At 42.9% G+C, this 57,671-nt stretch carries 54 protein-coding genes and 4 pseudogenes (1 of these 58 cut by a window edge); 37 read left to right on the top strand and 21 right to left on the bottom strand.

Annotated features, from left to right (window positions below; all coding sequences use genetic code 11):
• Positions 1-816: pseudogene (locus QE417_RS23255) on the bottom strand (NADH:flavin oxidoreductase); it reaches 292 nt to the left of the window's first position.
• A gap of 26 nt (positions 817-842) precedes the next feature.
• Entirely contained in the window at positions 843-1,142 is a 300-nt protein-coding gene (locus QE417_RS23260) for an ArsR/SmtB family transcription factor (protein ID WP_311954394.1), read from the bottom strand.
• A gap of 179 nt (positions 1,143-1,321) precedes the next feature.
• Here QE417_RS23260 and QE417_RS23265 point away from each other — a divergent pair, with 179 nt between their 5' ends.
• The 6 genes from QE417_RS23265 to QE417_RS23290 all read left to right on the top strand — a co-directional run bounded on the left by QE417_RS23265 (position 1,322) and on the right by QE417_RS23290 (position 8,640).
• A complete protein-coding gene (locus QE417_RS23265) occupies positions 1,322-2,395 on the top strand; it encodes an AI-2E family transporter (RefSeq protein ID WP_311954397.1) in 1,074 nt (357 codons plus the stop codon).
• Positions 2,396-2,491: 96 nt separating this feature from the next.
• Complete coding sequence (locus QE417_RS23270) at positions 2,492-3,373, top strand: SDR family oxidoreductase (RefSeq protein ID WP_311954400.1); 882 nt, start codon at positions 2,492-2,494, stop codon at positions 3,371-3,373.
• Positions 3,374-3,529: 156 nt separating this feature from the next.
• Positions 3,530-4,339, top strand: coding sequence for an AraC family transcriptional regulator (locus QE417_RS23275; RefSeq protein ID WP_311954403.1), 810 nt, complete (start codon positions 3,530-3,532; stop codon positions 4,337-4,339).
• 65 nt (positions 4,340-4,404) lie between these two features.
• Complete coding sequence (locus tag QE417_RS23280; RefSeq protein ID WP_311954406.1) at positions 4,405-6,546, top strand: tetratricopeptide repeat-containing sensor histidine kinase; 2,142 nt, start codon at positions 4,405-4,407, stop codon at positions 6,544-6,546.
• 238 nt (positions 6,547-6,784) lie between these two features.
• The gene (locus tag QE417_RS23285; RefSeq protein WP_311954410.1) at positions 6,785-8,092 is read left to right on the top strand and encodes a DEAD/DEAH box helicase; all 1,308 of its coding nucleotides are present in this window, start codon (positions 6,785-6,787) and stop codon (positions 8,090-8,092) included.
• Between the two features lie 86 nt (positions 8,093-8,178).
• Positions 8,179-8,640, top strand: a complete 462-nt coding sequence (locus QE417_RS23290; protein WP_311954412.1) for a hypothetical protein — start codon at positions 8,179-8,181, stop codon at positions 8,638-8,640.
• Positions 8,641-8,693: 53 nt separating this feature from the next.
• On the opposite strand, the gene QE417_RS23295 is transcribed toward QE417_RS23290, so the two are convergent.
• The 4 genes from QE417_RS23295 to QE417_RS23310 form a co-directional block, all read right to left on the bottom strand.
• Positions 8,694-9,170, bottom strand: a complete 477-nt coding sequence (locus QE417_RS23295) for a VOC family protein (protein ID WP_311954415.1) — start codon at positions 9,168-9,170, stop codon at positions 8,694-8,696.
• Positions 9,171-9,351: 181 nt separating this feature from the next.
• Positions 9,352-10,452, bottom strand: a complete 1,101-nt coding sequence (gene lepB, locus QE417_RS23300) for a signal peptidase I (protein WP_311954418.1) — start codon at positions 10,450-10,452, stop codon at positions 9,352-9,354.
• Between the two features lie 98 nt (positions 10,453-10,550).
• Positions 10,551-11,147, bottom strand: a complete 597-nt coding sequence (locus QE417_RS23305) for an alpha-ketoglutarate-dependent dioxygenase AlkB family protein (RefSeq protein ID WP_311954421.1) — start codon at positions 11,145-11,147, stop codon at positions 10,551-10,553.
• Between the two features lie 23 nt (positions 11,148-11,170).
• On the bottom strand, positions 11,171-12,025 hold the full coding sequence (locus QE417_RS23310; RefSeq protein ID WP_311954425.1) for a bifunctional helix-turn-helix domain-containing protein/methylated-DNA--[protein]-cysteine S-methyltransferase: 855 nt from the start codon (positions 12,023-12,025) through the stop codon (positions 11,171-11,173).
• 283 nt (positions 12,026-12,308) lie between these two features.
• Between QE417_RS23310 and QE417_RS23315 the strand changes: the two genes are divergently transcribed.
• Complete coding sequence (locus tag QE417_RS23315; RefSeq protein ID WP_311954431.1) at positions 12,309-12,893, top strand: riboflavin synthase; 585 nt, start codon at positions 12,309-12,311, stop codon at positions 12,891-12,893.
• Here QE417_RS23315 and QE417_RS23320 read toward each other — a convergent pair.
• Entirely contained in the window at positions 12,890-14,044 is a 1,155-nt protein-coding gene (locus tag QE417_RS23320; protein ID WP_311954434.1) for a tetratricopeptide repeat protein, read from the bottom strand. The genes QE417_RS23315 and QE417_RS23320 overlap by 4 nt on opposite strands.
• Before the next feature lie 100 nt (positions 14,045-14,144).
• On the opposite strand from QE417_RS23320, the gene QE417_RS23325 reads away from it, so the two are divergent.
• The 4 genes from QE417_RS23325 (at position 14,145) to QE417_RS23340 (ending at position 16,531) form a co-directional block, all read left to right on the top strand.
• The gene (locus QE417_RS23325) at positions 14,145-14,435 is read left to right on the top strand and encodes a hypothetical protein (RefSeq protein WP_311954696.1); all 291 of its coding nucleotides are present in this window, start codon (positions 14,145-14,147) and stop codon (positions 14,433-14,435) included.
• A gap of 103 nt (positions 14,436-14,538) precedes the next feature.
• Positions 14,539-15,315, top strand: a complete 777-nt coding sequence (gene xth, locus QE417_RS23330; RefSeq protein ID WP_311954437.1) for an exodeoxyribonuclease III — start codon at positions 14,539-14,541, stop codon at positions 15,313-15,315.
• A gap of 49 nt (positions 15,316-15,364) precedes the next feature.
• Complete coding sequence (locus tag QE417_RS23335; RefSeq protein WP_311954440.1) at positions 15,365-15,988, top strand: hypothetical protein; 624 nt, start codon at positions 15,365-15,367, stop codon at positions 15,986-15,988.
• Positions 15,989-16,027: 39 nt separating this feature from the next.
• Positions 16,028-16,531, top strand: coding sequence for a DMP19 family protein (locus QE417_RS23340; protein WP_311954443.1), 504 nt, complete (start codon positions 16,028-16,030; stop codon positions 16,529-16,531).
• A 55-nt stretch (positions 16,532-16,586) separates the two neighbouring features.
• On the opposite strand, the gene hscA is transcribed toward QE417_RS23340, so the two are convergent.
• Complete coding sequence (hscA, locus tag QE417_RS23345) at positions 16,587-18,446, bottom strand: Fe-S protein assembly chaperone HscA (protein WP_311954446.1); 1,860 nt, start codon at positions 18,444-18,446, stop codon at positions 16,587-16,589.
• A gap of 388 nt (positions 18,447-18,834) precedes the next feature.
• Between hscA and QE417_RS23350 the strand changes: the two genes are divergently transcribed.
• Positions 18,835-21,669 carry a hypothetical protein gene (locus QE417_RS23350; protein WP_311954448.1) on the top strand — a complete coding sequence of 945 codons (2,835 nt, stop codon included), beginning with the start codon at positions 18,835-18,837 and terminating at the stop codon, positions 21,667-21,669.
• On the opposite strand, the gene QE417_RS23355 is transcribed toward QE417_RS23350, so the two are convergent.
• The 3 genes from QE417_RS23355 to QE417_RS23365 form a co-directional block, all read right to left on the bottom strand.
• On the bottom strand, positions 21,637-22,425 hold the full coding sequence (locus tag QE417_RS23355; protein ID WP_311954452.1) for a copper homeostasis protein CutC: 789 nt from the start codon (positions 22,423-22,425) through the stop codon (positions 21,637-21,639). The two genes, QE417_RS23350 and QE417_RS23355, sit on opposite strands and share 33 nt — an antisense overlap.
• An 89-nt stretch (positions 22,426-22,514) precedes the next feature.
• Positions 22,515-23,522 (bottom strand): N(4)-(beta-N-acetylglucosaminyl)-L-asparaginase, encoded by a 1,008-nt coding sequence (locus QE417_RS23360; RefSeq protein WP_311954455.1) that lies wholly within the window; start codon positions 23,520-23,522, stop codon positions 22,515-22,517.
• A 252-nt stretch (positions 23,523-23,774) separates the two neighbouring features.
• The gene (locus QE417_RS23365) at positions 23,775-25,109 is read right to left on the bottom strand and encodes a dihydroorotase (RefSeq protein WP_311954457.1); all 1,335 of its coding nucleotides are present in this window, start codon (positions 25,107-25,109) and stop codon (positions 23,775-23,777) included.
• 434 nt (positions 25,110-25,543) lie between these two features.
• On the opposite strand from QE417_RS23365, the gene QE417_RS23370 reads away from it, so the two are divergent.
• From QE417_RS23370 to QE417_RS23460, 19 genes and pseudogenes are all read left to right on the top strand, one after another.
• On the top strand, positions 25,544-26,890 hold the full coding sequence (locus tag QE417_RS23370) for a DEAD/DEAH box helicase (protein WP_311954459.1): 1,347 nt from the start codon (positions 25,544-25,546) through the stop codon (positions 26,888-26,890).
• Positions 26,890-27,159: a hypothetical protein gene (locus tag QE417_RS23375; RefSeq protein WP_311954460.1), complete on the top strand. Its 270-nt coding sequence runs from the start codon at positions 26,890-26,892 to the stop codon at positions 27,157-27,159. The genes QE417_RS23370 and QE417_RS23375 overlap by 1 nt, the downstream gene beginning before the upstream one ends.
• 21 nt (positions 27,160-27,180) lie before the next feature.
• Complete coding sequence (gene gldC, locus QE417_RS23380) at positions 27,181-27,510, top strand: gliding motility protein GldC (RefSeq protein WP_311954462.1); 330 nt, start codon at positions 27,181-27,183, stop codon at positions 27,508-27,510.
• Between the two features lie 123 nt (positions 27,511-27,633).
• Positions 27,634-28,074: a hypothetical protein gene (locus tag QE417_RS23385; RefSeq protein ID WP_311954464.1), complete on the top strand. Its 441-nt coding sequence runs from the start codon at positions 27,634-27,636 to the stop codon at positions 28,072-28,074.
• Positions 28,075-28,080: 6 nt separating this feature from the next.
• Positions 28,081-28,458 (top strand): DMT family protein, encoded by a 378-nt coding sequence (locus QE417_RS23390; protein ID WP_311954465.1) that lies wholly within the window; start codon positions 28,081-28,083, stop codon positions 28,456-28,458.
• A gap of 104 nt (positions 28,459-28,562) precedes the next feature.
• A complete protein-coding gene (locus QE417_RS23395) occupies positions 28,563-31,664 on the top strand; it encodes a response regulator (protein WP_311954467.1) in 3,102 nt (1,033 codons plus the stop codon).
• The gene (locus tag QE417_RS23400; protein ID WP_311954471.1) at positions 31,651-32,010 is read left to right on the top strand and encodes a response regulator; all 360 of its coding nucleotides are present in this window, start codon (positions 31,651-31,653) and stop codon (positions 32,008-32,010) included. Before QE417_RS23395 ends, QE417_RS23400 begins: the two co-directional genes overlap by 14 nt.
• 3 nt (positions 32,011-32,013) lie before the next feature.
• Positions 32,014-32,853: a CheR family methyltransferase gene (locus QE417_RS23405; RefSeq protein ID WP_311954473.1), complete on the top strand. Its 840-nt coding sequence runs from the start codon at positions 32,014-32,016 to the stop codon at positions 32,851-32,853.
• The gene (locus QE417_RS23410) at positions 32,843-33,430 is read left to right on the top strand and encodes a chemotaxis protein CheB (protein ID WP_311954476.1); all 588 of its coding nucleotides are present in this window, start codon (positions 32,843-32,845) and stop codon (positions 33,428-33,430) included. The genes QE417_RS23405 and QE417_RS23410 overlap by 11 nt, the downstream gene beginning before the upstream one ends.
• 30 nt (positions 33,431-33,460) lie before the next feature.
• Positions 33,461-35,404 carry a hybrid sensor histidine kinase/response regulator gene (locus QE417_RS23415; protein WP_311954479.1) on the top strand — a complete coding sequence of 648 codons (1,944 nt, stop codon included), beginning with the start codon at positions 33,461-33,463 and terminating at the stop codon, positions 35,402-35,404.
• A gap of 109 nt (positions 35,405-35,513) precedes the next feature.
• On the top strand, positions 35,514-36,197 hold the full coding sequence (locus QE417_RS23420; protein ID WP_311954482.1) for a heme exporter protein CcmB: 684 nt from the start codon (positions 35,514-35,516) through the stop codon (positions 36,195-36,197).
• 27 nt (positions 36,198-36,224) lie between these two features.
• Positions 36,225-37,490, top strand: a complete 1,266-nt coding sequence (locus tag QE417_RS23425; protein WP_311954483.1) for a carboxypeptidase-like regulatory domain-containing protein — start codon at positions 36,225-36,227, stop codon at positions 37,488-37,490.
• A gap of 82 nt (positions 37,491-37,572) precedes the next feature.
• Positions 37,573-38,236, top strand: a pseudogene (ccsA, locus tag QE417_RS23430) (cytochrome c biogenesis protein CcsA).
• Positions 38,237-38,242: 6 nt separating this feature from the next.
• The gene (locus tag QE417_RS23435) at positions 38,243-38,446 is read left to right on the top strand and encodes a CcmD family protein (protein ID WP_311954485.1); all 204 of its coding nucleotides are present in this window, start codon (positions 38,243-38,245) and stop codon (positions 38,444-38,446) included.
• Positions 38,447-38,533: 87 nt separating this feature from the next.
• Positions 38,534-39,968 (top strand): annotated as a pseudogene (locus tag QE417_RS23440) (Glu/Leu/Phe/Val family dehydrogenase).
• 135 nt (positions 39,969-40,103) lie between these two features.
• Entirely contained in the window at positions 40,104-40,724 is a 621-nt protein-coding gene (locus QE417_RS23445; protein ID WP_311954487.1) for a hypothetical protein, read from the top strand.
• Between the two features lie 101 nt (positions 40,725-40,825).
• Positions 40,826-41,236 (top strand): cytochrome c maturation protein CcmE domain-containing protein, encoded by a 411-nt coding sequence (locus QE417_RS23450; RefSeq protein WP_311954490.1) that lies wholly within the window; start codon positions 40,826-40,828, stop codon positions 41,234-41,236.
• A gap of 9 nt (positions 41,237-41,245) precedes the next feature.
• On the top strand, positions 41,246-43,711 hold the full coding sequence (ccsA, locus tag QE417_RS23455; RefSeq protein WP_311954493.1) for a cytochrome c biogenesis protein CcsA: 2,466 nt from the start codon (positions 41,246-41,248) through the stop codon (positions 43,709-43,711).
• Positions 43,711-44,421 carry a phytanoyl-CoA dioxygenase family protein gene (locus QE417_RS23460; RefSeq protein WP_311954495.1) on the top strand — a complete coding sequence of 237 codons (711 nt, stop codon included), beginning with the start codon at positions 43,711-43,713 and terminating at the stop codon, positions 44,419-44,421. Before ccsA (QE417_RS23455) ends, QE417_RS23460 begins: the two co-directional genes overlap by 1 nt.
• Here QE417_RS23460 and QE417_RS23465 read toward each other — a convergent pair whose 3' ends face one another.
• Both QE417_RS23465 and QE417_RS23470 read right to left on the bottom strand, forming a co-directional pair.
• Positions 44,422-45,060, bottom strand: coding sequence for a hypothetical protein (locus QE417_RS23465; RefSeq protein ID WP_311954498.1), 639 nt, complete (start codon positions 45,058-45,060; stop codon positions 44,422-44,424). It abuts the gene before it with no gap.
• A 121-nt stretch (positions 45,061-45,181) separates the two neighbouring features.
• On the bottom strand, positions 45,182-45,637 hold the full coding sequence (locus QE417_RS23470; RefSeq protein WP_311954500.1) for a hypothetical protein: 456 nt from the start codon (positions 45,635-45,637) through the stop codon (positions 45,182-45,184).
• Between the two features lie 298 nt (positions 45,638-45,935).
• Here QE417_RS23470 and QE417_RS23475 point away from each other — a divergent pair, with 298 nt between their 5' ends.
• The 5 genes from QE417_RS23475 to QE417_RS23495 all read left to right on the top strand — a co-directional run bounded on the left by QE417_RS23475 (position 45,936) and on the right by QE417_RS23495 (position 48,679).
• Positions 45,936-46,718 carry a Rossmann-like and DUF2520 domain-containing protein gene (locus QE417_RS23475; RefSeq protein WP_311954502.1) on the top strand — a complete coding sequence of 261 codons (783 nt, stop codon included), beginning with the start codon at positions 45,936-45,938 and terminating at the stop codon, positions 46,716-46,718.
• 19 nt (positions 46,719-46,737) lie between these two features.
• Complete coding sequence (locus QE417_RS23480; protein ID WP_311954505.1) at positions 46,738-47,070, top strand: 2Fe-2S iron-sulfur cluster-binding protein; 333 nt, start codon at positions 46,738-46,740, stop codon at positions 47,068-47,070.
• 127 nt (positions 47,071-47,197) lie between these two features.
• The gene (gene iscX / locus QE417_RS23485) at positions 47,198-47,440 is read left to right on the top strand and encodes a Fe-S cluster assembly protein IscX (RefSeq protein WP_311954507.1); all 243 of its coding nucleotides are present in this window, start codon (positions 47,198-47,200) and stop codon (positions 47,438-47,440) included.
• Positions 47,441-47,506: 66 nt separating this feature from the next.
• On the top strand, positions 47,507-48,019 hold the full coding sequence (locus QE417_RS23490) for a KdsC family phosphatase (RefSeq protein WP_311954510.1): 513 nt from the start codon (positions 47,507-47,509) through the stop codon (positions 48,017-48,019).
• 69 nt (positions 48,020-48,088) lie between these two features.
• Positions 48,089-48,679, top strand: coding sequence for a Maf family nucleotide pyrophosphatase (locus QE417_RS23495; RefSeq protein ID WP_311954514.1), 591 nt, complete (start codon positions 48,089-48,091; stop codon positions 48,677-48,679).
• Positions 48,680-48,795: 116 nt separating this feature from the next.
• Here QE417_RS23495 and QE417_RS23500 read toward each other — a convergent pair whose 3' ends face one another.
• The 3 genes from QE417_RS23500 to QE417_RS23510 all read right to left on the bottom strand — a co-directional run bounded on the left by QE417_RS23500 (position 48,796) and on the right by QE417_RS23510 (position 51,955).
• Positions 48,796-49,731, bottom strand: coding sequence for a Ppx/GppA phosphatase family protein (locus QE417_RS23500; RefSeq protein ID WP_311954517.1), 936 nt, complete (start codon positions 49,729-49,731; stop codon positions 48,796-48,798).
• 68 nt (positions 49,732-49,799) lie between these two features.
• Positions 49,800-51,050 carry an ABC transporter permease gene (locus tag QE417_RS23505; RefSeq protein WP_311954520.1) on the bottom strand — a complete coding sequence of 417 codons (1,251 nt, stop codon included), beginning with the start codon at positions 51,048-51,050 and terminating at the stop codon, positions 49,800-49,802.
• 8 nt (positions 51,051-51,058) lie between these two features.
• Positions 51,059-51,955, bottom strand: coding sequence for an ABC transporter ATP-binding protein (locus QE417_RS23510; protein ID WP_311954522.1), 897 nt, complete (start codon positions 51,953-51,955; stop codon positions 51,059-51,061).
• A 225-nt stretch (positions 51,956-52,180) separates the two neighbouring features.
• Here QE417_RS23510 and QE417_RS23515 point away from each other — a divergent pair, with 225 nt between their 5' ends.
• Positions 52,181-53,554, top strand: a complete 1,374-nt coding sequence (locus QE417_RS23515) for a Fic family protein (RefSeq protein ID WP_311954525.1) — start codon at positions 52,181-52,183, stop codon at positions 53,552-53,554.
• Positions 53,555-53,601: 47 nt separating this feature from the next.
• Here the strand turns inward: QE417_RS23515 and dnaJ are convergent.
• From dnaJ to QE417_RS23540, 5 genes and pseudogenes are all read right to left on the bottom strand, one after another.
• Positions 53,602-54,772 (bottom strand): annotated as a pseudogene (gene dnaJ, locus QE417_RS23520) (molecular chaperone DnaJ).
• A 123-nt stretch (positions 54,773-54,895) separates the two neighbouring features.
• Positions 54,896-55,507 (bottom strand): nucleotide exchange factor GrpE, encoded by a 612-nt coding sequence (locus QE417_RS23525; protein ID WP_311954526.1) that lies wholly within the window; start codon positions 55,505-55,507, stop codon positions 54,896-54,898.
• A 161-nt stretch (positions 55,508-55,668) separates the two neighbouring features.
• Entirely contained in the window at positions 55,669-56,349 is a 681-nt protein-coding gene (locus tag QE417_RS23530; RefSeq protein WP_311954528.1) for a cell division ATP-binding protein FtsE, read from the bottom strand.
• Positions 56,350-56,355: 6 nt separating this feature from the next.
• Positions 56,356-56,559, bottom strand: a complete 204-nt coding sequence (locus tag QE417_RS23535; RefSeq protein WP_311954529.1) for a fructose-6-phosphate aldolase — start codon at positions 56,557-56,559, stop codon at positions 56,356-56,358.
• 21 nt (positions 56,560-56,580) lie between these two features.
• The gene (locus tag QE417_RS23540; protein ID WP_311954530.1) at positions 56,581-57,603 is read right to left on the bottom strand and encodes an acyl-CoA reductase; all 1,023 of its coding nucleotides are present in this window, start codon (positions 57,601-57,603) and stop codon (positions 56,581-56,583) included.
• Positions 57,604-57,671 lie beyond the last annotated feature (68 nt).

Genomic DNA, 57,671 nt, shown 5'->3' on the forward strand with positions numbered 1-57,671 from the left:
CCTTCAAACTCAGGTTCCCAAAAACGGCGTTGCGAGCAATGGAAAATGTCAACCCCGGCATCAGCCAGCGGGTTCAACCAGGCTTCCATTTCTTGTGGTGTACCGGCCAGTTTAAAATCATAAGCCGATGGTTTCCATTGCGACAGGGCGCAGTATCACTGCAAAATCTTCGCCCACTTGCTTACGCACTTCTTTAACCACCTCAATGGCAAAGCGGCTACGCTCGGGCAGTGTTTTTCCACCCCAGGCATCATTACGATTGTTGGTGCCTTCCCAAAAAAACTGGTCAATCAGGTATCCGTGTGCACCATGCAGCTCAACGGTGTCAAAACCTAAACGTTTAGCATCGGCAGCGGCACGGCCAAAGGCGGCAATGGTATCTGCAATATCACTCTCGGTCATGGCGCGGCCGTTTTCGAGATTAGGGTTGTTTAAGCTTGATGGGCCTTCGAAAGGTACTGGCGGCACCCAGCCCGATGCATGGTTATACATTACACCCATGTGCCAAATTTGTGGGCCCATAGCGCCGCCCGCAGCATGCACGCCGTTAACCACATTTTGCCAACCGGCCAAAGCCTCGTTACCATAAAAGTGAGGAACGTTGGCATCGTTTGATGATGAAGGACGGTCGATTACAGTACCCTCTGAAAGGATAAGGCCAACCTCACCCTCGGCGCGTTTGCTGTAATAAGCAGCCACATTATCGGTTGGCACGCCATCGGGCGAAAATGAACGCGTCATGGGAGCCATTACAATGCGGTTTCGTATGTTCAATGATTTCAGGTTGAACGGCCTGAATAAGCTATCGGTATTCATAATATATTAAATGGGGTATATAGATGTTAAATTTCGTTATCAAAAAACTGGCTCAAGGCAGCAAAAGCTTCCTCATTGCGGCGGTAATAGGTCCATTGCCCGGCACGGGTGGCGGTAATAAGTCCCGCACGTTGCAGGGTAGACAGGTATTCAGATACTGTTGATTGCGTAACACCCGCCTTAGCCTGTATTTGCCCCACACAAACCCCATGCTCATAGCCATTGTGTGCCTGGTCCGGAAAGCTCATTTCAGGGGTTTTGAGCCATTGTAAAATTTGTAACCGGGTTTTGTTTGAAAGCGCTTTAAAAATTTCTACCTGATTCATAGTGCAAATATATATCGGAAATTCCCGATATGTCAATATGGAATTTGAGAGATGACATTATCATGAAGAGAGGAGTTAGGTTGGCGGTTGGAGATATAACAGATAACTTGCTTAGTTCAATCGGTAAAACATTTAAGTTGTAAAACTGTAATTACGGTATCTTTTCTGCATAGCTACCCATGATCAACAAAAGCAAAACTGAGCAAACTACTCAAAAGGAGTTAACCTATATTCAAAAAGTATGGCAAACCGTTGCCATAATAGCCCTGCTGGTTATCATTATACTTATTGCCCGTGTAGCATTTAACCTGCTGCTCATGATACTTTGCGGCGCGCTCATATCTGTGTACTTTCATGGCCTGGGCGATTTGGTAGAGCGTAACACGAGGTTAACGCGCAAGTGGGCTATGTTAATTTCGGTAGGGGGTACGTTTGCCTTGCTGGGTTTATCATTGTGGTTTATGGGCACCAAAATTGCCACACAGGTATCTGAGTTGAGTGATACGCTGCCACACACCATCAGCAACTTTCAAACTAAACTGGGCGAAAACCCGTTAGGACGCAAAGTGCTTGAGTATTTTAATGGCCGCAACAGCAACCAAAAAATGATGGATACGGCACAAACGTTCTTCAGCACCAGTTTTGGTGTGTTGGGCAACATGTATATCATTATGTTTTTAGGCATATTTTTCAGCATTAACCCATCAATATATAAAGACGGTATTTTACTGCTGCTGCCCGAAAATAAGAAGTTTATGGGCTTATATGTAATTAACCGCATCAGCCTGTCGCTTAAAGGGTGGTTAAAAGGCACTTTGCTGGCCACAGTATTGGTAACCGTAATACTCACGATCGGGTTAAGCTACATGAATATACCTGTGGCGTTAGTACTGGCGCTCATAGCCGGAACACTTCGTATTATACCCAATTTTGGTACCGCTGCCGCCATGATACCGGGCGTGTTGCTGGCACTAACCATAAGCACCAATACGGCTATTATTGTAACGCTTATGTACATTGTAACACAAACCATTGTGGGTAATGTAATAACACCCATCATTCAAAATAAGCTCATTAACATGCCACCGGCGTTAACCATCATCAGCCAGATATTGATGGGGACGCTCTCGGGGGCTTTAGGTATTATACTGGCCGTTCCACTGCTGGCTATAGTGATGATATTGGTTGATGAATTGTACGTAAAGCCTATGCGTGCCAAAGCTAACCAGGTTGCGGTAGATAAAATGTTATAGTTTTTTGAGCTTTTGAACAAAGCAGGTTGAGCCTTACAACAAAACGTTAGTGCGTTGATGAGGCTACCTTTGTATCATAACAAAAGCAAGAAAACAATGACAAAAGTATGGTTTATAACAGGCAGTTCCCGCGGATTGGGACGCAGCCTTACCGAAGCTGTTTTGGCATCGGGCGATAAAGTAGCTGCCACAGCACGCAACATAAATACACTCGACGATTTAGCGGCGCAATACCCGAATCAGCTTAAAGTAATAGCTTTAGATGTTACCGATTATGATGCCGTGCATAAGGCAGTAACCGATACCGTGGCGTATTTTGGCCAGATAGACGTGCTGGTGAATAATGCCGGTTTTGGTATAACCGGCGCAGCAGAAGCTTTTACCAACGAGCAGGTGCGCAGCCAGATAGAAACCAATTTGTATGCCCCAATTGAAATTACCCGTGCAGTATTGCCTTACATGCGCAAACAACGCTCGGGCCGTATACTGCAAATAAGCTCGATAGGTGGCCGGGTGGGTAACCCGGGCGTTTCTGTATACCAGGCTGCCAAGTTTGGTTTAGCCGGTTTTAGCGAGGCGCTGGCCAAAGAGGTTGCGCCCTTAGGTATATTAGTTACCTGCGTTGAACCGGGCGGTTTTCGTACCGATTGGGCGGGCGACTCGATGAGCTACGCCCCCGATGTAGAGGGTTACGAAGAAACAGTAGCCGTACGCGCTAATTACTTCAAGAGCGGCAGCTTTAAGCCCGTAGGCGACCCCGATAAAGCCGCAAAAGTAATGGTTGAACTTGCCGCTAACCCCGAGCCACCCATACACCTTGTATTAGGCAGCGAAGCCATAGGCATGCTCAAAATGGCTAATGAAACCCGCCATGCAGAGACGGAAAAATGGCTTAACGTAAGCGTATCAACCGATCATGATGATGCCGAAAACTTCTTTGAATCGGAAATGGGTAAAAAGTTTTTTGCGAAGAAGTAAAAGCGTAAAGTTGGATATTCCCTCTTGAGAGGCGCAGGGGTGTGTGATTCGAGTATGCAAAGTTGGCGAATGATACACCCCTGTCATTTTTTCCAACTAACCGCCCCCTCAAATGGGGGAGTTAAAAAGCCGCGTTATAATTAATACATTTGAATTATGCCAGTTCATTTACTTGGTCAAAAGCCTCATATACTGTACTCCTGTTATACCTACCGCAGCGGTGAGGGTGAGCAGTTTATACCAGAGCATATATTCAGTTATATATTATCGGGTACACAGCAAATGCATGTGGGCGGCAAGAATTATGATTTTAAAGAGGGCGATTTTCGCTTCTTTCGTAAAAATCAATTGTGCCGGTTTGTAAAGCAGCCACCACCGGGTGGCGAGTTTAAATCGTTAAGCGTATACATGGATAAGCATATTTTGCAGGAAATAAGCGCCGAACTTGATATTCATCCTGATAAAACCTACACCGGTGATGCGGCCGTATTACTCAAACCCAACCCATTGCTGCAGGGGTACGCCAACTCATTAAGCCCGTACATGGATGCCGAACAAAACATAAGCCCGGCCTTGAGCAGGCATAAGGTTAAAGAGTGTGTGATGCTATTGCTGCAAACCAATGCCGCATTAAAGGATGCACTTTTTGACTTTAGCGAACCTGGCAAGATTGATTTGGAAGCTTATATGAATGCCAACTACCGCTATAACGTTGATATAAGCAGGTTTGCTTACCTTACCGGCCGCAGCCTGGCCACTTTTAAGCGCGATTTTACCCGTGTCTTTAATTCCACACCCAACAAATGGCTCCAGCAAAAGCGTTTAACTGATGCCTATTATTTAATTAAAGAGAAGGGGCACCGTGTATCAGATGTGTACATGGAGGTGGGGTTTAAAGACTTCTCGCACTTTTCTTTTGCGTTTAAAAAAGCCTTTGGTATGGCACCTTCGGCTATTATTAATTAGTATAATAACTATTTTCATAATATTTTCGTAAAAGGCGGCAATACCTTTATATTTGGTAACCCCCTATGTTCAATTTAAACGCTGTTAAATCCTTTACCGGGAGCGTAGTGTATGCCTGTACGCTATGTTTGGTGGTGTTTGCTGCTCCAGTGTTTGCCCAAAAACAAAAGGTCGATTCGCTGGAGAATCTGCTTAAAAAATCCATGCCCGATAGCGCGCGCCTGCGTTTGCTGCAACAAGTAACTGAAGCATATTCATCGGTCGATCCAAAAAAGAAATTTTACTACGCTAACATTTACAAACAGTTGGCCAATAAGCTTGGCAACCATGAAGCCGTGGCCGATTCATATGTAAACATGGGCATTTCATACGGTATTCAAAGCCGTTTGGATAGTGCTTTGTATTATTTTGATGTTGCTTATACCGAATCGGCTAAAATTAAATACCAGCTGGGCATGGGCCGTAGCCTGGCCTGTTTGGCATATGCTTATGACAGGCTGGATGATGAGCAGGAGTCTATTAAGTATAATATCAAGGCTTTAAACGTTTATAAAAAAATAAAATACACCCGTGGTATTAACCAATGCCTGGTCAATATCGGCTCTATATATTACGAGATGAAGCAGTATGGCCTTGCCGAAAGCTATTTTCAGCAGGCACTTAAAAGTTATACTGCCGCTAATGATAACGCCGGAGTTGGCAGTGCCTTGTATGAATTAGGCAATTGTTACCAGGTTACCGGGCAGTTTACCAAAGCCCTTTCGCACCTCAACAAAAGCTTAGAAATACGCGAGGGGGTAGGTGATATTAATGGCGGCTCGTTATCGCGTAAGGGGTTAGGTAGGTTATATTATCGTAAAAAGGAATATAACGAGGCTATAAAGCACTTTAATATTGCCGTAAACGGCTTCCGCACCCTGCATGATAAGTTTGAAGAAGCTACCACACACACCATGCTGGCCGATGTTTACCTGGCCACTCAAGACGATGCACATGCCGAAGAACATGCTCTGGTAGCCTTAAACCTGGCTCAGGCTGCGCAATCAAAAATAGCACTGTCGGATGCGTTGCAAAAGCTGGTAATGGTTTACAAAATGCGTAAACAGGTGGATATAGCTTTTGATTATCAATCGCGCTATGTGGCCAACCTGGATAGCATTAGGGCCGATAATGCGCTCAAAAATGTAACCTTGGGTGAGTTTAACCGCATCCGTTTAGAGAATGCCGAACTAACCAAAGATAATCACATCATTGCCCGTCAAAATACCGATTATGTTGCCCGTATTAATAATTATGGCAGCGTGCTGATTATTGTAGTAGTTATACTGGCGCTGGTGGTTTTGCTATTATTTATTCAGTACAAGCGTAATCTCGAAAAGCAGGCCGCCAACAAACTGCTCACTCAACAAAAATACGAAATCGCCTTGATCAATAGCGAACTTGAAGCAGTGAACCATGAGCTTAGTGCACAAATGGATCTCAGTCACCGCCAAAATGTGGAGTTGGGGCGCCTTAACGATGTGAAAAATAAGTTTTTCTCCATCGTATCGCATGATTTACGTAGCCCTTTGAGCACTTTACAATCGCTGTTCAGCATTTATCATGATGGCGATATTGGCGAGAAAGAACTGGGCGAAATGTTGGTTAAACTCGAAGACACGATATTAACTACCGGTAATTTTCTGGACAATTTGCTTGAATGGTCGAAAAGTCAGTTTGATGGTATTAAAATTACCCCGGTTAATTTTAACGTTGCCGATTGTATTAACGAGAACATCTGTTTATACGATACTAAGATCGCTTTAAAAAATCTTCAAGTTGTTAATGAAGTAGTTCAACCGGTATGCATTTATGCCGACAGGAACATGATAAGCCTGGTTATACGCAACCTGCTTTCTAACAGTATCAAATTTTGTAATCCTACTAACAGTATTACCTTTAGTGCCGAAGTTCACGACGAAAGGGTACTCATAAGCATAACCGATACCGGGCGCGGCATGAGCGAAGCAGAACAGGATAAGGTATTTAATCTTGATCATACCCTAACCACCGGCACCCAGGGCGAAAAAGGAAACCACCTTGGCCTCATCTTATGCCGTGATATGGTCATGCAAAACAAAGGCATCATTTGGTTTGAAAGTAAGGAAGGTGTGGGTACTACGTTTTGGATAGATTTGCCTGCGGCAGCGCTCGAGCAACAAGCATGATAGATTTCCCCTCTTGAGAGGGGGCGCGTTAGGCGAGAGCGGTAGCAGGGGTGTGTCCTCCGCTTGCATGGTCTACTTCTGAATTTAAATGATACACACCTGCACCCCCTCTCTAAAGGAGAATCGCACATTCCATTGCTCTTAAAAGCTAAAAAACACCCCCTCCAAAACTTTCTCCTCACCATCCCAACTAAAAACGGTAATTTTGCTTTCTTTTTTTATAAGCAAGAGATAACGAATGGCCTGGGCAGAAAAACTCAAACTCAAAAAAGGATTGGTGCGTGCTTTAACCGAAGCAGGTTTTAACGGACCAACCGAGATACAGCAAAAAACTTTGTCGCGCATAGCAGGCGGACAAGACATAATTGCCATAGGCCCTAACGGTTGCGGTAAAACCACTACATATATAATGGGTGCTTTAAGCCGGTTTACCTATGCAGCCGATGGGGTTACCCGCGTGCTGATATTAGTGCCCGACCGCGAAGCAGTAGAAGCAGTTATCGAACGTTTTAATCAACTCAATACCAACAAATCCATCCGTTTAGTTGGCTTGTACCCTGCACCCGGTACCGAAGCCCAGATGGATGATATGGCCGAAGGTGCCGACATTGTGGTGGCCACGCCCGACCGTGCCCGTGCCATATACCTTAAATTGGGGCTTAACCTCAACACGGTTGAACTGCTGGTGATTGATGATGCCGACCTGATCGTAAAACAGGGCCTTCAACTGCCCGTAAACGAACTGGCGGCCAGCATTCAAAAAGGACAGCACCTGGTGTTTACCGAGGTTATGCACGATAAGCTCGACCGGATGATAAGCACCTTTATGCGCCAGCCGGCAACCATTGAGGTTGAAGAGATAGGGGAGCCTGCTTTTGATACCATTGACCAGCTGCTGTACCACGTACCCAACTTTGGCACCAAACTTAATTTGTTGCGCCTGTTTATGCAGGATGAAGAGTTGTTTACCAAAACCATAGTGTTTGTAAATACCCGCCCAACTGCCGAAAAATTGTATAAAACCTTACAAAACCGCAATAATAACATTGTGGCTATATTTAGCCCCTGGTTTTTTGAGTGGACGGGCTTTTCATCTGTTGAAGATTTTATGGCCGATGAAACCGTTCGTACCTTAATAGTGGTGAATGAGGATGTAGGCGAGCTGCCTTTGCAGGACGTACCGTTTTTGTTGCATTTTGAGTTGCCGGCAGATGTAGAAACCTATGTAACCCGCGTTAAAAGCGATGCCCACAAGCCTGATGCCGAAACCATGGCACTAACCTTTGTTACTGACTTGGAGTTGAACGGCGTGCGCAAAATAGAGCAAGCTACCGGTCACAAAATTCAGGTTGGCGATTTGCCCGAAGATCTGGTTATAGAAAAGGAACGCAAAAAACTATCGGAAGAAGAGAAAGAAGCCAAAACCCAGACCGAAGAACCCGAGCGCGGAGCTGCTTTCCACGAAAAGAAAGCCAAGAACTCGAAGAATTATAACTACAGTTCGGGTGAAAAGGCTAAAATGACGAAGAAAAAAAAATATGGGTGATAGCTGTTTTAAATTATCTAAAATTTAATATTATACAACTGTAGCAGTATTTGTTTTTATTACGTACAGTAATATAAATATATATAATGATGAAAATAACGCCTAACCTACGCAAGCATGCATTACAATTTTTGGTATGCACTGCATTGTCTCTCACCCTGTTCTCTTGCAAAAAAGACAAAAACCCATCAAGCACAATTTTGGGAGAGTGGTATGAAAAATTGCCAGCAAGTACCGAAAGACATATTCATTTTTATGGCGACAGCGTAAAATTTTTGATAATTGATTATTCAAAGCCTGCAGTTACACCTACAACTGAACTAAAAGGTACTTTTATTGTAAAGGGTGATCATTTAAATATTAATATTACAGAAACGGTTAGCAGGGAAAATAATAAAGTTATTTCGAGAGCACCGTTTACAGGTAAAATATATGAAAATGCTACTTTTACGGTAAATGATGATAAGCTTACTTTAAACTACACAAGTTATCCTGCTGATGCACCAGTTGCAAGCACCACAATATTCAAAAGGATATTGCCTGATTAAATTCATAAAATAACAAGCCCGGTAACACACCGGGCTTGTTATTTTATGAATACCTATGCTTCGTCATAAGCTTTTTGCAGCGATGGTATGTCCAGCTTTATCATTTTCATCATGGCCTGCATGGCAGCATTTGCTTTCTTTTGATTAGGATCGCTGATGAGTTTAGGCAAGATGGTGGGCGTAATTTGCCAGCTGATGCTGTATTTATCGGTAAGCCAGCCGCAAGCCATTGATTGGCCGCCTTCGAGCAAATTGTCCCAATAATGGTCAACTTCTTCCTGGGTATCGCAGTTTACTACAAATGATACTGATGGGGTTGATTTGTATTGCGTGTTGCCGTTAAGCGTAACAAAGTGCGTTCCGTTCAACGTAAATTCAACGGTAAGCACGGCACCACCTTCCAAACCCGGAATACCCTCGGGCGTACGTGTTACTTTTTTAATTTCGGCATCTTTAAATATCGATACATAAAAATTGGCAGCTTCTTCGGCCTCGGTATTAAACCATAAAAATGTGGTGAGCGGATGCATAGTGTTTTTTCCTTTCGTTTTTAATTGATATAAAACAAAGGTATAGCATGCCGCGAATGTTTGTATGGTGCAATACCGACATTGTAAGGGGGCTAAAGCGGCAACGCAAATGCTGGCTGTGAGGACACAGCCAATGGCGGGGGAGTGTCCTATATTAACGGCCTTACCCTAAACAAGCATGTTACTTAATCAATTTCAATATCCTATTCCACCTGATGTGGTTTAAACCAGTTTGCGTGCTGTCCACACTTAGCCAGGTTATGGCGGCTTTACCTACAATATGATCTTCGGGCACAAAGCCCCACGAGCGCGAGTCGGCGGAGTTGTGGCGATTGTCGCCCATCATCCAGTAGTAGTTTAGTTTGAATGTATAGTTGTTTGATTTAGTTCCGTTTATAAAATATTGATTGTTTGCTTGTGTCAGTTTGGCATGTTCATAATTAGTTATAGCTGATCCGTAAAGTGCCACTGTAGAATCGTTTAATGCAATGGTATAACCCTGTTTAGGCAAGGTGAGTGGGCCATAATTATCGTTGTTCCATTTAAATATAGGGCTGTGCGGATATATGCCTGCATCATACTTACCCTTAGGTTCAATGATGGGCTCGGCCGAAATAATGTTCGAATAGCCCTTGATGTTTTTATAACTATTGGCATTCATCATCATCACATACGCGTTAGCCGAGTACTGGCCCGCTACCTCAATTTGCAAATCATGCAGGGTTTGAGGGCTCAAATAGCTGCCGTCGGTTTTGACAAGGTATGAGGTTTGCTGCCTAAACTCGTTACGGGCGGCTTTGCCATTTACGTAAACTTGTCCGTTTACAATGCTTAACACATCGCCGGGTAAGCCCTGGCAGCGTTTAATGTAGTGTGTGCGCATGTCAATGGGGTGGGTGCCGGCTTCGGGCGGGTAATTGAATACTACTACATCGCCACGCTTAACTTCCGTAAACCCGGGCAACCTGAAATATGGTAGCTGTATACCATCCCAATAGGTTTTGATATGCCCGCCTCCAACAGTCGATTCCAGGAAGGGGATAGATACCGGTGTGATGGGCATACGCGGACCATAATTCAATTTACTTACAAACAAATAATCACCGGTTAGCAGGCTGCCTTCCATTGACCCTGATGGGATGGCAAAGGCCGTAAACACCAATCCGCGTATAATGGTTGACACCACAAGGGCAAATAAAAATGCATCTGCCCATTCGCGAAGCTTACTTTTTTTAGTTTCAGCTTTACTTTGCTTATTTGTGTTTAATAAATTGAATTTCATGCTGGTAAGGTTTTTAATGATAATATGTGCAAAAGAAAAATTCAGGTTGATATTACTATTTAGAGTGTATCAAATCATTAAATGTTACAAGTTAATAGTTAAACCAGCATGTTGCGAAATGTAAGGTTAACCCGCGGCCGGGTAACTTGCGTGGTTTTAGGAAGGCTGTGCAACCAATGCGTTTGCGTAGTACCCTGCATCACCAATAAACTTCCGTTTTGTAGAAAGACCGATGTGTTGTATTTAGTTTGCCGGTGTTTAAAGGCAAACTTACGTTCGGTACCTAATGTTAAAGAGGCAATGGTGCTATCGCGCCCCAACGCTTTTTCATCGTCGCTATGCCAGCCCATACCTTCGTTACCATCGTGGTATAAGTTTAACAAACAGGAATTAAATGAAGTATGAGTGTGTTGTTCTACCAATACTTTAAGTTGAAGTAACTCTGTAGTCCATGGCAAAGCATGCTTGGTGGTGTTGGAGTAAGTGTACGAATAGTCGTTGTTACCATACCAGGCCACCATACGTTTGGTAATAATATGCCTGCCAAAAATTACAGCCTCATCATTTTTCCATTCAATGGTTTGCAATAAGGTATTGAGATAATCATCGGCCTCGGTGGGGTTGAGTATGGGACCATGGTAAATGGCTTCGCCATCGTAAGGCAATAGATTGGCAGATGTATTGAATAGATTCATGGAATTTACTGAATGGGTATAAATTAGATTGCCGCAGCCAATGCTTTAGATGCTTCCCAACCTATCATGGCATTTTTGCGGGTACTGCCCCAGTGGTACTGCCCAATTTCGCCGGTTGAGCGTATTACCCGGTGACAAGGGATAAGGAAAGCTACCGGGTTATCGCCCACGGCCGTACCTACAGCCCTGCTGGCATTGGGGCTGTTTAAACCGGCTGCTAACCGGCCATAGGTGGTTAAGCCGCCAACAGGTATCTTCAACAAAGTTTCCCAAACTTTGAGCTGAAATGGCGTGCCTTTGAGGTGTAGTTTTATTTCGTTTAGGCGGCTCCAGTCTTGCGTAAATATAAACAGGGCATTTTGTTGTGCCTGGTCGGTAAGTTGCTGGTAGGTGGCGTTAGGAAGGCGGTGTTGAAGTTTCATAAACGCCTCTTGCTCCGGTTCATCGGCAAAGGCCATGTAGCAAATACCTTTTGGGGTTGATGCCACCAGCAAGTTGCCAAAAGGCGTTTGTACAAAGCTGTAATTAATGTGCAGTTGCTCGCCGCCGTTCTTGTATTCGCCGGGTGTCATACCTTCAATTTTAACAAACAGGTCGTGCAGGCGGCCGGTGCCCGATAGGCCGGTTTCATAAGCTGCGTCGAATAATGAGGCTTGCTTATCGGTCAGTATGCTTTTGGCGTGTTCAATGCTCAGGTATTTTAAAAACTGCTTGGGCGATACCCCTGCCCAATCCGTAAACATGCGCTGAAAATGAAACGGACTCAGGTTTACATGTGCCGCAACATCATCCAGCGTAGGTTGGGTTTTGTAATTAAGCTTTAAAAACTCAATAGCACTGGCAATCCTTTTATAATCTAACTCGTTCTGCGTTTCCATTATCAATCATCATTTAAACAAAGGTACCTTGCCGTTGTGCGTGTACAAACCCGTTTCTTGCTAAGTTAAAACTACCGATAATGATTTACAACTGATAAATGGAGGGAAGATTATACTTAGTTTTGACGAGAATTAATAACCCACCTGTCATTTCGAGGTACGAGAAATCTTTTCGACCGGATACGCTTGTCGCTCTGAGAAGATTTCTCTCTATCGTTCGAAATGACAGCCGTGAATAACTATTTAACACAAAATACTCCCCCTTTAGGGGGTTGGGGGGCATATGTTTACCGGAATTATAGAAACTTTAGGCCGCGTTGCCGATTTACAGCACGAAGGCAGCAACGTGCATATTACTGTGGAAAGCAATATTGCGCACGAATTGAAGATAGATCAATCGGTAGCGCATAATGGCGTTTGCCTTACTGTGGTTGCCGTGGCCGATGGTCGCCATACGGTCACCGCTATTGAAGAAACGCTCAACAAATCGAACATAGGCCATTTGCAGGTAGGCGATTTGGTAAACCTCGAACGCTGCATGCAAATGAATGCCCGCCTTGACGGTCATATTGTGCAAGGCCACGTTGACCAAACCGCCGTATGTACCGGCTATAAAGAGCTTGACGGCAGTTGGGAATATACATTTACCTACGATACCTCAAACGGCAATGTAACGGTTGAAAAAGGCTCGATATGCGTTAATGGTATCAGCTTAACGGTTGTAAACTCGCAAGCCAATAGCTTTTCGGTGGCCATTATACCTTACACGCACGAGCACACCAATTTGCAAAATGTTAAACAAGGCTCAGTGGTAAACCTCGAATTTGATATTATTGGCAAGTACGTGGCGCGATTGATGCAGCGTTAATTTTTAGCGGTTGTTAGCGCGCCTATGCGGGTTTTGGTATAATCAACATATACCTGTTGCAGTGCCGGCGGGTTGGTAGCCAGGTATTTTTTATAATACTTTACGGCTTTGGCTTTATCTTTCAGGTCGCTGTCGTATAGCGTAGCCAATGAGTAGAGCAGGAGCGGACGTTCGGCAAATTGCAAGCCCTTTTGATAGTTAATCTCGGCCTTTTTAAAGCGCTGGGTTTCCTGGTAGGTACCCGCTATTTCGCCATAATAAGTTGCCACGCCCGATGATATGCCATCGTTAACAGCTTTATCCAAACAATCGAGGGCTTTGCTGTACTTTTTAAGTGCCTTATAGCTCAGTCCCATGTAATAAAATGAGGTTTCATTTTGCTGGATGCCGGGCATTGCCGCCAGTACTTCGAGGCAGCAGGTATAGTTTTTTACTTTGTAATAAGCCTGTCCTAACTTCATCGAGGTAGGAAAACTGCCATCGCCCAGTTGCAATAACTGCATGCCGGTTTTAATTGCTTCGGGCCATTTTGATTGGGCATGGGTGAGTCTTAACAAGCTTTGCAGCAGCACCACATTTTGCGAGTCGGCGGCTATGGCTTTGTTTAAAACGTTTTCGGCTTCATTGAATTTTTTGTGGCTAACGTAATCGTTACTCAGGTCTGATGCCACGTCGGCATCTTCGGGGTTGAGCTGGTTGGCCTTTACCAGCGCTTTTACATAGCCTATGCTGTCGCCCGTAAAAGTGCAAATACGTGCCAGTTGTGAGTAAACATAAAAGTTAGTGCTGTCAACCTTTATAATGCGTTGGTAATAATCGTTAGCTTTTTTGTAGTTGCTTCGACGCAAATTTATTCCCGCCAAGCTGTTGATTACGGATAGTTTGGTACTGTCGATATTAAACAGGCGCTGATAGTAGTTTTCGGCATCACTTAGCTTGCCCGCCATTTGCGAAGCATAGGCCAGGCGCGATAGGGCGGTAATATCGGTAACAGGTTCAATATAAGCTCCTCTGAGGTAGTTGGCCGCCTCCAAAAATTTTTGATTTTGATAGTATTCGAGTAACTGTGTTTCGTTGATGGTTTGGCTGTAAGCACGGCCAATCAGCAGCGATAGCAAGGTTAGCAGAAAGGTGGTTAAGGTAGTCCTCATAGGTCAGATTTGTAACAACTAAATTATTAGTTATTAATTATAAATCAAACTTTTTTTGAAAATGATTGCTATTAGTATCGAAACCAATCTTGAAAACAACATGGATAAGATAAAAAAATCAGAATTGATGGAGAAAATTGTTCACGAGTTGGAAGACTTAAGGAACAGTTTTCAGGCTGTAATACAAAAGTTAGGTAAAATTGAGGTTGATAACATTGACCTGGGTAACAAAAGACTGGAGAAAGACCTGCCCGACATGCACCAGCGTGTAGCCGATAACCTCGACAACATTGCCTCAATTCTGGACGACTTTGCCAGCGAAACGGATGAGTTCAACAACAAGAACAACATTCAGGCACTCAAAGAGCAGGAAGCTATTAATAATCTGTAATAAGATAATTTTTAAATGGGAAGCCCTCAGTAATGAGGGCTTTTTTTGTGCTTAGCGAAGGGCATTCGTTTAAAATGATATTGCATTTTAGTAACATTGAATAATGAAAATTGCTACCTATAATGTTAACGGTGTAAACGGCCGCTTACCCGTACTGCTCCGCTGGCTGGCCGAAGAACAGCCAGATGTAGTTTGCTTGCAGGAACTCAAAGCCCCGCAAGAGAAATTCCCCCAACAGGCTATTATTGATGCCGGTTACAATGCCATATGGCACGGCCAAAAAAGCTGGAACGGGGTAGCCATTCTGGCCCGGGGTATGGAAATACAGGAAGTAAGCAGAGGCCTGCCCGGTGATGATGAAGATACCCAAAGCCGGTACATTGAAGCCGTGGTTAACGGTATTTTAATAGGAGGGCTATACTTGCCCAACGGCAACCCCGCACCCGGACCGAAGTTTGATTACAAGCTGAGTTGGTTTGAACGCCTACACAAACATGCTGCCCGACTGGTTGAACTTGATATACCCGTAATACTCACCGGCGACTTTAACGTAATGCCAACCGAGCAAGACGTGTACAAGCCCGAACGCTGGGTTGACGATGCCCTGTTCCGCCCCGAAACACGAGACGCTTTTCATAAACTGATTGCCCAAGGCTGGACGGATGCTATACGCAAGCTGTATCCCACTGAAACTATTTATACCTTTTGGGACTACTTCCGCAATGCTTATGGCCGTGATGCCGGGCTACGCATCGACCATTTCCTGCTCAATCCTAAAATAGCCGACCGCCTTAAAAGCGCCGGTGTGGACCGTCACGTACGCGGCTGGGAAAAAACGAGCGATCATGCGCCGGTGTGGATAGAATTAGCTGAAAAGTAATTTTAGCTAACATCAGTGCGTTTGTATTGTTATATTTTCATCAATACTTATGAGATACTTGCTCACCGTTTTTTTTATCCTGTTGTGCGTAAGTGCATTTGCGCAATCTGACTGGCTTACGTTGCGCGAAGACACCACGCTTAAAAATAAATACAGCTATGCCTTCGTGAACCACAAGGGCGATACTGTGCTACGGCTCGATACCGCTAAATATACTGTTTGCTTTACCGACACTATGCAGCACTTTGCTGTGGTAGGTTTTAAAAAAAAGCACGGCTGGTTTGCTATTGATCGCAACGAAAAAGTGCTTTTTGAGGTATACAACGCCAGTAGAGGCGAACCATCGCCCGATGAACTGCGTGAAGGTTTGATACGCATAGTGGATAACAAAGGCAGAATAGGCTTTGCCAATGCCCGGGGACAAGTAGTAATTATGCAGCAATTTGAAGCCGCAACCAGTTTTTACCGAGGCAAAGCCATAGTTGGTAAATCCTGTAGAGAAGTGCTATGGGGCGGCAATGCGCATGCTCATGATGGCGATAAACATTACACCATCGACTGCAAGCAAGCGGGCTACATCAATAAAAAAGGCCAGGTGCTTAAAATGGGGAACTTTACCTTTGAGCAAATGCAAAAGCAAATAGGATGGAAATCGGAGTTTGATGTGATGTAGAATCGCTGTTATTTTCAAATAATTATAATACAAAGAAGCATGAGTACAAACAAACTCAACGGCCTTACGGCAGGAATGATAGATTCAATTTCTGACGATGATTTGCCATTTGATATTTTTGAAAAAATATGTAATGCAATGCCGCAAGACCTCGATGAAGAGATCGCGGTTGCGGCTTTAAATCCTCCTTGCCAAGACTTGTATTTAATTTTTGTGTTCGAAGGGCAGGTAAATAATGGAGGCTTCAATCAATACTATTACAATACTGAGGGCAAGTTTTACAAGCTACTTCCCGAAGCATTAAGAAGAATAGGAGCTGGCTTATTTGCCGATTTAACGCAGCAAGCTAACCGTGTTTATGAAGCTAATTATCATCAAATAAATAAATTTAATGACGGTACTTTAGAAGGGTTTAGCAAGTCTTATGATAATAATCCGCTGAATGAGTTTGATGACAAATTTTATGATCTGTATAGCGAAGAAGATTTGCAGCAATTACAGGCGAACTATATCCGAATAAATAAGCACAATTTTGTCGACTAACAAAAAAGCGCTTACATATTGGTAAACGCTTTTTGTAAAATTTTTTTGCATTGCGTTATTCATCCACACTCTTACCCTTCATCGCTGTACTAATAGCCTGATCCATTACGCGTTCGGCGTAGGGGCGGGTGAGTTCGTTCAGTTCGTCTACTTTTTTCAGGATGAGGTCTTTGTCGCCGCTGGTGAGGGCTGCTTTAAGGGCTTCTACATATTGATGGGTGCTGGCTACTTCGGCTACGCTTAATAGTGCGCCGTGTTTCTCAACAAAGCGTTCGGCGGTGTATACCATTTGCTCGCCTTCGGTACGGGCTTCAATCAGCATACGCTGGGCTACGTCGTCTTTAGCGTGGGTAATACTGTCCATTAGCATTTGCTCAACTTGTTCATCATTAATGCCATAAGCGGGGGTAACCTCAACTTCCTGTTTCGTTCCCGAGCGTAGCTCAATAGCTTGTACTTTCAAGATACCATCGGCATTTAGCAAAAAGTTAATATCAACCTTAGGGAAACCTGCAGGCATAGCGGGGATGCCTTTCAAATCAAATTCGGCCAGTTTACGGTTTTCTTTCACTAAGTCGCGTTCGCCCTGGTAAACGGAGATTTTCATGTTTATCTGTCCGTCAACCGAGGTTGTATATTGGCGACCAGCCTTAGTAGGTACTTTAGAGTTGCGCGGAATAATTACATCCATCAACCCGCCCATAGTTTCAATACCTAACGATAGCGGGGTAACATCCAGCAGTAAAATATCCTTACGGTTACCGGCCAAAACATCGGCTTGTATGGCAGCGCCCAAGGCAACAACCTCGTCAGGGTTCACATCATCATGTATAGGCCTGCCAAAATACTCGGCCACACGGCGTTTAACCAGCGCTGTACGGGTCGATCCTCCAACCATAACTACCTCGTTAATATCAGTGGTTGTTAAACCGGCATCTTTAAGGGCATTGGCGCAGGCGGTAATGGTTTGCTCAACTTTAAGGGTAATCAGTTCTTCAAAAGTTGTGCGGTCGAGCGTGCACCATATTTCGCCTATCTTTTCGTTAAACAAACTTTGGTGGGCAAAGGCTTTCTTGGCTTCTTCGGCCTTTAAGCGCAATTCCTGCATCAGCTCGCGGTTTTCGGCAAGTTCGGTACGGTTAAGCTGATTCTTTTCTATCCAGTACTCTAAAATGGCGCGGTCAAAATCATCGCCGCCTAAAAAGGTATCGCCATTGGTGGCCAATACCTCAAAAATTCCGTTCTGTATTTGCAGTATCGATACATCAAAAGTACCGCCGCCCAAATCGTATACCGCAATGGTTTTGGTTTCTTCGGGGTTGAGGCCTATGCCGTAGGCTAAGCTGGCGGCAGTGGGTTCGTTTACAATGCGCAATACATCTAAACCAGCCAGTTTACCGGCATCACGTGTGGCCTGGCGCTGCGAATCATTAAAATAAGCAGGTACGGTAATTACCGCGCGATTAACCGGCGTTTTAAGTGCATGTTCGGCACGCTCTTTCAGTTCTTTAAGGATGAGTCCGGAAAGTTCGATAGGGGTGTAAAAGCGGTCGCCCACCTTCACTTTTACCAGGCTCTCGGTATTATCATCAATAACCTTGTATGAAAAAAAGTCTTTATAATTGGCAATATCGCCGTAAGAGCGGCCCAGCAAACGCTTAACCGAAAATATGGTGTTTTGCGGATCGGTAAGCAGGTAGTTTTTGGCTTCGTTACCTACAGTGATGCCTCCGGTTGGGTCAAAGTGCACAACTGATGGTACCAGCACACCTTTACCGGCATCGTTTATCACCTGCGGGTTTTTGTCGGGGTTAATAAAGGCAACCAATGAGTTGGTGGTACCTAAATCTATACCTACAATAATTTCTTCTTTTTGTATTGAACCTGTTGCCAGGTTAATAGAAACTTTAGCCATAATACTTGCTTAAACGAGCGGCAAATGTAGGTAGTTTTACGGTAAGGCTTGTCATGCTTGTGTGGCTTTTTGATTTCGAAATTCGAATGTTCAATTTCGAGTTTATGAAAGTTTGGGCAGGGGATTTAAATTCCCCCTCTTGAGAGGGGGCGCGTAGGAAAAAGTGGTGGCAGGGGTGTGTCATCCCACTTGCCGGGTACAACCAATTCATACAGCCAAATTTCGAAATTGAATATTCGAAACGGCGAAGCCCTTTTGAAAACCTTTGAAGAAAAATCAAATATCTGAAAAATTCGAAATCAAATCAGCCAAACCCGGTTTAATACACTTTTTGTATCGATGAGTACCCATTGCGTTAATCACAAATTCTATTTAATTTCAACGCATAATGATTAAACCTAAGTTTTGCAGCCTTGCCGTGGTGGGCCTGGTATTGATGGCGTTGGGAGCAAATGCACAGCAATTTGGCGGCAACCCGCCATCCATTAAATGGAAGCAAGTCAATGATTCGGCCGCGCGGGTAATTTACCCCGTTGGCATGGATTCGGTGGCAAGGCGGTTGGCTGGTATTATCAACCATATCAACCACATTACAAGGCCTACCATTGGTTTCAAGCAAAACAAGGTGAATATTGTGCTGCAAAACCAGTTGATTACCACCAACGGTTATGTGGGTTTGGCACCTTTCCGTAGCGAGTTTTATTTGGTGCCTGCACAAAATAGTTTCTCCTTAGGTAGCCTGCCCGTGGGCGATCAGTTGGCTGTGCACGAGTTCAGGCACGTGCAGCAGTACAACAACTCTGTGGTGGGTTTAACGGCTTTTTTAAAGGCCATTTTTGGCGAGGGCGGGCAGGCATTAGCTTATGGCATAGCCGTACCCAACTGGTTTGCCGAGGGCGATGCCGTGTATAACGAAACTTATATGACCAACCAGGGTCGTGGCCGGTTGCCTTATTTTTTTAACGGTTACCGCAGCTTATGGGCGGCCGGTAAAAACTACAGTTGGATGAAGTTGCGCAACGGCTCATACCGTGATTATACACCCGATTGGTACCCCATGGGTTATATGCTGATAGCTTACGGCAGAGAAAATTATGGTAACGATGTATGGCGCAAAGTAAACCATGATGCTGCCGCTTATCGCTCGCTGTTTTACCCTTTTCAAAGTGCGGTAAAACGTAACACGGGCAAGAGCTATACCGATTTCCGTAACGCCGCGCTCACTCATTTTAAACAGCAATTGCTAACACCCGAATTACAAGCAGGTACCAAACAGTATAGAAGCAATCGGCATTTCATCGGCAACCAGGAGTTCCCGGTGTATGTAAACGATAGCACCATCATCTACCGCAAATCATCGTACCAACAACGGGCAACCTTTATGATGAAGGCAGGTAATACCGAAAGGAAGATACGCCTGGCCGATTTTACAGTTGATGGTTATTTTAATTACAACAACGGTCAAATTGTGTACGCATCGCGCCGCCCCGACCCCCGCTGGACTTACCGCGAATATAACGAGCTCAAAATTGTGGACGTAAAAACCGGCAGCCAGCACGGGCTTACCCACAAAACCAAATACTTTGCCCCGGCCTTTAACATTGATAACAGCCGTATAGTAGCTGTTGATGTGCAACCATCGGGCAAATACGCGCTTCATATTTTAAATGCTACCGATGGAAAACTGATTAAAGAAGTACCTAACCCGGGGGGCTTGTTTTATACCTACCCTAAGTTCTACAACGAAAAGGAAATCGTGACGGCGATACGCAAGCCATCGGGCAGTATGAGTATTGCACTGGTTGATGTAGAAACCGGCAAGGTCAACGAATTAACTCCCGAAGGTATTGCGCCTAAAGCCTTCCCGGTGGTACAAAAAGACACGGTTTACTTTACCGGAACATCGGGTATGGATGATAAGCTGTTTGCCGTGAGTGTGCCTGATAAAAAGGTGTTCGAGTTACAGGGCGATTCGTTGCGGAATTATATAGGGAATTACCAACCCGCCATCGGCACTAATAAACTGGCCTGGACGAGCTTCAGCGCGTATGGTTATCAGTTGCACGAGGCCAATAAATCTGGTTTGCAGTTTAAGCCGGTAACGGTTGTGCCTCAACTGCCCGAATTTAATATTGCCTCGTTAAAACAAGAACCGGGTGCCAACTTAATGGCTTCAACAATACCGGCCACAACAGATGCAAAAAAATATCCGAAGTTTACGCATCCGTTTAACTTTCATAGCCTGGTACCTTACTTTGATGATCCTGATTATACGTTTTCCCTTATGGGCGAAAACATACTCAATACCCTGCAAACCGATCTTTCTTTTGGCTATAACCGCAACGAAGGTTATAAACAATTCAGTTTCAATACCATTTACGGTGCGTTCTTTCCGTACCTGTTTGGCCGGGTTGATTACACGCTCGACCGTCGCGATTATGGTTTTGATGCTAACCGCAATATAGTTGAAGTAAACTGGAACGAAACCAAATTGCAAACTGGTATACAAGTGCCCCTGTTATTTGCCGGTGGCCGTAACTACACCCGCTTAACCTTTACCAGCAGCATCAACTATAGTATTAATGATGTTAAGCAACAGGCTTTCAAAAATGCGCTGCCTAACAATACTTACTTAAATAACTCGGTTACATTCAGTAATCAAATAGCTAAACCTTACCAGTTAATTAACCCGCAGTTGGCGCAAAACATTACGCTAAGCTACCGCAACACAATCAATAGCTTAAATGCGCATCAATTCCTTGCATCGGGTACATTTTATTTCCCGGGATTGATTTCAACGCATAGTTTGGTGTTTAATGTTGCTCATCAGCGGCGCGACAGGGCTTACAGTTTGTTCTCCAACCAACTGCCGTTTTCGCGCGGTTATACGGCCGATAATTTGTATCGTTTATACAAAGTAGGGGTTAACTATCATTTCCCGGTGGCTTACCCCGATGCGGGCGTGGGCAATTTGGTGTACCTGATGCGCTTACGCGGAAACGTGTTTTATGATTATACCCACGGAACCGATTTTTACCGCAACGGCACCACGTTTAAAGCCGATTTTAGGTCCGTTGGGGCCGAGTTATATTTTGATACACAATGGTTTAACCAAAGCGCTATCACCTTTGGTATACGCTATACACGCCTGCTCGATAATGATATATTTGGCGGTAACGGCCGCGACAGGTTAACTTTGATATTGCCCTTGAGTATCTTTTAATAATGGATACGGCTCATTAGCTTTTTGAATAATGGTACGTACACGTTCGGTATCGGTTTCGTCAATGTCGTAATCTTTGCCTACGCTGCGGCCTAAAAGTATGTTCTCGTTCATAAACTCCATGCCTGTTTTACGAATTTTTCGGGCTGATGAATGAATTTCGGTTGCACCGGTAAAATGCACAAGGTCGTTCACGTTATACTCGCTTACACCTCCGCCGGGCATAATACATATACGGCCATTGGCCTTTTGTATTAACTGAGCTATTTTGCTGGCTCCTTCAATGGCTGTGGTTTTACCGCCCGAAGTTAAAATGCAGTCAAAACCCATGTCAATAATCTCTTCCAGGGCATGAAACATATCGGCACATAAATCAAACGCGCGATGAAAAGTGGCTTTCATACCCGCTCGCTTTGCCATTTGAACAAGTTCGGTGCAGCGCTTTTTATCAATAGTGCCATTGGCATGCAATATGCCCGTAACTATGGCATGGCAACCCAATTGAGCAGCCATTTCCAGGTTAGCTTTCATTACATCGTACTCCGCGTCCGAATACAGGAAATCGCCGGTGCGGGGCCTTAACAGCACATACACCGGAATATCAATTTTACTTAATGTAACCTTTATTTGTCCGTAAGATGGGGTGGTGCCCCCTTCGTGCAGGTTATCGCAAAGTTCTATGCGGGTGGCGCCGCCTTTTTGGGCCGCAATGGCCGATTCAACAGAGTTGGCACAAACCTCAAGAGCTATATTCATGACTGAAAAAGTCGATAGTTAAATTATTAGTTGCTGTAATACAATTGCTTACGTTAAATGTAGTATAAATTAATAAACTAAGCAAAAGTTTAGTAATAACATTTGCCGTCAATTAGCAAATCTTGGCTGGTGTTGTTACATACCGCAAAATTAAACCCCTTTTGCAGGGCAAATGCGCCGTATTCACCTTTTTTGTTGATGGCTAAAAAGCCAACCTGAATTTCTTTGGCTATTTCGGGCTTCTTTTTAACTATGCGCATTACAGCTTCTTTACAGGCTGCCTCGGGCGTGTAGCCTTGTCGCATCAGTTCCACCACTAAAAAGCTGCCTACATTGCGTATCACTTCTTCGCCTACGCCGGTTGCGGTTGCGCCGCCCACCTCGTTATCAACGTACAAACCCGCGCCAATAATAGGGCTGTCGCCCACACGGCCATGCATTTTAAAGGCCATACCGCTGGTGGTACACGCGCCCGATATATTGCCCTGTGCGTCAATGGCCAGCATACCAATGGTATCGTGGTTATACTCGTTGCCGGGCAGCCCCTTTTTATTTTCGATGTTGATTACCGGTTTATACTCGGCCTTTTTCAGCCATTCCTTCCATGCTTTTTCGGAGCTGGGCAGCAATAATTTTTCTCTTTTGAAGCCTTGCTCAACCGCAAATTGCGTAGCGCCCTCGCCAACCAGCATTACGTGCGGGGTTTTTTCCATTACCAAACGGGCTATACTTATAGGGTGGGCTATGTACTCCATAGCCGCAACCGATCCGCAATTGCCCTTATCGTCCATAATACAGGCATCAAGCGTAACATGACCGTCGCGGTCGGGGTAGCCAGAGCGGCCTACTGTATGGTTGTTTAAATCGGCCTCGGGTATTTTAACGCCGGCTTCAACCGCATCAACCGCACGCCCGCCTTTAACAAGCGTTTTCCATGCTTCCTGGTTGGCCTGTACCCCAAAGCCCCATGTTGAAATAACAATGGGCAGGTTACCGGCTTGCGGCGCAGTTAGGGTTTTAGCAACAACATTTTTTGAAACCAAGGAAACCGAAGCACCGGCAGCCGAAAGCTTAATGAATTTACGACGATTGTACATGTATGTGGTAGCGTGTTAGTATATCTTGTAATAATAGCAAAATGTTGGCCTGTGCGATTCCTCTTTTTAGAGAGGTGTAGGGGTGTGTCCTTTTTTATTTCGAAATTCGAATGTTCAATTTCGAAATTTTGTGCCGACTTATATAGTGATTGCTTAGCAAACGTAATGACACACCCCTGCCAATGCTCTTGCCTTACGCGCCCCCTCTCAAGAGGGGAATTAAATAGCAATTTGCGTTTTTGAAAATACTAATTATCGCTCAAAAATTAGCCTTTTGCCTTTTATTGTCTCGTTAAAGTTACCGTTTTGGTAAATAAGGTTGCCCGATACTATGGTGTGCGTAATACTTGCCGGGAAAGTGGTTCCCTCAAACGGACTCCAGCCGCATTTATATAAGGTGTTTTGTTTGGTTACTTCCCAGGGCTTGTTCAAGTCGGCCAGTACCAAATCGGCCCAGTAGCCTTCGCGTACAAAGCCGCGTTTTTCTACCTGGAAACATATAGCCACATTGTGCGCCGTTTTTTCCACTATTTGCTCCAAACTCATTTTACCTTGCTGATGCATAGCCAGTAAAGCAGGTAAAGCATGCTGCACCAGCGGACCGCCCGATGGTGCCTGCAAGTAAGCCTGTGCTTTTTCTTCCATAGTGTGCGGGGCATGGTCGGTGGCAAGCACATCTATACGGCCATCAAGCACGGCTTTCAAAATGCCATCACGGTCGGCGGCCGATTTAACGGCCGGGTTCCATTTAATAAGGTTGCCTTTGGTAGCGTAATCGGCATCGCTAAACCACAGGTGATGTACACAGGCTTCGGCGGTTATTTTTTTATCTTTTAATGGTATGGTGTTGTCAAAAAGCTCGGTTTCTTTTGCGGTAGAAATATGCAGAATGTGCAACCTTGCTCCATGCTTTTTAGCCAGCTCAACTGCCATCGATGATGACAGGTAGCAAGCTTCGGTATTGCGTATTTTAGGGTGATAATCGACGGTAATATCATCTCCCAATAACTCCTTATAATGAGTCAGATTGTTTTTAATGGTTTGCTCATCCTCACAATGCGTAGCAATTAGCATGGGCGATTTCGAGAAAAGATTTTCCAGCGTTTTAGGGTTATCAACCAGCATATTACCTGTTGATGAGCCCATGAACACTTTTACACCGCAAACATTACGGGCATCGGTACGCAAAACCTCGTCAATATTATCGTTAGAGGCACCCATATAAAAGGAGTAGTTTGCCAGCGAATTTTGTGCGGCTATGTCATACTTGTCCTGCAAAAGCTGTTGCGTTAAAGTATTGGGCACGGTATTGGGCATCTCCATAAAAGAAGTTATGCCCCCGGCCACGGCTGCGCGGGCTTCGGTGTAGATATTGGCCTTTTGGGTTAAACCCGGCTCACGAAAGTGAACCTGGTCGTCAATGGCGCCCGGCAACAGGTGCAGGCCTTCGGCGTTGATCACTTCATCGGCATGGGCATCAATATTGTTATCGATGCGCTCAATAAGTCCGTCTTTTACTAAAACGTCGGCCACAAACTGGCGTCCCTCGTTAACTATAGTAGCTGCTTTAATCAGAATAGATGACATGGGGGTAAAGGTAGGGCAGATTTCGTAGGATTTCGAATTTCGGATGTTCAATTTCGAATTTATTTGTTGGGTGAGAGAGGTTTTAGAGGTTAAAAAGTGTAGGCCTGCGCGATTCCCTTCTTGAGAGGGGTGGAGGGGGGTGTCCTTTTTTTATTTCGAATTTCGGATGTTCAATTTCGAAATTTTATGCCGACTTGTGTAGTGATTACTTAGCAAACGTAATTACACACCCCTGCCATCGCACTTTCCAACGCGCCCCCTCTCAAGAGGGGAATTGACAAACAATGGCAAATTCAAAAATTGAATATTCGAAACCTGAAAAACTCACTTTATTCAAAATCTTTCTGTCAAGCCAATGCCAATTTCGAAATTGAACATCCGAATTTCGAAATCTAAAAATTCACTTCATCACTAAAACCGTATCTTTGCCGGCTATGGGCGTACCTTTTGATGATTTTAATTTTAACCGGCAAATATTGAATGCCATAGCTGATGCCGGCTACACCGAAACTACACCTATTCAGGAAAAAGCTTTTCCGCCTATATTGAACGGGCAGGATGTAATGGGTATTGCGCAAACTGGTACGGGTAAAACCGCCGCCTATGTGCTGCCTATACTCATGAAGTTAAAGTATGCGCAGGGTAATGATGCCCGTGCATTGATACTGTCTCCAACCCGCGAGCTGGCCATGCAAATCGAAGAGAACATCCGCAGCTTTGCCGCGAATACCGATTTGCGTACCGTTTTATTGTACGGTGGTTTAGGCCCTAAAACACAAATAGAGAACCTTAAAAAAGGTGTTGATATTATTGTAGCTACCCCCGGCCGGTACATGGATCTATATTTGGATGGACACATTCATACCAAAGCATTACAGATACTGGTGCTGGATGAAGCCGACAAGATGATGGACATGGGCTTTATGCCGCAAATTAACCGCATACTGGAAGTGGTTCCGCGCAAAAGGCAGAATCTATTGTTTTCGGCTACGATGTCTGATAAAATTCAAATGCTGTCGGCTAACTTTTTGGAGTTTCCAACGGTAATTGAGGTTACACCGCAGGCTACCCCGGCCCAAACGGTTACGCAGGTTATATACCATGTGCCCAACGTTAAAACGAAGATCAACCTGCTTAAAAAACTGCTCGACCGTAATGAGGAGATCAAAAAACTAATCATTTTTACTAAAACCCGTGTTGCTGCCGAAGATGTTTACAAGTTTTTGGTGCGTAAATTTGACGATCAGCAGGTGAAGGTTTTGCACGCCAATAAAGGGCAAAATACCCGCATCAACTCCATCAATTCGTTTAAAAACGATGATATAAAAATACTGGTAGCTACCGATGTGGCATCGCGCGGTATTGATGTAAGCGATGTAAGCCACGTGATAAACTTTGATGTGCCCATTGTAATTGAAGATTACGTGCATCGTATTGGCCGTACCGGTCGTGCTTATCAAAGTGGCGAGGCCATTACGTTTTGCAACCCGGCCGAAGAGTATTATGTGGGTAAGATCGAAAAACTCATTCGCCAAAAAATACCTGTGCTGAGCATGCCCGGCGATGTTTTTAATGAGGAAACACCTTACGAGGAGCGCCAGGAGCAAGCCCGTGAAATTGACATGCAAAAGCGTCGTGATGATCCTGATTTTAAAGGCGCATTCCACGAAAAAAAGGAGCGTGTTGAAAAAGCACCTAAGTTAAGCCATAAACAGCAGCTATCTAAAAAACACGGTAAGCCTAAAACCACCCGCGGCAAAGCCATCCGTAAAAGAAAATAATGAAGATCAGAATTACTCCCCTCAACTTTGCCACTGCATTTTTTTTGGTGCTGGCTTTGGTAACCTGGTTGTTTAAGCCTGCCAGTATTATTAATAAGCAGCCTCAGCAATTATCGGGTGCTATTGCTTTGATTTTTTTGGTTTACGCTGTGGGCTCTGCTTTTTTAGATCTGATCTTCCGTAACTTGTTTAAAGAACTGAAAACCCTTTGGCTGGTTGAAGGCAGCTTTATCGTCTTCACGGCCGTTATATATTTACTGGTAAAATAAAATCTACTATTTAAACTACTCATGAAAAGAGCCGAAATAAAACTCATAGTTGACCTTGACGATAACAACGTTCCCGAAAAAATTACCTGGGAATCAACCGATTCGGAAAATAAAGATGCCGTTCCGGTAAAATCTTTCATGCTGGCACTGTGGGATCATAACTACAAAAACACTATGCGCATTGACCTGTGGACCAAAGACATGCCGGTAGACGAAATGAAGAAATTCTTTTTTGAAACTCTGCAAACCATGGGTGACAGTTTTTTACGTGCCACCGGCGAAAAAAACATAGTAGAAGACCTGCGCGACTACTGTGCCCACTTTGCCGAGAAAATGGAAATTACGAAGTAGACATTTGGTCGATAGTCCATTGTCGATAGACCATAGAAGAAAATGTTGGTCGATAACTTGTGAATAAGAAATAACATTACCATGGTCTATGGACTATCGGCCATAGACTAAAATAAAGATATCATGTCACCTAAAGCCTTTTTATCATTTTTTGGATTTGTTTTATTATTGGCCGGTACTTTTTGTCCGTTGCTGCGTGCCTTTGGCCTCAAAACATTCGATTTGTATGCGATGGAAAAGGCATTTGGCATGGTGGTATTGCTAATGGCCGTTGTAGGTATAGCCTGCTTGCTGTTACGCCAGTTTAAAATTGCCCGTATTGCAGCATTTATTGGTTTGGGGTTAGTGGCTTTGGTATTTATAGCCGCATGGTTTAAAGTGCATACCACTTTTAGCTTTATTCCTTTTAAGGGAATTGCAGGCTTTTTTACTAATCAAATTAAATTTAAATGGGGTTGGTACCTGTTATTTGCGGGCCCGGTGATCAGCATTTTGGCTAATCCTAAAGAAAGATTTACCATACCACAACAAACTACCGCAAATGGTGTTGAACCACAAAAATAGTTTGCTATGCTGGCTCGTGGAATTAAAACTATCCTGTTTCTAATTATCTCTAATACATTTATGACGTTTGCCTGGTACGGGCATTTGCGTTTTAAAGATTTTCAATGGTCTAAAAATCTCCCGCTTATTTCAATTATATTGCTGAGTTGGGGGATGGCTTTTTTCGAATACCTTTTTCAGGTTCCTGCTAACAGGGCGGGTTTTAAGGAGGATGGCGGACCATTTAGTTTAGTGCAGCTCAAGGTAATACAAGAGGCACTTACCATCATAATATTCATGATATTTACCACCGTTTTTTTCAAAACCGAAAAATTTGCCTGGAATCACTTTTTGGGTTTCGGACTTATTTTACTGGCCGTTTTTGTGGTTTTTAAAAAATGGTAAACTATCCTTTACTTGAGGATTTTATTTTATCATATTTCATTTATTATTAGCTTTGGTTCGTTAGCTATTTTGTGTAGTTCACACTTACATTCTTAACCTATAACATGTTTAAATTAAATTTTCGTGCGCAGGTAATGATCGGCTTTGCCGTTGCTATTATATTGGTTTTTGCTTTAGGTATATTTTCTTATAAAAGCATAAGGCAATTAGAGCAGAACCAGGAAGAGGTAGATCATAGTCAGCAACTCGTAACTGCTTCACGGCAAACACTTCAGTTATTAATTGACGCTGAAACGGGCACACGTGGTTATGTAGCTACCGGTCAAACAGCCTTTTTAGACCCATATAAAGCTACCGTAACTAAGCTTGGGTTAAACCTTACCAAACTCGAAGGTTTAGTTGAAAACGACCCCGATCAGCAAGAGAATATTAATAACCTGATCACTTCTGCCAATGATAAGTTGGTAACGATGAAGAACAACATTGATATGCGTGATACCAAAGGGTTGGATTACGTGGTTCAAAGTGGTATGCTGCTTAAAGGCAAAGAAGTGATGGACCAGGTGCGTAAGCTTGTTGCCGATATTAACGATGTAGAAATCCGCTCACTTGACATTAGTAAGAAAAAAACACAGCAAGCTGCCGATCAAACCATATTGGCTACCGAAGTTGGTTCTGCTGTGTTTTTGATCATTATTATTGTGCTTTTCTTCTATATACAAAAAACTTTCGAACAACAGAAAAAAGCCGAGGAAGAGGTTAAAAATGCCAATGCCGAGCTGGGCGCTGTACTTGCCGAAAACGAAGCGCAGAACTGGTTGCTTACCGGCGTTGGGCAGTTGAACGAGAAGATGCAGGGCCAGCAAAATGAGAAGGAGCTGTCGGAAAACGTATTGAGCGAAGTTTGTAAATATACCAATGCGCTAAGCGGTACCCTGTATTTATATAATGAAAATGATGAGCATTTAGATTTATACTCTTACTATGCTTTTCATGATATAACTGCCCTTAAGCCTAAAATAAAACTATCTGAAGGTTGGATGGGGCAGGTTGCTCAAGACCAAAAAGCTGCCACTATAAAGGGGAACTTGAATGATAAACTTAAACTTCAAACCTCGATAATTGACCAGGAACTGGCCGAAATTATGATCGTGCCTTTCTTTTTTGATAAAAAGCTGAAAGGTGTAATGGAAGTTGCCTTTCAGAAAGAGGTAAGCGATATAAACCGCGATTATATATTAGCAGCTGCCGAAGATATTGGCATTGCCATCAACACCGCACAGGCCCGTACCATAATGCACGACCTGTTTGAAGAAACCCAGCAACAGGCCGAAGAGCTGGAGGCACAACAAGAGGAAATGCGCGTTACGAATGAAGAGCTTCTCAATAAAACCGAAATGCTGCAGGCTTCGGAAGAAGAGTTGCGCGTTCAGCAGGAAGAGCTTCGTACTATTAATGCCGAACTTGAAGAAAAAGCCAGCTTACTCGAAGAAAAGAACCAGGCTATTGAAGAAGCCCGGGCAGCTATTAATCTTAAGGTTAATGAACTGGAAACTACTGGCAAATACAAATCGGAGTTTTTGGCCAACATGAGTCACGAGCTGCGTACTCCACTTAACAGCATATTAGTATTGGCCCGTATATTAAAAGACAATAAGGCCGATAACCTTAATTCTGATCAAATTAAATATGCCAGTGTAATTTTCAATGCCGGTAATGATTTGCTCACCTTAATTAACGATATTCTCGACTTGTCGAAAATTGAATCGGGCAAGCTGGAAATGCAGTTTGAGCATATTAAGGTAGATAGTATTGTTAAAGACATGGAACTGCTGTTCTCAGAGGTGGCAGACAATAAAAAGATCAACTTTACCAACAACATTACCGGCGTACAGGCTACCATATTTACCGATAAAGTGCGCGTAGAGCAGGTAATTAAAAATCTGCTGTCGAACGCGTTTAAGTTTACGCCCGAGGCAGGCAATATCTCGCTCAAAGTATCTCCCGGTAAAAAAGAGAATACGGTTGCTTTTGCCATTAAAGATAGTGGTATAGGCATCGCCCCCGAGAAACAGCGTCTTATTTTTGAAGCATTCCAGCAGGCCGATGGCTCAACCAGTCGTAAGTACGGTGGTACAGGCTTAGGTTTGTCAATAAGCCGAGAACTGGCATCTCTTTTAGGTGGCGAAATTACTTTGACCAGTCAGGTTGGTGAGGGAGCTGAATTTACTTTGACCATTCCGGTAACAGGTACTCCAACCGCAAATGAAGAGGAACAACATGTGCCTACAGTTGAAGAATACAAGGCAAAAATGCCGGTATCTGAACCATTAAAACCGGCTTCGCAGGCGCAAATACTTAAACCCGGACGCACCACGCCTTTGGTCGTAATTGTTGAAGACGATCACAATTTTGCCGATATATTGCAAGATTATGCCCGCGATCACGGCTATGAGGCACTCATGCTGCACGAGGGTGGTAACGCTGCCGAATTTATTAAGGATAATATGCCCGATGCTGTAATACTTGATATTATGCTTCCGGGTAAAGATGGCTGGCAGATATTAAAAGAACTGAAGGCTGATAGTGCAACCAAAGATATTCCGGTTCACCTGATGTCGGCAGGAGAGGCGGCTGCCAATCGTGTGCGTAAGGAAGGGGCTATCAGTTTCATGAAGAAGCCTATTAATACCGAAACGCTCGACAAGTTATTTAACGACATGATGAGCCAAAGCGGTATTGCATTTAAGCAAATATTGCTGGTTGAAGATCATGAGGCGCAAAGCCAGGCTCTCAAAGACCTGATGCAAAGACAAGGCATTGCCGTTGATCAGGCGTTTACCGGCGAGCAGGCCTTTAATATGCTTCAGCAAAACGATTACCAGTGCGTTATTCTCGACCTAAACCTTCCCGATGAATCGGGGCTTGATTTGTTAGATCGCGTTAAAGCTATTGATAAGTTTGCCGAGTTACCTGTGATCGTAAACACGGCCATGGAGCTGGATAAAACATCGGTTAACCGCCTGATGCAGTATGCCAATGCCATGGTTATGAAAACCAATAAATCGGCCGATAGGTTGATCGATGAGGTTAACCTGTTCCTGCACAAGGTAAGCTCGGGGCCATCACCGGCCGAGGCGCCCAAAGCAGCTGCACCTTCAAAAGGTAAGGAAAGCCTAAAAGGCAAAAAAAGTGCTGATTGTTGACGATGATATGCGCAATATTTTTGCTCTCAGCAGCGCACTGCAACAGTATGATTTGATAGTGGAGATAGCTAACGATGGCGACGAAGCCCTCGAAAAGTTGGAGACCACTGTTGGGGTTGATATAGTGCTGATGGATATTATGATGCCCAGAATGGATGGCTATGAAGCAACCCGCCAAATAAGAAAACAAAACAAATGGAGTAAATTACCTGTAATAGCATTAACCGCCAAGGCCATGAAAGAGGATAGGGAAAAATGTTTAGCGGCCGGGGCAAATGATTATATAACCAAACCAATTGATATGGACAGGCTTATATCATTGATGCAATTGTGGTTAGAAGGGTAATTTATGATTAATGATAGTACAGAAGCGGAAGGTTTAACGCCAACTGATATAAACGAGCTGGTAAACGTAGTAAAAAAAATACATGGATTTGATTTTTCGGGGTATTCAAAGGCTTCATTAAAGCGACGCATAACCCGTGTTATGCAGCTTAAAAAGCTTGAATTTTATGATTTGAAGCATCTACTGGTTAATGATCCTGTATTTTTTCAGCATTTTTTGGAGGAGGTTACTGTAAATGTAACCGAAATGTTTCGCGACCCTCATTTTTACAAGGCACTTAACACCCAGATATTGCCTTACTTGTCAACCTTTCAGCATATAAAAGCCTGGAGTGCGGGTTGCTCGTCGGGCGAGGAGGTTTATTCATTATCCATACTTTTGCGTGAGGCCGGCTTGCAGAATAAATCGTTTATATACGGCACCGATATTAATACCGAGGTACTTAAAGAAGCTAAAAAAGGAATTTACAGCCTGCGTAAAATAAAATCATATGCCGAAAATTACCAGTACAGTGGTTTGCCCGGCACCATAACCGATCATTTTACCATTTTGTATGATGCCGCAAGTATTCATACGGAGTTAAAGCAAAACACGCTGTTTTCGGTACATAATTTAATATCCGACAATGTGTTTAACGAATTTCAGTTGATTAGTTGCCGCAATGTGTTTATTTATTTCGAATCGCACTTGCAGGAAAAAATATTAGACCTGTTTTACCGTAGCCTTTGTCCGCTGGGTTTTTTATGCCTGGGTAGCAAAGAGGCCATACGGTCTGAAGCGTTTAAAAAGCGTTTTAAAACCATTAATTCCAAAGAAAACATATACCAAAAAATTGGAGCTTAATGCTGATATTAAGAGGAGGTGGCAAAATTCAAAAGTGCTGCTGCTTGCAGGGTCGGCCGGCTCTTTCAAGTTGCTTTTTCATGCGGTAAAGCATTTGCCACGTGATCTTAATAAAACGGTTATCATTATTATTCACAGGAAAAAAAACTTTTTCAGCGAAATTGAAAAACTGTTCGCCGAAAATAGCCGTATGTACCTTCGCGAAATAAGCGATAAGGACATTATAGATAGCAACTCTATTTACATTGCCCCCGCCAACTACCACACCCTGATTGAAAATGAGAAACAATTTAGTTTAGATGTATCTGAACCGGTTTGGTACTCAAAACCATCTATTGATGTGACGTTTGAAAGCGCTGCCGAGGTATTCAAAGGTAACTGTACCGCTATACTATTATCGGGAGCTAATCAGGATGGGGCAGAGGGATTATTAAAATTACGTAACAATGGATCGTTAACCATCGTACAAGACCCCACTGATGCAGAGATGAGGGATATGCCAATGGCCGCTATAAATATTAATGCGGCCGATTATGTGTTGAAAGCAAGTGAAATATTTCAGCTATTAGAGGTTTAGCCCTCATTTTATGTAACTTTATCCAATAATATGAGTGTTAATATACTAATAGTTGATGACAGAGAAGAAAATATCATAGCGCTGGAAGCTTTGCTCAGGCGCGATGACATTAATATTCTATCTACAACATCACCTAATGAGGCTTTGCGTATAGCATGGGAAAACCCCATTAGCATTGCCTTGGTTGACGTACAGATGCCTGATATTGACGGTTTTGAGCTGGTGGAAATGTTAAAGGCAAATCCACGGACCAAAGATATTCTCATCATATTTGTAACAGCTATCTCTAAAGAATCTAAATACGCGGTTAAGGGCTTTGGCACCGGCGCTGTGGATTATCTTTACAAGCCCCTCGACCCATATATTACAGCCGCTAAGGTCGATTCATTCATACAACTTGCACAACATCAGCAAGATATTAAAGCCAAAAACGAAGAACTTCAGAATTTTGCCATTATGGTTAAAAATTCGGCCGATATTATCACTACGGTTGATGCAAAAACCTTCCGCATACTTAGTATTAACCAGGCTGTAAGCAAAATTTTGGGCTACCAGGTTGCCGAGCTTGACAATAAAAGTATTATTGATTTAGCGGCAGCACATGAGCATTCAAAGTTTCGTAAAAAGCTGTCGGAAATTGTGAATAACAACCTGGCATATGCCGTAGCCGAGTACCAGTTTGAAACTTTTGATAAGCATACCATTTGGGCCGAATGCCGTATTACCTACAGCAACAAAATCCTTTTTATCAATATCAGCGATGTATCTCCTCAAAAAAGCTACCAGCAGGAGCTCATTAAATCAAAAGACGCCGCCGATGCATCCCGCAAGGTAAAAGAGAGCTTTTTGGCCAACATGAGCCATGAGTTGCGTACCCCGGTAAACGGCATTATTGGTTTAACCAATATGTTGCGCAAAGGTGAGCTTGATGAACATCAAAGAAATATAGTTGATTTACTGGATGTATCCTCACAATCGTTATTAGGTGTTATTAACGATGTGTTGGATATATCGAAAATAGAGGCAGGAAAATTCAGCATTATACGTAAGCCAAACGATATCAGGCAAATTGTACAGGCAACATTTGATTTATTGAAATATAAAGCAGATGAAAAGAACATCGATCTGTTGCTCGAAATTGATAACGACGTACCAAATTGCTTGTTGTTTGATGCCCTGCGCCTCAACCAGATATTGATGAACCTGTTGAGCAATGCTATTAAGTTTACCGAGCGCGGTTATGTTAAACTGGTGCTCTCGGTGCTGCAAAAAGTTGATAGCAACGTTAAAATTAAATTCAGCGTTACTGATACCGGTATAGGTATAGCGTCTGATCGACTGGCCAAAATATTCGATTCGTTTGAGCAGGCCGAAGACGATACGCTGGTAAAATACGGCGGTACCGGTTTAGGCTTAACCATTGTTAAAAAACTGATTGAACTTAAGGGTGGCGAACTTACCGTGAGCAGCCAGATAGGCGTTGGCAGTGTATTTAATTTTACCAACTGGTATGCTGTGACCGATACGCCTAAGGCTGAGATCAAAGATCTGACACCTAAAAAAGCGTTAGTGCCGTTTATTGATGTACATGTTTTGGTGGCCGAAGATAACCTGGTGAACCAGTTCATGATGTCGAAAATGCTGAAAGACTGGAACGTTAACTTTGAAATTGTAGATAACGGGCAAAAAGTATTGGATAAGTTATTGGCCAAAGATTTTGACCTGATACTAATGGACACCCATATGCCCGAAATGAATGGATATGATGCCGCCAAGAACATACGCATGAACTTTGCCGAGCCTAAACGCAGCATCCCGATCATATCGTTATCAGCCGCCACGTTCGATCATGAACAACAGCAGGCCCTATCTGCAGGTATGAACGATATTTTATCCAAACCATTCCAGCCCCACCATCTGCATGAAAAAATGCAGAAGTTGATCGATATTTCAAAAGGGAAGCAATTGGTGTAAATAAGGTATCGCAACAGGAGGCACTGATGTAATAAAATCTTCATTACGCAGTGCATTGGTGCGTTTTTGTGCCACCAACACAAACTTAATAAATTCTATATTTGCACCGATGGAATTATTGCGCCAAACCGGTTATTTGCTCAGGAAAGAAATTTTGTTGGAATGGCGCTCTAAGTATGCCTTTAATGGGGTGCTGTTGTACATTGTATCAACCGTTTTTGTGTGCTACATAGCTTTTAACCTAACGCCCGGCTTTACCCATAGCCAGGGCTACCCGGTGGTATGGAACGTGTTGTTTTGGATCATCATCCTGTTTGCTTCGGTTAATGCTATTGCCAAAAGCTTTTTGCAGGAGAGCCGTAGCCGTTTGCTGTATTATTACACTATTGCCAGTCCGCATGCTATTATACTCTCCAAAACCATTTACAATGCCCTGCTTATGACTTTGTTAAGTCTGCTGGCTTTAGTGGTTTATACCTTGTTTTTTAACAATACCGTGGGCGATGGTTTTTGGTACTTTTTAGTGGTATTAACTGGGAGCATTACTTTTTCTACAGTGTTTACCATGGTATCGGCTATTGCAGCCAAGGCGGGCAATAATGGTACGCTGATGGCTATTTTGAGTTTCCCGGTTATTATACCGGTAATTATGCTGCTGGTTAAAATTAGTAAAAGTGCTATGGATGGTGTGGAGCGTAGTTTAACGTACAGCAACTTTAGCGTTTTGGCCTTAATAAATGTTATTGTAGTGGTAGTTTCGCTTATATTGTTCCCATATTTATGGCGCGATTAATTAACCACATCACCATAAATTTTATATTTGAACAACCTCGATAGTTATAAAATATTAATGCCGGCCAAACTGTATTTCCGTTTACCCATTTTACTGCTTGCGTGCATATGGTTGCCTTGCGTGGTTTATGCCCAAAACGGAACTATTACCGGTAAAGTTATTCGTGCCGATGGCAAGGCTCCGCTGGCCAAAGTAAGTGTGTTTTTAAGCAATGCAACCGTTGGCGCCACTACCGATGAGGATGGTAATTTTACCCTTCGCAACATCAGGCCCGGGCAATATGATTTAGTAGCCACATCGGTAGGGTATGAAGATTTTACCCAGCAGATACTGGTTGGTGCCACACCCATAACCCTCAATATCGAACTCAAGCAGCGCGTAATGCAGTTACAGGATGTTATTGTTACCAATAACGTTAACTGGAAGGCTAATTATGCCATGTTCCTCACCGAGTTTTTTGGCACATCGGCTTATGCCCGGCAATGCAAAATATCCAATCCGCACGATCTGGTTTTAATATACAGCAAAACCAAGCGCACACTTACAGCGCTATCATACGATTTTATCAATATCGAAAATAAGGCATTGGGGTACCGGATTAAGTTTTTGCTCAAAGATTTTAAGAGCGATAAACTGAACAATATTATATCATGGCAGGGGAGGGTGTTGTACGAAGAACTGCCTGGAACCGATGCACAAAAGAAACTTTGGGAACAGCGCCGACAGGATATTTACTATGGCTCGGCTATGCAGTTCTTTCGTTCGCTGGTTGATGGTAACTTTGATAAAAATGGTTTTGTAATGCGTATACTGGCTCGCAGGCCTAATCCCGAGCGCCCGCCCGATGCGGTTATACAACGCAAGTTAGATAAATTTGATGGCGTAAACCGCGATTCGGTGCAGTACTGGTATAACAAATATCAACTGCAAAAGTATTTCGATAACCTTTACCGCGACCCCATAAGGGTTGACCAGGTGGTTAAAGAAACCGACCGCAAAGGCATTTACGTAATGGGTTTCCCGGAATGCCTGTACGTAACGTATACCAAAAAACACGAAACGCAGGATTTTAAAGATATTTACCGCCCGCTGGACTGGGAAAACTTTGAAACCAGTGTAGTTACGTTGAACACGCCATATATATTGTTTGATAATAACGGCTCGGTAGTTACATCGCCAAGCCCTTTGTTTGAGGGCTCATGGTCTAAAAATAAGATAGCTGAGTTACTGCCAGTTGATTTTGTGCCATCGGCAAGTTATACGCCGCCCTACATAAAAGGGGCAAAGCCGTAACTGCTTAAGTTTATTTTACTATGTAAGCATAGTAATTTGAGGTAATTTGTTTTACTTTTGCACGTCAATTTTTATGAAATTTATATATCAAAGTTGGTGGAAGGTTTTAGGCATTGTGCTGGTATTATATACCCTGATAGCCGGATTTTTATTAACTGTACCCCGTTTACCTATTTTACACGAGGCCATACGCAATGTATATTTCCATGTCCCCATGTGGATGGCTATGTTTTTGGTATTTGGCGTTTCGGTGTTTTACAGCGTGCGTTACCTGGCCAGTGGTGAAGAGGAATATGACCTTATTGCTGTTGAAAGTGTAAATACCGGTATTATATTTTACATATTAGGTTTATTAACAGGTATGCTGTGGGCACGCTATGCCTGGGGTGAGTATTGGAGCAATGATCCTAAACAAAATAGCGCTGCTATAGCATTTTTGCTTTATTGTGCTTATTTGGTTTTACGTAATGCAATTGATGAAGAGCAAAAACGGGCTCGCATATCAGCCATCTATAATATTTTTGCCTTTCCAATTATGCTGGTGTTGCTGTTTATACTGCCGCGCATGACCGATTCCTTGCACCCCGGCAATGGCGGAAACCCTGCTTTTGGCAAGTATGACATGACCAATGAAATGCGTGCCGTGTTGTATCCGGCCCTTTATTGGGTGGATGCTTATTGCCCTATGGATCGCAACTTTAAGATACCGTATTCGTTTAATTGAAAACAAGAACAACTCGCTTTAATCTCACATGAAAAGAATACTTTGTTTAACCCTGTTGTTAATGGGATACGCCACCGCATTTGCACAAAAAGTTGAAATGGCCGATACCATGCGCAGCGAGGGGAAAATATACGTGGTTATTGGCACCATAGCCATTATATTTATTGGTTTAGCCATTTACCTGTTTAGCATTGATAGGCGCTTAACCCGTATTGAAAAGCAAATGGACTAAAACTTTTTTGACCTTTAAAGTGTGTTACATTACTTTAATCAACTACCTATTGCGTAAATTTTACCAATTATTTAACCCAATACATATATGAGCAACATAGTAAATTCCGATCAGGACACGCATTTCTTTGCCGATGTGTGCGCCAACTTTGATCACGCAGCTCAATTTACCAAACACGATGCCGGTTTGTTAGACCAGATCAAATCATGTAACAGCGTTTACCGCTTCCGTTTCCCCATACGTAAGGGCAATGGTTTTGAGGTTATCGATGCATGGCGCGTTGAGCACTCTCACCACCAATCGCCAACTAAAGGTGGTATACGTTACAGCGAAATGGTTAATGAAGATGAGGTTATGGCCTTATCGGCGTTAATGACGTACAAGTGTGCTATTGTAAACGTTCCCTTCGGTGGTGCTAAAGGCGGTATTAAAATCAATCCTAAAAACTATACCGTACAAGAGTTAGAGAATATAACCCGCCGCTATACGGTAGAATTAATTAAAAAGAATTTCATAGGTCCTAATATCGATGTACCCGCCCCTGATTATGGTTCGGGAGAACGCGAAATGAGCTGGATTGCCGATACTTATGCCACCATGAACCCTAACCAGGGCGATGCCTTAGGATGTGTTACCGGTAAACCAATTGCCTTACACGGTATTGCCGGCAGGAGAGAAGCTACCGGTCGTGGTGTGGCCATTGCCGCCCGTGAGTGTGTTAGCGTAGCCGAAGACATGCAGGCCCTTGGCTTAACTGCAGGCTTAACCGGTAAAAAAGTTATCGTACAAGGTTTAGGTAACGTAGGTTACTATTCGGCTAAGTTTTTAACCGAGTTTGGCGCTACCATAGTTGGCCTTTGCGAATTTGAAGGTGCTGTTTATAACGAAGACGGCTTGGATTTCGACGCTGTATTCCAGCATCGCAAAGCAACCGGTTCTATCTTGGGTTTCCCGGGTGCTAAAAAAGAGTTTACCCGTTCGGGCGAAGGTTTGGAGCAACCATGTGATATATTAGTTCCTGCTGCTTTAGAAAACCAGATAACCGGCGAAAACGTACGCAACATTCAGGCTAAAATTATTGTAGAAGGTGCCAATGGCCCAACTACTCCTGAAGCCGAAGCCATATTTTACGAAAAAGGCGGCATCATTGTACCTGATATGTATGCTAACGCCGGCGGTGTAACCGTGTCCTACTTTGAGTGGGTTGAAAAACCTTTCACACGTATCATTCGGCCGTATTAACCGCAGGTTCGAGGAAAACTCCAACCTCAACATCGTTAACATGGTTGAAGGTATTACCGGCGTATCATTAACCCCGTTACAGCGTGAAACTATCATCAAAGGAGCATCTGAACTGGAACTGGTAAATTCGGGTTTAGAAGATACCATGATCCGTTCATACCACGAAATACGCGAAACCTTGCGCAACAACCCCGAGGCTAAAACCTTGCGCGTTGCTGCATTTGTTGGTGCCATCAACAAAATTGCGGTATCGTACCAGAACTTGGGCGTGTGGCCGTGATTTGTTGTAGAAACAAGAACTAAGAGCCAGGAGCCAAGACTTTTGGCGTTTTATATTCAAATAGCGATAACTGTAATGGTTATCGCTATTTTTGTTTGATGGCACAATACCCATAACAATTCATATTTTTACCGCATGAAATTTATTCTGAGCGCTTTTTTATTCATATTATCTATAACAACATCATTCGCACAGCAAGCTCCGCCCGAGTATTTTGAAACGGCTACCATCAAAGCAAAGTTTGGGGTGAGGGTAGTATTTACCAGTCGCAAGCATGCTATAACGCTTGATGTAGCATCTGATCAGGTAAAAAGTACCGAACACCCATATGTAATATTGGTAGGTAAACAGATTTTACAATTTGCCTTTACACCGGTTATATATGATACACTTGCCCGCACGGCCGATCAGCAGCGGGAGTTGGTATTGGGTTACATGAAATCGGAAATTGATTATGCCAAAAAGATACTCAACATGGCCGAAATAACCAGCACCACTGAATGGGTTAACATTAACGGCAAACCGTTTTTGTTATGGAGCTACTACCTGGCACCAGGCGATAAATCGAATGTGGTAAAACAAAGTTACCTGTGTACTTATGCCTACGGCCGGGTATTAAGCATTAACTCCCCGCTCATCAAAGATGATAACGAAACAACCGCTAAGGAGCTGATGATGCAAATAGGTAAAACCTTTATGCAATACAATAACTACATCGACCTCGAAAAATTGTATAAGGCCATGCAAAACCAGTAATTGTTAAGAATAATTCTAAATAAGATATATGTGTTGTAATAAAGTGTAATAGCTTATCGTTTTGTATTTTTGTAAATTGTTTTACAAGAGGTAAATTTTCAATGAAGAAAAGTTCCATATTAGGTATTATTGTTATTGCTGTAGCTATAGCAGTTATTATTAGTACATATTCAACTACAAGCACTTACGGTAGTTTTAAGGATGCCGAAGCCACTACCGAAGAGCTGCATATTGTAGGCCATTTGGTAAAAGATAAACAATTGTATTACGACCCAACTAAAGATGCCAACTACTTTTCGTTTTTCATGCTCGATAATAAGGGCGAGGAATGCAAAGTAGTTTTTACCGGCACCAAGCCCCAGGATTTTGAGCGTTCGGAGCAAATTGTACTTACCGGGCAAATGAGGGGCAAGGAATTTCATGCTTCAAAAATTTTAATGAAATGCCCTTCAAAATACACCGAGGATAAACTCGAAGTCACTGAATTTTCTGCCAAACAGGCCAAAATATAATCTTACTTAATGAATACAGTTTTTACAGGGGAGAACCTTACGCCGGGTCACCTTGGACAGGCTTTTATTATCCTGTCTTTTGGTTCGGCATTGCTATCTGCCATTGGTTATTTTTTAGCCGCTAAACAAACCGATCAGACTGATAAGTCGTGGTTTAATATTGCCCGCTGGAGTTTTTATGTAAATACGTTTTCGGTAGTGGCCATTGGTTGCTGCCTTTTCTACATTATCTACAATCACCTGTTTGAGTACCATTATGCATGGGCGCATTCTTCACGCACGCTTCCTGTTTACTATATTATTTCCAGCTACTGGGAAGGGCAGGAAGGCAGTTTTTGGTTATGGACTTTTTGGCAGGCCATTTTAGGTAATATACTCATCTGGAGAGCCAAATCGTGGGAAAGCCCGGTGATGGCCGTGGTAAGTTTGTCGCAGGTGCTGCTAAGCTCGATGCTGATAGGGGTTCAACTTTTTGGCGAACGCGTAGGCAGCTCACCGTTTATTATGCTGCGCGATGCTATTGAAGCACCTATATTTAGTCGCCCAGATTATTTGCAATACATAAAAGACGGTAACGGGCTTAATCCGCTGCTGCAAAACTATTGGATGGTTATTCACCCGCCAACCCTGTTTTTGGGTTTTGCGTCAATGATAGTTCCGTTTGCCTACGCGGTGGCCGGTTTATGGCAGCGCAGGTATAAAGAGTGGGTGGCTGTGGCTATCCCTTACGCCCTGTTTGCCGTAATGATATTAGGCACCGGTATTATCATGGGTTCGTTCTGGGCATATGAGTCGCTTAACTTTGGCGGCTTCTGGAACTGGGACCCGGTAGAGAACGCATCACTTATACCATGGTTGGTGTTAATTGCTGCTGTGCACGTGTTGGTTGTTTATAAAAATACAGGTCACTCGTACTTTACAGCTACACTGTTAACCCTGCTTAGTTTTGTGCTGGTGCTGTACGCTTCGTTCTTAACCCGCAGCGGCATTTTGGGCGAAACATCAGTACATGCCTTTACCGATTTAGGTATGTTCTGGCATTTGGTTATCGATGTATTAATATTTTTCGGCATTATGGTTGGCCTGCTTATATGGCGTTGGAAAGACCTCCCGTTCTCTAAAAAAGAAGAAGAAACTTACTCACGTGAGTTTTGGGTGTTCGTTGGTTCATCGTTTTTGGCCTTGTCGTGTTTGCAACTGGTTATTGTAACCTCGTTTCCTGTTTGGAATGCCATATTTGGTACCAATATAGCGCCTCCAACAAATCCCATAACACTTTATAATATTTTTCAGGCTGGCTTTGCCGTGGTAGTTACTTTATTTTTAGGTTTTACCCAATTCCTGAAATATAAAAAGACCGAGCCTGCTAAATTCTTCATCAGTACGCTGGTGTATTTAGTGATGGCTGCCCTTATCAGCGGTTTAATAATTTATATTACCGGTTTGTATAAGCTTAAAGTGGTATTTATGCTGGCCATGTTTGGCGCCGTTTATGGTGTACTTGCCAATGGTAAAATACTGGCCGATTCGCTTAAAGGCAAGTTTAAACTGGCCGGTTCGGCAGTGGCGCATATTGGTTTTGCCTTATTGCTGGTAGGTGCATTAATTGCCGCAGGTACAAGTAGGGTAGTATCAAAAAATGAATCTGGTGTTATACAGGTTAAGGATTTTGACAAGGCAGGCGATGCCCGCGAAAACATCATGCTGTACAAAAATCAACCTGTTGATATGGGCGGTTACAAAGTAACCTACGTTGGCGATTCATTAGTGGCTCCAAACCATTACTTTTTGGTTGATTATAAAAAGATGGATGCCAGCGGCAAGGTTACCGAGCACTTTGTGTTAAAACCAAATTCACAGGCCAATGCCAAATTAGGATTGGTTTCATCGCCCGATACCAAGCATTACCTCTTCCGCGATTTATATACCCACATTACCGCCGCGCCTATTAAACAGGAGCAGGATTTAGCTGCCGGTGCTACCGAAGTTTCGGAGCACGACCAGGCCAGCGAAGATAAAAAGTATAACGCCCCGGTACTGCATGCAGTTGGCTTAGGCGATACTATCCACTTCCGCGAGGGATATATGATCTTGCGTAATTTGAATAAGAACCCCAAATTACAAAACATTCCATTGGGTAAGAACGACGTAGCCGTAGGTGCCACGCTTGATGTATACTCGCACGACAAGACTTACCAAACCGAACCGGTGTTTATGATTAAGGGTGGCAACACCTTTGATTTTGCCCGCAAGGTTGACGATGCCGGTTTAAAAATCAGGTTTACTAAAATTGTACCTGCTGAAAATAAGTTCGAAATTATGGTTTACGAGCAGCCGGAAAGTCAGAAGTCGTACATCGTAATGCGTGCCATTGAGTTCCCATACATTAACTTCTTTTGGTCGGGTACCATTATTATGGTTATCGGCTTCCTGATGTCGATATTCCGCAGAAACAAAGAGCTTAAAGTAAGCTAATGGATAAGCAGCTTCATTTGAATAATATTGCCGATAGTGGATATACCATTATCGGCAATGTTTTTAATAGGGCAGAGGTAGCGGCCATAATAGCTGAAATTGAAAAGGCCGACACTACCAATCCCACCTTTCGCAAGACTGATGATTTGTTTGCCATCAGGCAGTTTTTAAAAGAACTGCCGTCGGTAATGCCGCTTATTTTCACAACTAAGTTTAAGCAACTTGTTAAAGAGCTTTTTGGCGATGATTACTTCGTGGTCAAATCCATTTACTTTGATAAGCCCGAAAAATCGAACTGGTTTGTGGCATATCACCAGGATTTAACCATTTCGGTAGACAAGCGTACCGATACACCCGGCTTTGGCCCATGGACGGTGAAACATAATCAGTTTGCCGTACAACCGCCGCTAAGCATCCTCGGACAAAACTTTACGATCCGTATTCACCTCGATGATACCGACGAAACTAACGGCGCTCTTAAGGTCATACCCGGTTCGCACGCCAAAGGCATCTATCGCCCCGAAACAATTAATTGGGATGAAGAGAGGGAAACCGTTTGTAAAGTTGCAGCAGGTGGTGTTATGGTTATGCGGTCGCTGTTATTACATGCTTCAAACCGTAGTACGGGTAGCAGCAAGAGGCGAGTGGTACATATTGAGTTTAGTAAAGAGCATTTGCCGGATGGTTTGGATTGGGCGGAGAAAGAATAGTTACTCGTATATAGTTCCGGTTTTGATTCCTAATCCTATAAAAAAGCGTTTTAACATTTGATACTTTTGATTGCAAACAGTGCCAATGGTTATCCGGTTTGATAGGGATTCTGTATTCAAACATTCGAAGCAAATTTCTAAGTAGTCAAACACTTTACCTTTATTGCCTATAAAAATCAATGCGTTTCTCGGCATAAAGCAACTCATATGGTCTTCAGTATGAATAGGGGCATTACCATAAGTAATATTGTAAATGATGTTAGTTAGCTTATTAATTTGATACTTGTTTAGTAGTTTAATTTCAACTAAAGTAGCACAATCTAATACGCCTTCTTTGACGTGCAGACCATAGGTTGAAAAGGATTTTATAGATTTTTCTAAATGGGTTACAGATGAGTTACTGTGATAAGAAACCGCCAGTATTTTCGATGCTTTATTGAATGGATATTTACTTAAGCGGTCTTTTACTGAATAGTTGTTAACCTGAATGCAGTCATCATCTGATTTTTTCCAATTGTCTAAATCTGTGAATGCATCATATTTAGATTTATTTTTATTATTTGTACTTTGTGTTTGCGCCGAAGCTGAGTATAGGAAAACAAGTAGGCAGATTATTGAAATTGGAAAATATTTAGACATTTTATTGGCTCGTTTAAGGTTATATTTCTGCAACAAAAGGTTATTATAACTATCAAAATTTTATTAGTCGGTTCAATTGCCTGGAGTGTTGCAGTGGTCAGAGGGTATGACATGTTCAAATTTAGTTAATAATCTTTGAGGCTATGTTTTCTCTATCATCGCCTTCAGCATAATTTACCCCTAATCCTTTTAAAAACTTCTTCAGTATGTCAAATTTCTGAATGCAATTATTTCCAATATATAATTTCTCTGATTTTGAACGGGTTTGTTCGCATTGAAAGCATATTTCCAGGTAGTCGAATACTTTGCCTTTTCTATCAAAATATATTAATGCATTTCGATAGTAAGGAGCACACATCGAACCTGGAGAAACGCCCGGTTTCGAGTTTGAAATGTTATAAATAATATTACTGAGTTGATTAATTTGAGCTTTATTTAGTGTTTTTATTTCTATTAAAGTAGTGCTATCCAACAACCCATTTTTCCTAAAATGTAAACCAGATAACAGTTGCTTTTTAAATAATTCTGAAGTATCTTTTACCATATTCGGAGATCTTGAAAATGCCATCTCGGCCATGTAAGAAACTGCAACTATTTTGGCAGCTTAATTAAAAGGATACTCTTTAAAACGCTGTTTTAAAGAGTATTTTTTGGTTTCAATGCAATCAGAAGGCACATACTCGTGTAACTTGTATGCTTTTTTCGAGATTGGCAATTTCGTACTGTTGACAGGCTTTTTTTGAGAATATGCTGAGAAGAAAAACGTAGTGTTTAAGCACAATGCTAAATAAATGAAATACTTGTGCATGCGGTTAAAGTTTGCTAAAACTAATAATTTACTTTTAACTTTCGCCTCAATAAATCAGTACGTAAATATGCGCATCACCCTCATAGGCTCGGGCAATGTGGCTACCCATTTGGGGGCTGCTCTCAAAAATGCAGGCCATTATATAGTACAGGTTTACAGCCGTAACCCGCAAAATGCTGCCCTGTTGGCCTATCACCTAAAAGCCGAAGCCATTAGCGATATAAGCGAGGTTAATCCCGATACCGACCTGTTCATCATCAGCACGGCCGACGATGCCATTGACGGCATTGCAGCTCAGCTGGCTTATCATCAAATTCCCATAGTACATACATCTGGCGCTACGCCTATACAAGTGTTATTAAAACATACCGAGCATGCAGGTGTGTTCTATCCGTTGCAAACTTTTAGCAAAACTAAGGAGGTTGACTTTCATACGGTACCTTTATGTGTTGAGGGAGCTTATGAACACCTGACCGCCATGCTGAAAGAGCTTGCCCAGACGATCAGCAATAATGTGGATGTGGTGAGTTCCGATAAGCGTAAGATATTACACCTCTCTGCCGTGTTTGCATGCAATTTTCCTAATTATCTGTATTATACCGCGCAGCAGCTTTTGGCGGCACATCATTTAGATTTTAATCTGCTCCGGCCGCTTATAATCGAAACGGCCGAAAAGGTACAGGTTCAGTTTCCGGCTAATGTGCAAACTGGTCCGGCTATACGTAACGATAAAAAAACTATGGAAGCGCATATCGGTTTATTAAACAACGAGCCTGTGCTGAAAGAAATTTACGAGCTGTTAAGTCAGTGTATCATCAAAATGGGTGAGGGGCAACACAGGGTTGAGTAATTTTATTACTTTTGCCGAAATGGACATTTTTAAAGTTAAGATAAGCTTTGAGGAACCGGATCACGCACCGGTTGAATTACCGATAGCCGCAGGGGAATCGGTACTGGATGTATGCCTCGAAAATGGTATTGAGCTTCAGCATAATTGCGGCGGCGTTTGCGGCTGCAGTACCTGCCATGTATACGTAACCAAGGGTATGGATAACATACAAGAGATATCAGATAAAGAGGAAGACTTTATTGACCGTGCGGTTAACCCCCGCATCACCTCGCGCCTGGGCTGCCAATGCGTGATTATTGATGGCGATATTGAGGTGCGTATACCCGATCAGTCGGCATTTATGGGGCATTAAATTGGTTGTCTGTTGTGGGTTTTCAGTTGTCAGTTTTTTGACCGAAAAAATTACAATAGACATGCTCCCTGACAACGGATAACTGACAACTCACAACTAACTATTGAAAACAGAGAACAACAAAACAATGAACCACGATAAGTTTGCGCTTCCAATTCACTGGAACGACTACGAAGATATTGCCATGGGCCTTTACGAAAAGTTTGGCGATGATTTCACTGAATCGAAAATATACCGCATACGCTTTACCGATCTTATTGACTGGGTATTGAGTATCCCTAACTTTGCAGGTACCCGCGAAGAATCGAACGAAGGACATCTGGAGCAGATACAATCGGCCTGGGTGTATGAGTGGCGTGATAATCAATAATAATTTATAGGATTTATTAAATAATTTCCTTAAAATTGTTTGATTTGATATAAACTTTACAAAACATTGCTTACAAAATTTAAAGACATTACCACGTTCATTTTTGATGTGGATGGTGTATTAACCGATGGTTCGGTGTATGTGAACGAAATTGGGGAGCAAACCCGTTCCTTTAATATTAAGGACGGTTATGCCTTGCAATTAGCTGTAAAATGCGGCTATAATGTTTGTGCAATATCGGGCAGCCGTTCAAAAATCGCTATTCACCGCCTTAGCAGTTTAGGCATTAAGGATATATACTTAGGTTGCAGCGTTAAAACTGAAACCTTTAAGGCGTACATTCACGAACGAGGCATAAGCCCCATGAATGTAATGTACATGGGCGACGATATACCCGACCTTGAAGTAATGAAAATGGTAGGCATGCCCGTTTGTCCCGCCGATGCTGCCGAAGAAATTAAAGAGCTTTGCGAGTATATTTCACCTTACGGTGGTGGCCGAGGCTGCGCCAGAGACGTAATAGAAAAGGCCCTCAAAATACAAGGCAAATGGATGGGCGCCGAAGCATATAGCTGGTAACTTTTAGTTCATGGATGATGGTTCATAGTTCATGGATAATTGCAGCAATTTTGCTATGAACCATCATCTATGAACCATGAACTCCCAATGAATTTACCTAAAATCATCCTCGCTTCCAAATCTCCACGCCGGCAGGAACTGCTGCGTCAAATGGACGTTGACTTTGAAATTGTACTGAAGGAAGTTGACGAATCGTACCCTGATGATCTTACCCCCGAAGAAATAGCCGTTTACATTGCCGAAAAGAAAGCCAGGGCTTATGATGGTACTATTGGCAACGAAGTGGTGCTTACCGCAGATACCATTGTGGCCATTGACGGGCTGATACTGGGCAAGCCCGAAAACGAAGCTCATGCCATCGAAATGTTACAACGCCTGTCCGGTCGGGTACATAAGGTGGTTACTGGTGTGTGCATCTTGTACAAAGGCAAGTATAATCTGTTTCATGATGTATCTGAAGTTTTCTTTCGTAAACTGACTGATGAAGAAATTACTACTTACGTTCAAAAGTATAAACCCATGGATAAGGCCGGCTCTTACGGTATACAGGAGTGGGTGGGTATTACCGCCATTGAGCGTATAGAAGGATCGTACACCAACGTGGTAGGTTTGCCTACCGAGAAGGTTTACCAGCAGTTAAAGAGGCTGGCAAGCTTATAATTTTCAACTTATTTATATCTAATGTCATCTCGAACCGCATTTAGAGATTTTTTCGGATTTATAGGCTAATCCGATTCGAGAAGATTTCTCGTTCCTCTAATGATATAATTTGAGAGTTACATTCCCTCAAACAACTCCGCCAAAACTCCTTCTTTTAACGAGTAAGCCGTCATGGTCACATCATTGATCTGCAAACGGTTCATCAGGTAGCGGGTAAGGAGCGAGGCCACCACGATCATATCAACCCTTACCGGGATTATTCCTTTGGTTGCCGCGCGGTCTGTGTGTGTCGATTCTACCATTTTATTTAAAACATGCAGTAAATCGCCATTGTCAAAATGGTAGGTAACGGTTTTTTTAAGGTCGAAAGTATGGCCTTTGTCCAACTCCACCAGTTCGGCAAACGTTTCAAAAGCTCCCGATGAACCTATAATATTTTTAACGTTTTGGCCTGTAAGTGCCTCAAACAACGGTACCAGCTTTTCATCCAGATATTCATTCAGTGCTTCGATCTCACCATAAGCAATAGGATCGGCCTTATGAAACCTGGCCATAAGGCGTGCTGCTCCAATTTCAAAACTTTGTTTGTAGTAGATATTTTGAGCATCGCACAAAATAAACTCAACGCTGCCGCCGCCAATATCAACAATCAGACTTTTATGCTCTTTAAGGCACCCCGATGCTTTAACACCCCGGTAAATATAGCCAGCTTCCAAATCGCCGCTAATAGTTTCTATGCTGATGCCGGTACGCTGTTTTACCTCATCCATAAACTGTTGTCCGTTTGATGCACTGCGCATAGCTGATGTAGCAATAGCTTTAACCGATTGAACACCGTATTGCTCGATAAATTTGCCAAAATTACATAGTGTGCTTATGCCCCGTTCGTAAGCCTCGGTTTTAATGGTGCCCTCGTTAATGCCGCCTTCGCCAAGTTTAACGCCAACATACTCATGGCGTATCTCCTTGAAAAAAATACCGGTGTTAGGTTCTGCTATCAGTAAGTGGAAAGTGTTGGTGCCAAGGTCCATTACGGCTACGCGGTTAGTCATGCTTCTAAAATAAAAAATCCCTGCAAATGTTTTAAACTTGCAGGGATCGCTTATGATTTTGTGGATGATTATTCTTTATAAAAGAACCATTTTACCAGTTCTTTATAGCTTGCTTTTTTGCCATACATTAAAATACCAACCCGGTATATACGCGCGGCAACCCAGGTTGTAAATATAAAGCCAACTATCATTAACCCCATTGATAATGCAACCTGCCACCATTCAGGGTCGAACGGTAAGCGTACCATCATGGCCACCGGTGCGGTAAACGGTATCATTGATAACCATACGGCCAAAGAGCTATCGGGGTTTTGAGCTAAGAAACTCACCGAAATGAGATAAGTGAATAACAAAGGCATGGTGATAGGAAACATAAACTGTTGTGTTTCCGACTCGCTGTCGACCGCCGAGCCTACGGCTGCAAATAAGGCGCTATAAAGCAAAAATCCGGTAAGGAAGTAAAACAGGAAGCAACCAATAATGTAACCAAACGGGACACCTTTTAAAGCTGCAAACAAACCAAGCATAGGGCTTTGTGGCGCATTAAAATACTTGTTGGCCAAATAACTTACCACAACCGATAGTATGATCCATGCCAAAAACTGGGTTAAGCTTACCAAAGCAACGCCAATTATTTTACCTAACATTAGCTGAAATGGCTTTACCGATGATACGATAACTTCGATAATGCGATTGGTTTTTTCTTCAATTACGCCACGCATTACCTGTGCTCCGTATATAAACAACGACAGGTAAATGATAATGGCTCCGGCCACACCCACTGCATATAAAGCTCCAACGTTCGATTCTTTGTCACCGGTTTCGGTAACCTCTTTGGCACTGATGCTAATATTGCTTTTAATGTCTTTAAGAGCAGCGGTATCAATACCACGGGCAACCATATTATTGTTGGTGGCAATGTCGTTCAGCTGCCTTTCAATAGCCATTGATGTGGTGATGTTGGGTTTCTTTTCCGACAGTAACTGTACCGATTTAACACCCACATAATTTTTAGGTATATAAAGCAAAATGTAGTCCTTATGCTTTTTTAACTCCTTACGGGCTTCGGCAAGTGGTTTATTACTGTTTTCGAATTTTACATTGCTTTTATTTTGCAACTTGCCACTAAACTGACCGCTTTCGTCAATAACCTTAACGGTACGGGTGGCGTTAAGTTCGCTGCTGTTTTTGTAGATGAGGTACATTACCGCATACATAGCCAGCAATAGGGCCGGTACCAGGAAAACCGTTACCACAAAGGCTTTTTTGCGTACGCGAGAGATATATTCGCGTTGTATAATGAGTAAAACTTTGTTCATGTGATGGCTTATTTGGTTTGCTGAATAAATATTTCGTTAACACTTGGTATAACTTCCTGCAGGCGGTTTACGCTCACCTGGGGTATGAGGTATTGCAGTACATCGTTAGATGTTGCACCCTTGTTAAGCTTAAGGCGCAGGGTATAGGCATCATCGGCATAAACCTCATCAAGCATTGTAAAAGGCTGCGAACCATTTAATTCTGCATGGTTGCCGCTGTACTCAACCAGGTAAGTAGCATTACGATACGAGTTACGAATGTCTTTTATACGGCCATCAAGCACCTTGTGCGATTTATGAATAAGTGCAATAGATGTACAAAGCTCCTCAACTGATTCCATGCGATGTGTGGAGAAGAGGATGGTAGCTCCTTTTTGATTCAACTCCAGTATCTCGTTCTTAATAATTTCGGCATTTCCGGGGTCAAAACCGCTGAAAGGTTCATCAAGGATGATCAGATCGGGTTCGTGCAGTACCGTAGCCACAAACTGGGCTTTTTGCTGCATACCTTTTGATAGTTCTTCTACCTTTTTATTCCACCAGTCCTGTATTTCCAGTTTTTCGAACCAGTTTTTAATACGGCGGGTGGCTTCGGCATGGCTCAGGCCTTTAAGGCGGGCCAGGTATACAATTTGCTCGCCAATGGCCATCTTTTTGTAAAGGCCACGTTCTTCGGGCATATAGCCTATGCGCTCGATGTGCGATTGGTTAAGCTTTTCGCCGTTAAAATAGATCTCGCCCGAGTCGGGGGCGGTAATTTGGTTAATGATGCGTATGAGCGAAGTTTTGCCGGCGCCATTTGGCCCTAAAAGACCAAATATTTGTCCGGTGGGTACTTCCAGGCTCACATCATCCAACGCGCGGTGACCGGCGTATTGTTTTACAATGTTGCGGATGCTAAGCATAAGGTGTAAGGGGTCAGAGTAGTTTTAATTAATAGCTGAATGTAGCATTTAATTGTTAGATAAAATTAAGAAAGGTTGTTACAATTATATGACAATAATTATATGTAACAAAAAGCCTTAAAGCATAACACTTCAGGCTATGGAACAATGATCCATTTGTTGAGGTAAATTAAGTAAGAAAATGGAATATTAGTCCATTAATACCTTATTTCATATCTTTAAAACATGAACCTCAAATTGGAGATAGAATTTAGTAAAGCCGACATATTTAATCAGGTTGATGCGCTGAAAAAGCAAATAGATGATATGCGCCCCCTACCACCCGATGTTGAGGGACGCGTAATGCAAAAGCTCCGTTTAGATTGGAACTATAACTCCAATGCTATTGAGGGGAATAAACTGAGTTACGGCGAAACCACAGCTTTGCTGATGCATGGTATGACAGCCAAAGGTAAACCGCTAAAAGATCATTTAGACATACAAGGTCACAATGAGGCTATTGAATTATTGGAAAGAATGGTTAAGGATGAACGACCTCTTACCGAAACTGATATACGAGGATTGCATGAAGTGATTTTAGGTAAGCCACACACTGCCCAAGCACAAACTGCTGATGGTACACCAACAACCAAAACTATCACAGTAGGTGAATATAAAAACCTGCCCAATCATGTTAAAACGATAACTGGCGAAATACACTACTATGCCAGCCCCGAAGAAACACCTGCTAAAATGCAGGAATTGATGGAATGGTATTATGATGCATCTGCAAGTAAAGAAATTCATCCTATAGTTACAGCTGCTTTATTTCATCATCGCTTTGTAGCTATTCACCCGTTTGATGATGGTAATGGCCGTATGTCACGCATTTTGATGAATTTGATATTGATGCGAAATGGTTATCCGGTGGCGGTAATTAAGAACGATAATAAGGATGAGTATTATTCTTTGTTAAGCAGGGCAGATGTTGGAGAGAATTTTCCTTTTGTGGAGTATATTATAGAAAAGGTAGAAAATTCGTTACGGCTTTATATAAAAGCAGTTGAGGGAGGGGATATTGATGAAGATGAGGATATAGATAAAGAAATTGCTTTGTTTAAAATGGAGCTGAAAGATAATGTATTGCTTAGTGAAAAAAAGACTCCAGCGACTTTAGCCAGAGTAATCAAAACAGATATTAGAGTATTATTCGAAAAGCTATTTATAAAATCAGGAGAATTTAATGAATTTTTCTTTTCCAATAATGTGAAAATTTGGCTTGTTTTTGGCCCTTCAGTTAAAACTTCCTTTGAAGTAAAGAATTTAGAAAGTTTAGAAGGAATTTTATATCAAATTGCGGATGTTACAAGTTCTTATTATCGTATCGATATTGAATTTTATTTTAATGAATTTCGGCATCCGACAAATAATTTTAGCATAGAAAGCTTTATATCAGTTGTGTTTAATGATTATACATTTGAAATTCTTAATAATTTGGAAGATGCAATCTTTTTAAAACTATATCATGAAGCGTTGACCAGTAAAGACGTCTCAGTCGTTATAAAGTCACTGTTCGCCGGTATAAAAGGACTTATCACACATAGCATAAAAAAAGCCTGAAAGCGTTTTACTTTCAGGCTTTTCAATATGTAAGCTAATCCATTAGCTTATTCAAAGTATTCTTTCATCCGTTCAAAAAAGCTTTTCTCGTTTTTTACCCGGACTTGGTTTAAAGTTGGGTGAGTTCTGCAGTTTTTCTAACAGGTCGCGCTCTTCGCGGCTCAAGGCTTTTGGGGTCCAAATGTTAATGTGCACCAATTGGTCGCCGCGGTGGTATGAGTTTACCTCGGGCACACCTTTACCTTTAAGGCGTAATATTTTACCGCCCTGGGTACCGGGTTCAATTTTAATTTTGGCTTTACCATCAATGGTAGGCACTTCAACGCTGGTGCCTAAAGCAGCATCCACAAAGTTGATGTGCATGTCGTAAATAACATTGTTGCCATCACGTTTCAGCGTTTCGTGTGGTATCTCCTCAATAAGGATGATCAAATCTCCCGGAACACCACCGCGTGGGGCTGCGTTACCTTTACCGCTCATGCTCAGTTGCATACCTTCGCTTACACCGGCCGGTATGTTGATGCTAATAGTTTCTTCACCGCGTACAACACCATCGCCATGACAAACATTACATTTTGAGGTAATTGTAGAGCCTTCGCCGTTACAGGTAGGGCAGGTGCTGGTAGTTTGCATTTGGCCCAAAATAGTATTGGTTACCCTGCGTACCGCACCCGAACCGCCACAGGTTTTACAGGTTTGTACCGATGTTTTATCTTTAGCACCGCTGCCATCACAAGTACCGCAAGGTACCTGCTTGTTCACTTTTATTTTCTTTTCAACTCCATTGGCAATCTCTTCTAAAGTAAGGCGCACTTTAATACGCAGGTTGCTGCCACGAGCTACTCTGCGACCGCCGCCGCCTTGCTGACGACCGCCGCCGCCACCAAAGAAACCTTCGAACGGACTACCGCCGCCGCCAAATATGTCGCCAAACTGGCTGAATATGTCGTCCATATTCATGCCCTGGCCACCATAACCGCCACCTGCCGATTGGGCATTAGCCGCATGGCCAAACTGGTCGTAACGCTGGCGTTTATCGGCTTTGCCCAATACTTCATAAGCCTCGGCAGCTTCTTTAAAGCTTTCTTCCGCGGCTTTATCGCCCGGGTTTTTATCCGGGTGATATTTGATGGCCATTTTGCGGTATGCCTTTTTTATCTCATCCTCACTCGCCCCGCGCGATACGCCTAATACGTCGTAGTAATCTCTTTTTGACATGTTCTTATATTGTGTGCGAGTGTTGATTGGGTTAAGTGGTTGATTTGTTAAGTGGTTCTAATCCACTAATAACTTCTCAAAAACTCAATCAACAACTCACTTAATCAACTCAATCAACAATACTTACGCTCCAACAATAACCTTAGCATAGCGTACAACCTTGTCGCCCAGGTAGTAGCCTTTTTCTAGCTCATCAACTACCTTGCCTTTAAGGTCATCGGTAGGGGCCGGAATGTTGGTAATAGCTTCATGAATATCGGCATCAAAGATGGTACCTCTGGCTTCCATTTCTTTAAGGCCTTTTTGCGTTAAAATATTTTTGAGCTTTGATTGTACCAGTGTAATACCTTCTTTAACTGCATTTACATCAGTAGCAGTTTCGGTAGCTTTAATGGCACGCTCAAAATCATCAAGTACAGGTAGTAACGATACAATTACCTCTTTACCGGCAGTTTGCAGCAACTCAACGCGCTCTTTGGTGGTACGACGCTTAAAGTTGTCAAATTCAGCATATAAGCGCAAATATTTATCATTGGCCTGGGCTAAATCTTCTTTAAGTTTTGCTTCGGCACTCACTTCGGTTTTTACTTCCTCGGCTTCTGCGCTTACGTTCAATTCGTCTGCCAAAGGATTTTCGGCTTGTTCTTCAGGTGTTGTATTTTCAGTATTCACGTCGTTCACTTCTTCAGGTGTCTCCTGTTTGTTTTTTTTATTAAACATGTCTTTAAAGTTCATGATGATTGTGCAAAACAAGTACCCTGCCATAACCTTAAAGCGGTCAGGCTGTCAGTACGATGTCAAATTGATAGGTAGAATTGTCAATGGTGGGTTGTCAGTTGTCAGTTATGAGTTGTCAGCATAGATATTACTGACAACTGACAACACACAACCAACAACTAAATAGCTACATCCTGCAACACCTTGCCCGATTCGCATTTTACAATGCGCGATGGGAACTGGCGGATAATATGATAATCGTGGGTAGCACAAACTACAGCAGTACCCGAAAGGCTGATCTGTTTCAACAGCATCACAATTTCTTCTGAGGTATCGGGGTCAAGGTTACCGGTTGGTTCGTCGGCCAGTATGATTTCAGGATCGTTAAGCAGGGCGCGGGCAATTACCACACGTTGCTGCTCACCGCCCGACAGTTCGTGTGGCATTTTTTTGATCTTAGAGCGCAGGCCAACTTTTTCCAGTACATCACGAATACGTTCGGATATCAGGTTTTTATCTTTCCAACCGGTAGCTTTCATTACAAACAACAGGTTTTGCTCAATGGTACGGTCGGTAAGCAATTGAAAATCCTGGAAAACGATGCCCAGTTTACGGCGCAGGTAAGGTACATCCTTGCTGGCCAGCTTGCGCAGGTCGTAGCCACCTGCATGGCCTTCGCCGGTTGTTATGTTCAGGTCTCCGTAAATAACTTTCAGCAAACTGCTCTTGCCCGACCCGGTAAGGCCTATCAGCCACACAAAGTCACCTTTGTCAATATGCAGGTTTACGTCAGAGAGTACGAGGTGTTTTTGCTGAAAAATATCAACACCTTGCAGTTTTATAATGGAGTTTCCTATCATGTTAAGTTACAGTTCGAGTTTTAAGATCTGGCCAAAGGGTAGATCTTTTACCAGGTTCATAATGTAGTCGGCTTTGTCGGCCAGTCCAACTTTGTCGAGCGATTTTTCGGGCCTGTCTACCCTGAAATAAGCCAGCAGGGTAAATTGGTCGTCGCGCAGTTGCACATAGTCGGGTATTTTGGCAACGCCTTTTACTTTTATAATATACATGCCCTTCAAAAGTACGTAAAATTAAAGATTTGCCAAGAAACGCAATGTGTCAATTCCATCCGCATAATCCCAAAGGGCAGGGTACTGGCTTTGGCCAAAACCAACTACCTGGTTATTGGCCTCTATAACAGCCGATGTTACAATACATTGTATGTTTTCGCTTTGTTTACTCAAATATTCCTGTGCCGAAGCCAGGTCGGCATATTCCTCGTAATACACCACGGCGAGGGGAGAAGCCAACCGCTCGTCCTGCTTAATTAACAAAAAACCATTGTCGAAATGCTTGTCGCCATTAACCAGGTATATGGCTTTATTATAATCGTAATTATTATGGTATTTGTGATGCTGGGCAACCGGATAATGTTCTTCAATGGCCTCAAAAAATGGTATGAAATTATACTCTGCAGGCACTAATAGTTTAGATACGTTGCGGCACCCTAAGCCATAGTACTCAAAAATATCTTTACCTAATTCAAACAGTTGCTCCTTACTTTCGCTGCCGGTAAGCAGAGCCACGCTGTTGCGGTTTTTGCGGATGATATTAGGCACCTTGCCAAAGTAGTATTCAAAATAGCGCGAAGTATTGTTACTGCCTGTGGCAATAATGGCATCAAAACCCTCCAGTCTTTCGGTAAAACTGAAATAGTCGACCAGTCCGGGTTCAATGTCGGTAAGCAGCTTCAATACATATTTTATCAACCGGGCGTCTTGCGATGAAGCCTTAATGAGGGCGATGTTACCACTCAGCAGCACACACAGCACGTCATGAAAACCAACCAACGGAATATTTCCTGCCAGTATTAAACCAACTTTTTTAGGTTCATGTTCGGTAAACTTATAGGCTGATAGCCATTTTTCGAGATTTTCTTCGGTAAGTGATCGGGCAATGGCATTAACGGCCTGCTGAACACTTTGAGGAGTAAACCAGGCGTTGTAATGTTGTTCGGTTTGGATAATTTGCTGCAGACCTTCGTTTGGTGCGGCTAATTGTCTACCTAATTGAGTGATTATCTGGATTAAATATGAATTGCTGAATTTTGACATATGGATTGTACCAATAAAAACCCAAAAACGATTTTTTTGTTATATTTGTGGGCTTTTTAAAACGAGGC

The sequence above is a fragment of the Mucilaginibacter terrae genome, from assembly GCF_031951985.1.
GTDB classification, from domain to species: domain Bacteria; phylum Bacteroidota; class Bacteroidia; order Sphingobacteriales; family Sphingobacteriaceae; genus Mucilaginibacter; species Mucilaginibacter terrae_A.

Coding starts and splice junctions, on each gene's coding strand:
- QE417_RS23260 (WP_311954394.1), bottom strand. CDS start 1,142: ATGAATCAGGTAGAAATTTTTAAAGCGCTTTCAAACAAAACCCGGTTA.
- QE417_RS23265 (WP_311954397.1), top strand. CDS start 1,322: ATGATCAACAAAAGCAAAACTGAGCAAACTACTCAAAAGGAGTTAACC.
- QE417_RS23270 (WP_311954400.1), top strand. CDS start 2,492: ATGACAAAAGTATGGTTTATAACAGGCAGTTCCCGCGGATTGGGACGC.
- QE417_RS23275 (WP_311954403.1), top strand. CDS start 3,530: ATGCCAGTTCATTTACTTGGTCAAAAGCCTCATATACTGTACTCCTGT.
- QE417_RS23280 (WP_311954406.1), top strand. CDS start 4,405: ATGTTCAATTTAAACGCTGTTAAATCCTTTACCGGGAGCGTAGTGTAT.
- QE417_RS23285 (WP_311954410.1), top strand. CDS start 6,785: ATGGCCTGGGCAGAAAAACTCAAACTCAAAAAAGGATTGGTGCGTGCT.
- QE417_RS23290 (WP_311954412.1), top strand. CDS start 8,179: ATGATGAAAATAACGCCTAACCTACGCAAGCATGCATTACAATTTTTG.
- QE417_RS23295 (WP_311954415.1), bottom strand. CDS start 9,170: ATGCATCCGCTCACCACATTTTTATGGTTTAATACCGAGGCCGAAGAA.
- lepB (WP_311954418.1), bottom strand. CDS start 10,452: ATGAAATTCAATTTATTAAACACAAATAAGCAAAGTAAAGCTGAAACT.
- QE417_RS23305 (WP_311954421.1), bottom strand. CDS start 11,147: ATGAATCTATTCAATACATCTGCCAATCTATTGCCTTACGATGGCGAA.
- QE417_RS23310 (WP_311954425.1), bottom strand. CDS start 12,025: ATGGAAACGCAGAACGAGTTAGATTATAAAAGGATTGCCAGTGCTATT.
- QE417_RS23315 (WP_311954431.1), top strand. CDS start 12,309: ATGTTTACCGGAATTATAGAAACTTTAGGCCGCGTTGCCGATTTACAG.
- QE417_RS23320 (WP_311954434.1), bottom strand. CDS start 14,044: ATGAGGACTACCTTAACCACCTTTCTGCTAACCTTGCTATCGCTGCTG.
- QE417_RS23325 (WP_311954696.1), top strand. CDS start 14,145: ATGGATAAGATAAAAAAATCAGAATTGATGGAGAAAATTGTTCACGAG.
- xth (WP_311954437.1), top strand. CDS start 14,539: ATGAAAATTGCTACCTATAATGTTAACGGTGTAAACGGCCGCTTACCC.
- QE417_RS23335 (WP_311954440.1), top strand. CDS start 15,365: ATGAGATACTTGCTCACCGTTTTTTTTATCCTGTTGTGCGTAAGTGCA.
- QE417_RS23340 (WP_311954443.1), top strand. CDS start 16,028: ATGAGTACAAACAAACTCAACGGCCTTACGGCAGGAATGATAGATTCA.
- hscA (WP_311954446.1), bottom strand. CDS start 18,446: ATGGCTAAAGTTTCTATTAACCTGGCAACAGGTTCAATACAAAAAGAA.
- QE417_RS23350 (WP_311954448.1), top strand. CDS start 18,835: ATGATTAAACCTAAGTTTTGCAGCCTTGCCGTGGTGGGCCTGGTATTG.
- QE417_RS23355 (WP_311954452.1), bottom strand. CDS start 22,425: ATGAATATAGCTCTTGAGGTTTGTGCCAACTCTGTTGAATCGGCCATT.
- QE417_RS23360 (WP_311954455.1), bottom strand. CDS start 23,522: ATGTACAATCGTCGTAAATTCATTAAGCTTTCGGCTGCCGGTGCTTCG.
- QE417_RS23365 (WP_311954457.1), bottom strand. CDS start 25,109: ATGTCATCTATTCTGATTAAAGCAGCTACTATAGTTAACGAGGGACGC.
- QE417_RS23370 (WP_311954459.1), top strand. CDS start 25,544: ATGGGCGTACCTTTTGATGATTTTAATTTTAACCGGCAAATATTGAAT.
- QE417_RS23375 (WP_311954460.1), top strand. CDS start 26,890: ATGAAGATCAGAATTACTCCCCTCAACTTTGCCACTGCATTTTTTTTG.
- gldC (WP_311954462.1), top strand. CDS start 27,181: ATGAAAAGAGCCGAAATAAAACTCATAGTTGACCTTGACGATAACAAC.
- QE417_RS23385 (WP_311954464.1), top strand. CDS start 27,634: ATGTCACCTAAAGCCTTTTTATCATTTTTTGGATTTGTTTTATTATTG.
- QE417_RS23390 (WP_311954465.1), top strand. CDS start 28,081: ATGCTGGCTCGTGGAATTAAAACTATCCTGTTTCTAATTATCTCTAAT.
- QE417_RS23395 (WP_311954467.1), top strand. CDS start 28,563: ATGTTTAAATTAAATTTTCGTGCGCAGGTAATGATCGGCTTTGCCGTT.
- QE417_RS23405 (WP_311954473.1), top strand. CDS start 32,014: ATGATTAATGATAGTACAGAAGCGGAAGGTTTAACGCCAACTGATATA.
- QE417_RS23415 (WP_311954479.1), top strand. CDS start 33,461: ATGAGTGTTAATATACTAATAGTTGATGACAGAGAAGAAAATATCATA.
- QE417_RS23420 (WP_311954482.1), top strand. CDS start 35,514: ATGGAATTATTGCGCCAAACCGGTTATTTGCTCAGGAAAGAAATTTTG.
- QE417_RS23435 (WP_311954485.1), top strand. CDS start 38,243: ATGAAAAGAATACTTTGTTTAACCCTGTTGTTAATGGGATACGCCACC.
- QE417_RS23445 (WP_311954487.1), top strand. CDS start 40,104: ATGAAATTTATTCTGAGCGCTTTTTTATTCATATTATCTATAACAACA.
- QE417_RS23450 (WP_311954490.1), top strand. CDS start 40,826: ATGAAGAAAAGTTCCATATTAGGTATTATTGTTATTGCTGTAGCTATA.
- ccsA (WP_311954493.1), top strand. CDS start 41,246: ATGAATACAGTTTTTACAGGGGAGAACCTTACGCCGGGTCACCTTGGA.
- QE417_RS23460 (WP_311954495.1), top strand. CDS start 43,711: ATGGATAAGCAGCTTCATTTGAATAATATTGCCGATAGTGGATATACC.
- QE417_RS23465 (WP_311954498.1), bottom strand. CDS start 45,060: ATGTCTAAATATTTTCCAATTTCAATAATCTGCCTACTTGTTTTCCTA.
- QE417_RS23470 (WP_311954500.1), bottom strand. CDS start 45,637: ATGGCCGAGATGGCATTTTCAAGATCTCCGAATATGGTAAAAGATACT.
- QE417_RS23475 (WP_311954502.1), top strand. CDS start 45,936: ATGCGCATCACCCTCATAGGCTCGGGCAATGTGGCTACCCATTTGGGG.
- QE417_RS23480 (WP_311954505.1), top strand. CDS start 46,738: ATGGACATTTTTAAAGTTAAGATAAGCTTTGAGGAACCGGATCACGCA.
- iscX (WP_311954507.1), top strand. CDS start 47,198: ATGAACCACGATAAGTTTGCGCTTCCAATTCACTGGAACGACTACGAA.
- QE417_RS23495 (WP_311954514.1), top strand. CDS start 48,089: ATGAACCATGAACTCCCAATGAATTTACCTAAAATCATCCTCGCTTCC.
- QE417_RS23500 (WP_311954517.1), bottom strand. CDS start 49,731: ATGACTAACCGCGTAGCCGTAATGGACCTTGGCACCAACACTTTCCAC.
- QE417_RS23505 (WP_311954520.1), bottom strand. CDS start 51,050: ATGAACAAAGTTTTACTCATTATACAACGCGAATATATCTCTCGCGTA.
- QE417_RS23510 (WP_311954522.1), bottom strand. CDS start 51,955: ATGCTTAGCATCCGCAACATTGTAAAACAATACGCCGGTCACCGCGCG.
- QE417_RS23515 (WP_311954525.1), top strand. CDS start 52,181: ATGAACCTCAAATTGGAGATAGAATTTAGTAAAGCCGACATATTTAAT.
- QE417_RS23525 (WP_311954526.1), bottom strand. CDS start 55,507: ATGAACTTTAAAGACATGTTTAATAAAAAAAACAAACAGGAGACACCT.
- QE417_RS23530 (WP_311954528.1), bottom strand. CDS start 56,349: ATGATAGGAAACTCCATTATAAAACTGCAAGGTGTTGATATTTTTCAG.
- QE417_RS23535 (WP_311954529.1), bottom strand. CDS start 56,559: ATGTATATTATAAAAGTAAAAGGCGTTGCCAAAATACCCGACTATGTG.
- QE417_RS23540 (WP_311954530.1), bottom strand. CDS start 57,603: ATGTCAAAATTCAGCAATTCATATTTAATCCAGATAATCACTCAATTA.